The sequence below is a fragment of the Nostoc sp. KVJ20 genome (assembly GCF_001712795.1).
Taxonomy (GTDB): Bacteria; Cyanobacteriota; Cyanobacteriia; order Cyanobacteriales; family Nostocaceae; genus Nostoc.
In genome coordinates this window covers 1-43276 of the sequence record NZ_KV757646.1, presented here as the reverse complement: position 1 = coordinate 43276, position 43276 = coordinate 1, and the positions used below count along the sequence as shown (strand labels likewise).

The 43276-nt window shown below is 42.4% G+C and carries 37 protein-coding genes and 1 pseudogene; 19 read left to right on the top strand and 19 right to left on the bottom strand.

What is annotated here, in order from left to right; genetic code table 11:
• Positions 1-37: 37 nt before the first annotated feature.
• Together A4S05_RS43495 and A4S05_RS22225 are read left to right on the top strand one after the other, a co-directional pair.
• Entirely contained in the window at positions 38-1456 is a 1419-nt protein-coding gene (locus A4S05_RS43495) for a relaxase/mobilization nuclease domain-containing protein (protein WP_141699782.1), read from the top strand.
• A gap of 181 nt (positions 1457-1637) precedes the next feature.
• Positions 1638-2498 (top strand): HEAT repeat domain-containing protein, encoded by an 861-nt coding sequence (locus A4S05_RS22225; protein WP_069071966.1) that lies wholly within the window; start codon positions 1638-1640, stop codon positions 2496-2498.
• A gap of 372 nt (positions 2499-2870) precedes the next feature.
• Here A4S05_RS22225 and A4S05_RS43490 read toward each other — a convergent pair whose 3' ends face one another.
• On the bottom strand, positions 2871-4289 hold the full coding sequence (locus tag A4S05_RS43490) for a PP2C family protein-serine/threonine phosphatase (protein WP_069071972.1): 1419 nt from the start codon (positions 4287-4289) through the stop codon (positions 2871-2873).
• A pseudogene (locus A4S05_RS44275) lies at positions 4263-6344 on the bottom strand (caspase family protein); the annotation flags it as partial. The pseudogene A4S05_RS44275 and the gene A4S05_RS43490, both read right to left, overlap by 27 nt.
• A gap of 70 nt (positions 6345-6414) precedes the next feature.
• On the opposite strand from A4S05_RS44275, the gene A4S05_RS22210 reads away from it, so the two are divergent.
• From A4S05_RS22210 to A4S05_RS22180, 7 genes are all read left to right on the top strand, one after another.
• Positions 6415-6753: a CU044_2847 family protein gene (locus A4S05_RS22210; RefSeq protein WP_256091082.1), complete on the top strand. Its 339-nt coding sequence runs from the start codon at positions 6415-6417 to the stop codon at positions 6751-6753.
• 374 nt (positions 6754-7127) lie between these two features.
• A complete protein-coding gene (locus tag A4S05_RS22205) occupies positions 7128-7883 on the top strand; it encodes a ParA family protein (protein ID WP_069071963.1) in 756 nt (251 codons plus the stop codon).
• Positions 7880-8989, top strand: coding sequence for a ParB/RepB/Spo0J family partition protein (locus A4S05_RS22200; protein WP_069071962.1), 1110 nt, complete (start codon positions 7880-7882; stop codon positions 8987-8989). The genes A4S05_RS22205 and A4S05_RS22200 overlap by 4 nt, the downstream gene beginning before the upstream one ends.
• A 152-nt stretch (positions 8990-9141) precedes the next feature.
• Positions 9142-9381, top strand: a complete 240-nt coding sequence (locus A4S05_RS22195; protein ID WP_069071961.1) for a hypothetical protein — start codon at positions 9142-9144, stop codon at positions 9379-9381.
• The gene (locus A4S05_RS22190; protein ID WP_069071960.1) at positions 9378-9767 is read left to right on the top strand and encodes a type II toxin-antitoxin system VapC family toxin; all 390 of its coding nucleotides are present in this window, start codon (positions 9378-9380) and stop codon (positions 9765-9767) included. The genes A4S05_RS22195 and A4S05_RS22190 overlap by 4 nt, the downstream gene beginning before the upstream one ends.
• A 98-nt stretch (positions 9768-9865) precedes the next feature.
• Positions 9866-12772, top strand: a complete 2907-nt coding sequence (locus A4S05_RS22185; protein ID WP_256091081.1) for a DEAD/DEAH box helicase — start codon at positions 9866-9868, stop codon at positions 12770-12772.
• A 187-nt stretch (positions 12773-12959) separates the two neighbouring features.
• Positions 12960-16619 carry a tetratricopeptide repeat protein gene (locus tag A4S05_RS22180; RefSeq protein ID WP_069071959.1) on the top strand — a complete coding sequence of 1220 codons (3660 nt, stop codon included), beginning with the start codon at positions 12960-12962 and terminating at the stop codon, positions 16617-16619.
• A gap of 636 nt (positions 16620-17255) precedes the next feature.
• Here the strand turns inward: A4S05_RS22180 and A4S05_RS22175 are convergent.
• Complete coding sequence (locus A4S05_RS22175) at positions 17256-17711, bottom strand: hypothetical protein (RefSeq protein WP_069071958.1); 456 nt, start codon at positions 17709-17711, stop codon at positions 17256-17258.
• Positions 17712-17764: 53 nt separating this feature from the next.
• A complete protein-coding gene (locus A4S05_RS22170) occupies positions 17765-18334 on the bottom strand; it encodes a tyrosine-type recombinase/integrase (RefSeq protein WP_069071957.1) in 570 nt (189 codons plus the stop codon).
• Between the two features lie 425 nt (positions 18335-18759).
• Between A4S05_RS22170 and A4S05_RS22165 the strand changes: the two genes are divergently transcribed.
• The 5 genes from A4S05_RS22165 to A4S05_RS22145 all read left to right on the top strand — a co-directional run bounded on the left by A4S05_RS22165 (position 18760) and on the right by A4S05_RS22145 (position 24611).
• The gene (locus A4S05_RS22165) at positions 18760-19134 is read left to right on the top strand and encodes a type II toxin-antitoxin system RelE/ParE family toxin (protein ID WP_069071956.1); all 375 of its coding nucleotides are present in this window, start codon (positions 18760-18762) and stop codon (positions 19132-19134) included.
• Positions 19131-19457 (top strand): helix-turn-helix domain-containing protein, encoded by a 327-nt coding sequence (locus A4S05_RS22160; RefSeq protein ID WP_069071955.1) that lies wholly within the window; start codon positions 19131-19133, stop codon positions 19455-19457. The genes A4S05_RS22165 and A4S05_RS22160 overlap by 4 nt, the downstream gene beginning before the upstream one ends.
• A gap of 293 nt (positions 19458-19750) precedes the next feature.
• The gene (locus tag A4S05_RS22155; RefSeq protein ID WP_069071954.1) at positions 19751-20761 is read left to right on the top strand and encodes a hypothetical protein; all 1011 of its coding nucleotides are present in this window, start codon (positions 19751-19753) and stop codon (positions 20759-20761) included.
• A 32-nt stretch (positions 20762-20793) separates the two neighbouring features.
• The gene (locus A4S05_RS22150) at positions 20794-23574 is read left to right on the top strand and encodes a dynamin family protein (protein ID WP_084227210.1); all 2781 of its coding nucleotides are present in this window, start codon (positions 20794-20796) and stop codon (positions 23572-23574) included.
• A gap of 686 nt (positions 23575-24260) precedes the next feature.
• Entirely contained in the window at positions 24261-24611 is a 351-nt protein-coding gene (locus tag A4S05_RS22145) for a hypothetical protein (protein WP_069071953.1), read from the top strand.
• A 176-nt stretch (positions 24612-24787) separates the two neighbouring features.
• Here A4S05_RS22145 and A4S05_RS22140 read toward each other — a convergent pair whose 3' ends face one another.
• The 10 genes from A4S05_RS22140 to A4S05_RS22100 form a co-directional block, all read right to left on the bottom strand.
• Positions 24788-25630, bottom strand: a complete 843-nt coding sequence (locus A4S05_RS22140) for a DNA adenine methylase (protein WP_069071952.1) — start codon at positions 25628-25630, stop codon at positions 24788-24790.
• Positions 25623-26483: a HaeIII family restriction endonuclease gene (locus tag A4S05_RS22135; RefSeq protein WP_069071951.1), complete on the bottom strand. Its 861-nt coding sequence runs from the start codon at positions 26481-26483 to the stop codon at positions 25623-25625. The genes A4S05_RS22140 and A4S05_RS22135 overlap by 8 nt, the downstream gene beginning before the upstream one ends.
• Positions 26484-26691: 208 nt before the next feature.
• A complete protein-coding gene (locus A4S05_RS22130; protein ID WP_069071950.1) occupies positions 26692-28143 on the bottom strand; it encodes a hypothetical protein in 1452 nt (483 codons plus the stop codon).
• Positions 28140-28709, bottom strand: coding sequence for a hypothetical protein (locus tag A4S05_RS22125; RefSeq protein WP_069071949.1), 570 nt, complete (start codon positions 28707-28709; stop codon positions 28140-28142). Before A4S05_RS22125 ends, A4S05_RS22130 begins: the two co-directional genes overlap by 4 nt.
• Positions 28710-28773: 64 nt before the next feature.
• Positions 28774-29415: a hypothetical protein gene (locus tag A4S05_RS22120; RefSeq protein WP_069071948.1), complete on the bottom strand. Its 642-nt coding sequence runs from the start codon at positions 29413-29415 to the stop codon at positions 28774-28776.
• Positions 29354-29629: a hypothetical protein gene (locus A4S05_RS40500; RefSeq protein ID WP_141699781.1), complete on the bottom strand. Its 276-nt coding sequence runs from the start codon at positions 29627-29629 to the stop codon at positions 29354-29356. The genes A4S05_RS22120 and A4S05_RS40500 overlap by 62 nt, the downstream gene beginning before the upstream one ends.
• A 46-nt stretch (positions 29630-29675) precedes the next feature.
• The gene (locus tag A4S05_RS22115) at positions 29676-30344 is read right to left on the bottom strand and encodes a hypothetical protein (RefSeq protein WP_069071947.1); all 669 of its coding nucleotides are present in this window, start codon (positions 30342-30344) and stop codon (positions 29676-29678) included.
• Positions 30345-30356: 12 nt separating this feature from the next.
• Entirely contained in the window at positions 30357-30866 is a 510-nt protein-coding gene (locus A4S05_RS22110) for a hypothetical protein (RefSeq protein ID WP_069071946.1), read from the bottom strand.
• A gap of 587 nt (positions 30867-31453) precedes the next feature.
• Positions 31454-31969, bottom strand: coding sequence for a hypothetical protein (locus A4S05_RS22105; RefSeq protein WP_069071945.1), 516 nt, complete (start codon positions 31967-31969; stop codon positions 31454-31456).
• Positions 31970-32019: 50 nt separating this feature from the next.
• A complete protein-coding gene (locus A4S05_RS22100) occupies positions 32020-32286 on the bottom strand; it encodes a hypothetical protein (protein ID WP_069071944.1) in 267 nt (88 codons plus the stop codon).
• A gap of 258 nt (positions 32287-32544) precedes the next feature.
• Here A4S05_RS22100 and A4S05_RS22095 point away from each other — a divergent pair, with 258 nt between their 5' ends.
• The 4 genes from A4S05_RS22095 to A4S05_RS22075 all read left to right on the top strand — a co-directional run bounded on the left by A4S05_RS22095 (position 32545) and on the right by A4S05_RS22075 (position 39378).
• On the top strand, positions 32545-32739 hold the full coding sequence (locus tag A4S05_RS22095) for a ribbon-helix-helix domain-containing protein (RefSeq protein WP_199349608.1): 195 nt from the start codon (positions 32545-32547) through the stop codon (positions 32737-32739).
• 194 nt (positions 32740-32933) lie between these two features.
• The gene (locus A4S05_RS22090; protein ID WP_084227208.1) at positions 32934-34619 is read left to right on the top strand and encodes a helix-turn-helix domain-containing protein; all 1686 of its coding nucleotides are present in this window, start codon (positions 32934-32936) and stop codon (positions 34617-34619) included.
• Between the two features lie 472 nt (positions 34620-35091).
• Positions 35092-38619, top strand: a complete 3528-nt coding sequence (locus A4S05_RS22080) for a PriCT-2 domain-containing protein (protein WP_069071942.1) — start codon at positions 35092-35094, stop codon at positions 38617-38619.
• A gap of 246 nt (positions 38620-38865) precedes the next feature.
• A complete protein-coding gene (locus A4S05_RS22075) occupies positions 38866-39378 on the top strand; it encodes an SMI1/KNR4 family protein (RefSeq protein ID WP_069071941.1) in 513 nt (170 codons plus the stop codon).
• Between the two features lie 311 nt (positions 39379-39689).
• Here A4S05_RS22075 and A4S05_RS22070 read toward each other — a convergent pair whose 3' ends face one another.
• The 5 genes from A4S05_RS22070 to A4S05_RS22055 all read right to left on the bottom strand — a co-directional run bounded on the left by A4S05_RS22070 (position 39690) and on the right by A4S05_RS22055 (position 42095).
• Positions 39690-39932, bottom strand: a complete 243-nt coding sequence (locus A4S05_RS22070) for a hypothetical protein (RefSeq protein WP_069071940.1) — start codon at positions 39930-39932, stop codon at positions 39690-39692.
• Between the two features lie 7 nt (positions 39933-39939).
• On the bottom strand, positions 39940-40236 hold the full coding sequence (locus A4S05_RS39225) for an HNH endonuclease (protein WP_084227207.1): 297 nt from the start codon (positions 40234-40236) through the stop codon (positions 39940-39942).
• Between the two features lie 213 nt (positions 40237-40449).
• Entirely contained in the window at positions 40450-40917 is a 468-nt protein-coding gene (locus tag A4S05_RS22065) for a hypothetical protein (protein WP_069071939.1), read from the bottom strand.
• Between the two features lie 190 nt (positions 40918-41107).
• Positions 41108-41617 carry a hypothetical protein gene (locus tag A4S05_RS22060; RefSeq protein ID WP_069071938.1) on the bottom strand — a complete coding sequence of 170 codons (510 nt, stop codon included), beginning with the start codon at positions 41615-41617 and terminating at the stop codon, positions 41108-41110.
• Between the two features lie 13 nt (positions 41618-41630).
• The gene (locus A4S05_RS22055; protein ID WP_069071937.1) at positions 41631-42095 is read right to left on the bottom strand and encodes a hypothetical protein; all 465 of its coding nucleotides are present in this window, start codon (positions 42093-42095) and stop codon (positions 41631-41633) included.
• A gap of 671 nt (positions 42096-42766) precedes the next feature.
• Between A4S05_RS22055 and mobC the strand changes: the two genes are divergently transcribed.
• Positions 42767-43171: a plasmid mobilization protein gene (gene mobC, locus A4S05_RS22050; protein WP_069071967.1), complete on the top strand. Its 405-nt coding sequence runs from the start codon at positions 42767-42769 to the stop codon at positions 43169-43171.
• Positions 43172-43276 lie beyond the last annotated feature (105 nt).

Below are 43276 nucleotides of genomic sequence, written 5' to 3'. Positions count from 1 at the left end.
AGCCTTAACTTGACACCTATGGAGAAATGCCCGTGAATTGGCGCGGGAATTTAAGCTGTCTCGACAACTAAACCCAGATGCCGAGCGTGTTGTTTACCATGTCTCATTGTCAGCAGCCAAGGGTGACAAATTAGATGATGAAAAGTGGAATGAAATTGGCGATCGCTACATGAAGGAAATGGGTTTTGATGCCAATCAGTTTGTCATCTTCCGCCACCACAACACCGACGACGACCACATCCACGTTGCAGCCAGCAGAATTAGGATGGATACGGGGCTTTTAGTGCATGATTCCTGGGATTATGTACGTTCTGAGAAAGTCCTGCGACAAATTGAAATTGACTATAATTTGGTGCAAGTGCAGGGCAGTAGAGAAAAACTGAATCGCACACCCAGCACCGGACAAATTAGACGCATTAGGCGAGAACAAGAAGAATTTTCACAGGGACAACGTGACTCTCCTCCACAACGCATCATCAAAGAGTCAGTTCAGCAGACGATTGATAGGGCCAGAGTTGATAGTCCCCAAATGCCAACGCTGATCATGCGGTTGCAGCAAGCTGGCATTAGTGTAAGAACAGGTTTCACTAGAAATGGTAAGTCTAAAGGTATTTCTTATGAGAAAGATGGGCAGGCTTTCAGTGGCACACAACTAGGTGCAGCTTACACTTTCCCTGGCCTGCAAAAACATCGCGGTGTTGACTACCAACCAGAACGTGATGATGAACCTATTCATGAATTGCTGCTCAAACCTGTTAAACCACTGCCAGTTGAGCAGTTAGAAAAGTTTTTTCAAGATATTGAACACAAACAGCAACAGCCCCAGTTCACTCCACCACCAGAGGATACAGTTGTTTGGCAAGTGTTGCACAAGTACTTAAGCGAGAAACGCTATATACCAGATTATATTTCGCAAGGATTACATAATAATCAGTTGCTTTACATGGATGAGCAACGAAATATTTTGTTTATCAAGCGTGATTTAGATGGTGAAAAAACTGGCGCATTAGTTTGGTCAAAGCCTAGAGAAAATCATCGCACTGTGGAGTACGACCAAAACACCTCTACACAAAATGGTTGGTTTTATCTGAGGTTGGGAGGGCAACCAACGGACAAGGTAGAAAACGTCTTTTTGTGTTCTACACCGATTGATGCCATGTCAGCAGCCACCTACCTGATCTCAAGTTGCAAGGGACTACCACCAACTAGAACCATGTTGATAGTAGCTGATGACCCGAATAACCTACCTATGGAATTTCTCAAGAGTTTCAATAGGGTGGTCGTAGCATTCAATAATGATCAAGAAGGGAATCTTGCTGCTAGTGCAGTATTAGAATTGTTGCCACAGGGTAAAAGGCTCAAAACCCATAATCCTGATTGGAGTCAGGAACTAGAAGCTCATTTGAGGGAGGAGCAACAAAAGCAGAAACAGCTTGACCGTGGTTTTAGCCTGTGACCTTAAAGAATCGCCCTTGACTCGTTGCAGTTTAACAGAGATGCCTTGCAACAAAAACGCTCGTTACCGTAGTGCAGTATTCCCCCTAATGTGGTTGTAATTGGGGTTAATTAACTGTTAAGAGTAAAGTGCAATCAAAAAGCTTGTCCAAACTCCAGTAAAAAATTGACTTAGATATTTTATGCCAAGAAATAGTTACTCATCTCCTGTTAATCAATTACTTGACTATCAGCCAGGAACTGGACAATTATCCCCAGATGAATGGCCTGACTATCACGAATTAGGCATCACTGCCGAGGATATTCCTGAGTTGATCCGTATGGCAACGGATGAGGATTTATACAATATACAGGATGATGAAAATGATTTTTTTGGTGAAGACAGTTTATTAGAATACGCACCGATTCATGCAGTTCGGGCATTAGGACAACTCCGCGCATCATCAGCAATTGAGCCATTGATTAGCTTATTTCCTAAAATGGATGATGCTTTTGATAATGAAGTCTTGTTCTGCTTGATTGAGGAATTGACGGATGTTTTAAGCCTAATTGGTTTACCCGCAATCCCACCACTGGCTGCTTATCTTGCTGATGACTCTCATGACGAAACTTGGCGAGTTCAAGCTACGGTTACTATCAAAAGAATTGCCTGTGTATATCCAGAGCAGCAGGCGCATTGTGTTGCTGCCTTGTCTAAACAGCTTTCTGCTTTTGAAGAAAATAGTCCTGAATTAAATGGTCACATTATTTCTATGCTAATTGACCTTAAAGCAATAGATTCTTTACCTCTGATTGAGCAAGCTTTTGAAGCGGGGCGTGTTGATGATGAGGTGGTGGGAGATTTTGATGATGTGCAGGTCTATTTTGGCTTAAAGACTAGGAACGACTTAGCGTCTAAATCCCTACCCCCAACTGGCGACCAGCAAACAACACAAAAAATTGTTACTCACCAACAGAGCGTTAATGATCATGAAAGCTTGAATAAAGCACAACAAAAGAGAGAAGCTCGAAGACAGCGAAATCTAAGAAATCCTTCAAAATAAATGAATAGTAGTTTTAATGCAGCCTGCAAAAGATACTGGAGCAAAAACAACGCTTTAGGGGTTTTAGTCGATGATTTCATGTTGAACCGACGAACTCGTGACCGCTACGCTCTCGGAGTCGGTGGCTCTTACGGGCAGAAAGATTACTTGTTGGGCCAACTAGATCCTGCAAGCCCGCAAGAGCCACTCCGCTGCGCCGACTCCGAGCCACGAGTTCTTAAATCCTGTCCATGTGGAAGTATAGATTAATTAGTACTTTGAGGATTGCAAAAAATATTGATTGATATAATGCTTATCTAGTAAGCTTTTCAGCCTTAGCGGAACTTTTGGAATCACTGCTCATTTGACCCCTAAACGTAGGCAAAATTAATTTTAAGATTCAAGCTGCATGACAACCAATGTCATATCATCAGTATTTTGCTTATCAGCACCAATGAATTGCTCAACTTGGTCAAATAGGTAATTCACGATCTCCTCTGGGCCATTGCAGTACTTGCAAGCCGTATTGAAGCCAGCGACAAAGTTATCTTCATTGAAGCGATCGCCACTAGCAGCAGCAGCATCGGTCAAACCATTTGTATAGTAAATAATTGTATCCCCACGTTCTAGTTGTGCCTGGGCATTTTCATATTCGCTATTGGCATCCAACCCAATCAGCATTCCCAGAGTATCTAACCTGGTGACAGTTTTTGTGGCTGCGTGCCACCACAAGGGTGGATTATGTGCAGCGTTACTGTAAGACAAAATTCGACTTTGGGGATTATATTCTGAGTAAAATAGCGTTACAAAGCGGTGGGAATTTTCCAAATCCGCATATATAGCTCGATTCAAGTGTTGCAGAATCATGGATGGGGAATTACCATTTAATACTTCTCCTCTTAGCATCCCCCGCATCATAGTCATAATCAATCCTGCGGGGACACCTTTACCCATCACATTCCCAATTACCAAACCCCAAAGCTCTGATTCGAGACCATTTTTAGTATTTGACTGAATCTGATTATGATTGGTGGGGATAAAGTCATAGTAATTTCCGATGACACGATTGGCACCTTTACAGCGTGCCGCTAGGACTGCACCAGGAATGGTAGGGCATTGGCGTGGTAGCAATCGCCGTTGAATTTCTCTACCAATTTCTAGTTCTTGATCTAGGCGTTCTTTTTTTCTTAGTTCTATAGCTAGTTCATCGTTTTCGATCGCTACTGCTGTTTGGTCTGCCACTAACCTAACTAACTTTTGCCTAGTTTCTGTCCAACTATATTCTGGGTCGCGGCTCAATACGTAGAGCCATCCCCGTTCTGTCTGCTTTACCAGAATCGCCGTACCAAAGATTTGTACATCTGGCCCCAAATAACGATGCATCTGGTCATCTAAAATCCCCGTCGCATTCGCTAGAGGGGCAGTATTTGGCAAAAGCGTGATTTGACTGCTGGCTATTTCTAGCGCTTTGCGGATATTCTTACGCTGTCCACTATCTTGCCAATGTAACTGTTCTAACCTGACTTGACCATTAGGTTTGTAGAGAAACAGGGCGCTGCCGTTTGCATCTGTCACTCTTGTTGCCATTAGCGGGATTAGTTCCAAAAACTGATTCAAATTATTGAAGCTTCTGAGGGCAAAACTTAAAGAACCTAACAAATCCTGAATTTTGTTCTGTTCTTGCAGTTGTGCCATAAGTTGTTTTAACGCGACAACTGGAGTGCCATCCGTTGCGGCGCTAGTATTACCGGCAGTGGGTTGAGAGAATAATTGAGACTGGCTCTTCTGTAATTCCCTCGAAGCGTCTTCAATACGATCGCTCTGTCGTCGTAGCTCCCGGTTTTCTTGTCGCCATTGAGCAAAGCGCTGCCAGCCTTCCATCAACGCTTCGTGAGCTAAATCTACCCAAGCTTCTTCTTGCCCTTTTTCTTGTCCAGTAACCAGCAAGCGTCCCTGAATTAATTCATCTAGGACATAGCTGTTAGTTTGCTTATCCTTCTCTAAATTCTCAGTTTGGGACTCGCGTAAAAATAAAATACCAGTCAGAAAATCTGCATCAAAAAGAAAAGTCCAAAACAGGACTGGTACATTATTAAACCGCAAGTCATTTTGATTTAGATTACGGTTATTATAGTCAGGAATACTTAACAGTTTACGTTTTATTTGTCGCTGCCTAGTATCCTTCAAACCCTCACCAGTCCTCACTAGGCTTAAGAATATCCATTTTATCCACTCTTGTTCTCGCTCAGTGAAATGATTATAAATAGCTTCAGCATGACGATCTAATGCTCCCATCACGCCGTCCATTGCCCTATAATGCTCAACTTTTAGCTGATACTTTTGCTGATCGCGTTTCGTCCAGAGTTCTGTTAATGCAAACTCTAGCAAGGGCAAACATTCTTTTTCTTGAGCTATATCTTGTAGTATAGCTCCCAATAAACCAGTCTCCAACTGGTAGCCTTGCAGGTGGGCTGGAGAGACAATCGCTTTCTCCAAATCGGCTCCAACTAAAGGTGGTATATAGACTGCCTGTTCTTGAATTAACCCTGTCAATGATTCATGACTCAAACATGGTTCGAGAAAATCCGCACGCATTGTAGTGACAATTGTCAATTGGCAATTATGAATCTCGGTAACTTGCGTGAGCAGCTTAATAAACTGCTGCCTCTCATCTTCCTGGTAGCAAAGGGTAAAAACCTCTTCAAATTGATCTACTATCAACAAAAATTGTTTACTTTTTGGGAGAAATTCAATAAGCTTAACCAAGCCATCAGCAAGATTTTGATTGTGGATAAAATCATACAGTTGTTGCACTTCCCTTGGACGCTGAAAAAATGGCTCAAAAGCTGCTCTCAAGTTTGCTAAAGGCTGAATTCCTGGTTTAATTAGGGCTAATACTTGCCAGCCATTGTTCTCCAATTGGGGAATCAAACCTGCCCGAACTACCGAAGACTTGCCACTCCCCGAAGCGCCAATGATGGGGATAAATTTAGCCTGATCGAGTTTCTGTTGAATCGAGTTAACTACTTTCTGCCTACCAAAAAAGAACTGTGCATGATCCTTGTCAAAAACTTCCAATCCCCGATAAGGACATTCTTCACTCACCACACCAGTAGCTACCGGATTCTTCTGTGGATAAAAAACCAGAGGAATTGACCTACCTCCGCCCATGTAGATTGCTTCTTGTCCACTCCCCTTGATTTCTCGTGATACAAAGCTCATCAAGTCGTTGACATTTACTTCCCCAGTAGTCTTATCAGCTTTATCCTGAGACAATCCTCTCAAAACTGCTTTCGTAAAAATACCACCTTCTGCATCTTCGCGCGCTCTTTCAAAGGCACGGGAGGCAGTAATTAGGCAGTAGTCCTGTTTGCTGTTGAAGACGGGGAAACTTGACCTGATAAAGCTTCTTTCTAGTAAAGAGCCAGCATAGCAGCAATCTAACAGTACCACGAGACTACTGAGTTGAGATTTAGCGATTAAAGTGTTGAAATCATCAAAGGTGATCGCATTCTGCCCATCTAATTTATTACAATCTGAGGTTGCTAAATACCCCTTCGGTTCACCTGTAAGGCTGGGTGCTTCAAATCCATGTCCGGCAAAATAAATTAGTGCTTCGCTACCTTTCGCCTTCTCCAACAGAAATATCCTCAGTGTTTGACCAAATTCCTTGCCAGTTAACTTTTTATCCTGCGTAACTTGCCAGCGATTTTCGCTCTCGATTAGCTTGCTAGGTAACGGCTGAACATCAAACCGACCATGTTCACGCATTAACTGTGCAATTTGTTCGGCATCGTTGACAGCCTTTGGCAGATTTGTGAAATTGTCATACTTGGCAATGCCAATCACTAGCGCATATCGAGGCATATTGCCCAACCCAGGATTCCGTTTTTACGTAATATTACTAGAATAACAACCAAAACAATAACTGAGGCTAATGATGTCAGAAGTGCAACGCCTGATTGTCAAAGAGGATGATCAAGAGTACGAAATCTATGTGGAATCAAAGACAGCCTCTGAGATTCCAGAAGAAGAGGAGCCAGGATACCGTAATGGTCTACCTACGCTTAATATCAGAGAATTCCAGGATAAAGTTCGTGGTTATGCCAAGTTAGCTGTGGGAGCCTTTAAGAATTTACCTGATGCTGAGGAGGTAACAGTTAAATTTGGCATCAAGCTGGGTGGTAAAACTGGCATTCCGTTTTTAACTGAGGGGTCAGCAGAGAGTAATTTTGAAATCGAGGTTAAGTATAACTTGGCGCAAAAGAAGCAATAAGCGGTAGTATCCCACGGTCGCCAACACCCTCAAGGGTGTTGGCGCGACTTCCAGTCGCTAGTAATTCTAAATTTCAACTGGCATAAGGATTTTACGTTGATTCTTCCGGTAAATAGTTGAAATTTATTCTAAAAAGAGAACCCAAAACAACCGTTTTTCCGATAAGTGCGGTCTCAAAACCTAGTGTTAGGTAGCCAAAAAACCTAAAAAATTTCTTGCAGCTAGTAGTGTTCGCTTTCCTCTACAATATGCGTTCCCTATGCCGTCATCAAAATTCTTAACTAAAACAACAGCCTCATTCCCAAAAAAACAGTACCAATTGAAGCATCAACAGTTATCTTTAATTGTAACGGGGCAGGTAAACAAACTCACTTATGAGCCGAATCATCGCAGTTTTTAATCAGGCGGGAGGTGTTGCCAAAACCACCCTTACCCAAAACCTGGGCTACCAAATAGCGCAATTGGGTCATCGTGTTCTGCTCATCGACATAGACCCCCAAGCCAGCTTAACTATTTTTATGGGCTTGGTTCCAAGAGACATAGAGCAAACTGTCAACAATGCCATTGTAGATGAACAACCCCTGCCAATACATGAGGGAATTCATGGTATGGATTTAGCCCCAGCTAACATTTCTCTCAGTACGGCAGAAATGCAATTGGTTAGTGCTTCCATGCGCGATTTCCGCCTGAAAGAAGCTATCGAACCAATCCAAGAGAATTACGATTTCATCCTCATAGATTGCCCTCCCAGCTTAGGGCTACTAAGTTACATCTCCCTTGTAGCTGCTACCCATGTTCTCGTTCCCCTAGAAACTCATTTCAAAGCCTTTGAGGGAACAGGCGAATTACTAAAAACGGTTGCTACAGTACGCAATAAACCAAACCGCAAACTGCAAATAGCCGGGTTTGTACCAACAAAATACGATGCCCGTAACTCCCAGGACACTCGTACCTTAGCAGCCATCACCGAACAACTAGCAAGCGCTGGAACAGTCTTTGCCCCGATTCCTCGCTCCACTGCTTTTGTTGATGCTTCAGAAGAACGAATGCCCCTGGCAGTTTACGATCCCAAGCACCCATCTGTCCAAATCTTGAAAAAAATAGCCGTTAGTTTAGAATCATTAAAATGAGACGCACTAAAGCAAGCCAACCTCTCAAAAGCAAAATTGATGTACCTTGGGACACTACAGGCGTTATTAATGCCGATTCTCAAGTGAGCATCCCATTAGACCAGATTTCTCTGCCGCCGAATCAACCACGCCGTTACTTTGATTCCGAGGCATTAAAGCAGTTAACTGAATCCATCAAACAGCATGGCATACTGCAACCAATTTTAGTACGCCCCCTTGATGGAGAAAAACACGAATTAGTCGCAGGAGAACGCCGCTATCGTGCTGCCCAAGAGCTTGGACTGAAAGTTGTCCCTGTTGTCATCCGAGAATTAGACGATAACGCAGCTTTTCAATTTGCACTTATAGAAAACTTACTGCGAGAAGACCTCAACCCAGTTGAAGAAACTGAAGGTATTCTGCAACTTCTGTCTCTCAAGCTAGGTCGAAGTGTTGAGGAGATACCGCCATTACTCTATCGTCTACAACGCCTACAGAACAAAGCATCTACAGTTACCCATAACGTTATGGGCGTTCCTGTTAGCGAAGGTGATGAACCTACCCATAACGTTATGGGCGGAGTTGAAACTGAGTCCACTAATAACGCTATCATCGACGATGAAGGTGATATTGAATTATCTACCCATAACGTTATGGGCGAAACCGAAACAGATAATTCCGGCCTCAACCAGGAGCAGCCATTAAACCCAGACCTAAAAATTGTTGAATCTGTGTTTGAAGGCTTAGGGTTAATGACCTGGGAATCTTTCGTTAAGAACCGTCTACCCTTGCTCAACCTCCCAGAAGATATCCTTGATGCGCTAAGGGAAGGCTCACTTGAGTACACCAAAGCCAAGGCCATCGCCCAGATTCAGAAATTAGATGAGCGCGTTGCATTTTTAGAACAAGCTCTTGCTAACAACTGGTCTTTAAGTGAAATCAGACAGCGCATTCTTGAGAAGAAAACCCCAGCCTCTACCGCAAACACCGAGTCGAACGATTATAGAGAGCGCTTTACTGCTGCGACTACCAAACTAAGAAAATCGCGTATTTGGTCAGACCCCAAGAAGCGCAAGCAAATAGAGAAACTACTTGCACAACTAGAGACGCTGACAAACGTTGAGTAAGCTCAAGTTGCCACTGCTCCCCGGTTCTCTCGAAATCATGACTTACGCAAGTTACGGCTAAAAAGTCAGGGAAGCCAAAGTGCCATAATAAAAAAACTAGAGAAAGTAAGATCCGTTTCTCTTTTTCTCCATTAACAAATAGGAGTAGTAAGATGGAAGCTCACAAAATAGAAGCTGTTTTAACGGAAGATGGAACTTTGATGTTACGGGGCTTACCTTTTCATGCGGGGGATGCTGTGGAGGTGATTATTCTGTCAGCTAAAACTCCACAAAATAAAGGAGCAGCACCTAGCCAACCAGAAACAAATATTTATCCACTGCGCGGTCAAGTAATCCGTTACGATGATCCAACAGAACCTGTTGCCTTGTCAGATTGGGAAGTTTTGCAATGATCGTACTTGATACCCATATCTGGGTTTGGTGGGTTGACGATAACTCCAAACTAACTACAAAGTATCGAGAGTGGATAGAAGAATATCAATCTCAGGGTTTGGGAGTAAGTATTGTTTCTTGTTGGGAAGTCGCCAAATTAGTCGAAAAAAAGCGACTGGTTTTTTCTTGTTCAGTTAATGAATGGTTGGAAACAGCTTTGGCTTATCCCGGAGTACAGCTATTAAATTTAACCCTGCCGATAGTGGTTGATTCAACTCAATTAAGCGGATTTCATAGCGACCCTTTTGACCAAATTATTGTAGCTACAGCCAGAAATTATGGGTGTCCTTTGTTAACTGTTGACGCGAAAATCCTTAACTATTCTGGCGTGGAAACGCTTTCATAACGTTCTGAGCAACTAGAATTGTGAAAACTGTTGTGGAAAACTGTTGACTACTGGGGTATGTTTGCGATAAACGAGAAAAAATATTAAGTTAAGGAAGAGTGCCAGTTAGTACAGTCGCTCCCACAAGTGTTCCTATGCTAGAGTCAGAAAAACTTATCCAGATAGTACAAGCTTGGTTAGGCTACATCAGGTTAGAAGAACTGACTCAAGCCGAGGTCGAGCGTTCTTCAGATATTTATTCAAAAGTAGTAGATAAGGGAGTGCAGCTTGTTGGCAACAAGTTACTGTTAGATAGCGAAGTATTTACGCAATTCCAGCAACAGCAACAAGCAGCTAAAAGAGGGAACAAAAATGATGTTCAGATGGCTGTTGCTTTCCCACAAATTTATATAATAAACGGCAAGGGCAAAGACCAAAAGCTGAAATACCTGCCTCTGTTCACAATTGATATTTCACCCATATTCAAAGGTAATTACCGCAAAACGGGCTGGGACTTGACCGAATACGAGTTTCAGCCTGTGGTTGTTAATTTGATGCGGCTGTACGGACTAGAGGAGGAGCAAACCGAATCACTGATTGTTGCGTCAGGAATTGGAAAATTTTTAGAAGACACATTTAAAGGAAGATTCCCAACGCTTCGAGACTTTCTTGAACTGGTAGATTTACCCGAAGGAAAGTACAAAACCTCTCGACAACCTTATTTGCTTCGCTGCGACTTTACGCCCTATAACGCCCTCCTGAAACTTGACCTGCAAGAAAACCTTAAGGAACTTCAACAACATGACTGTAATAGCGAATGGCTAACTGAAACTCACCCAGCGATGCAGTACCTCTGGGGTCAGCCACAATTACCCAGAGATGAGGTGATGTTCTGGGGTGCTTTCCCGGATCATGCACCTGATGAATTTCAAGCGTCTGTATTAAAACACGCTCAAGAGAACTTACTAACTGCTGTTTGTGGGCCACCCGGTACTGGAAAAACAGAAGTGTTTCTGCACCTCATAGCACAGCAAGTAGTGAATCGAGCGTTACGGCTTGTTCAGGGTCTTGATGATGTAAATAATTTAATATTCTTTGTCGGCGCTAATAACAGCACAGTTAAAAAATTCCAACAACGACTGGCTATAGATTCTCCTGCTCAACAGTTTTATCTTCCAGGCGGCAATCAAGCTAATATCCGTAAGGAAACCTTACCCAAACTGCAATCAACCCAAGATTGGCTGCGTAATGCTGAATTTAACCAATCTGCTTGGCAACAAGCCAAACTCGAATTACTGCAAGCAGAAAGTGAAATTCAACAACTGATAGAGCAAGACCGCTTGAATACTGCTCAAAAAGTTACTGATACCGAACGGCGATCGCAACTGGGTATAGAAATCCAATCTCTAAATAACGAGATTGCTGCTACTGATTCAGAGTTACAAGCCCTAACTGAACAGCTATCAAGTTTGTCTGATTATGCAAATTTTCCCCTTGATGCGTACCAGCAAATACGAGAAGCATTATCCCAGGCAGAACGAGAACTAGCAAAAGAGTCCGACTCCATCACAAAACGCGCCTTGGATTGGCTTAATGCTACTACCGATCAGCGAATTTTCCGGCGGTTGGCTTTGCGAATCAACGCTGCTGTTTTAAACACCTTGGCTTCCTCACATCCCTTTCAGATCCCCCTTGACCGCTTGAGTTTAACCGCAGCCCAGGCTTCTGTTAACCAAAAACTCGATTTTTCACAGCAATGGCAGAATATTAACCGGAAAGTCACTGAAATTCAAACCCAACTAACAGCTTTTAATAAGGAACTAGAACTAAAACAAGCTCAACAGCAACAAATTCAAAAACAACTTGATAGTTACCCCCAAGAGGATTTCTACAATCTTTTTTATCGTGACTACCACCAATTGCAGCTAGAACTATTTCAACGTGCCTGGACGTTTCTGTTGCAAGAAACTCTCCGACGCAAGGATAGCGTTATGAGGGGGTTAGAAACATACGGCAGTGTATTAGCGGGGGATGGAGAGGCATTGCTAAAACTGTCAACTGATAGTGATGCCATCTTAAGTCACTTGAGCTTGATTTTCCCTGTCATTACCTCCACCCTCCAATCAATGCGTAATATGTTGCCAATTCTTCAGCCTAATATCATCAAGCTGGCACTGGTGGATGAAGCGGGGACAACTCTTATACACCAATTATTTCCTTTGCTGGTGCGATCGCAACGGGCAGTAGTAGCAGGCGACCCCCAACAAATTGAGCCTATCGTTAACATGAGCGACGATACCATCAAGCAATATTTCAAAACTGCCTTTCTGGATTGGGGCATGAGGAATGAAGATTACTATCGCTATGCTCCCACCGCTAAATATACAGCTACCGCTTATCATCGTGCTGCTGGTGCTAGTGGCACAGAAGGCGACTTAGGCAATGGCATTATTCTGAGAAATCATTACCGTTGCACCCCGTCTATTATTCAGTTTTGCAGTCCCAACTATCCCGGTGGTCTGCAAATTCTTTCCGATGATCACCGGACGGCAACAGAACCGCCTCTCCTGGCTTACCATGTCGAGGGAAGCCACACCCATAACACTAATCCAGAAGAAATCAACGCTGTAGAAGCTGTAATTACATACTTGCTGAAGCAAGGTTACTCTATTAGCGCGGAGGATAACTCAAAGACAATTGGGGTGATGTCGCCGTTTTTGCAGCAAGCTAACGCGCTCAAGTATCGCCTCTCTAATCGGTGGCGAAACTTTTGTTGGGATGATATTGGCACAGTTCACAATTTTCAAGGTGGGGAGAAAGCGGCTATTATCTTTTCTGCTTACCAGTGTCACCAAGAGCATAGTTTTTGGTTCCTCAACCGCAAACCCAATTTGTTGAATACTGCCGTTAGTAGGGCAAAGGAATTGTTTATTTTGGTGGGCAATGTTAGGGAACTAGAATTAGCTGGAGGTGAAACCAAGCGGTTAGTTGAACACATTCGGCAACATGGAGAAATTCGCACTTAAAGGCGAAAATAGAAGGTTCGTGTAACCANNTGGTTACACGAACCTTCTATTTACGCCATTAGGAGGAGGGTAGATGATTTATGGTCTGTGAAAATCCTAATAAAGAAGTAGACATTATTTGGCTTTTGCCTTTCTAATCAAGCAACTTGGATAGGAATCAATTAACCAATTCTTGAAGCACTACACCATGCCAATTATCACTATTCGGGAAGAATCCACAACAGAAGGTGGATTTAATGCCATTCTCAGTTTTGATGGTAGAGGAGAGTATGGAGTAAAAATTACCGACCCTTTTACACCCAAGGTAGAAAAACAACTGGAGTGGTATTTTGAAGATTGGTTGATGTTTCCCTTGCTGGATACTGTGAAAGCAGAAGCAGCAGCAGCTAGTCTTAAAACTTATGGTGAACAGCTATTTGCACAAGTTTTTCGGGTTGATTTCAACGCTTACAGCGCCTATCAACAGCTGCGGGGTAATTTAAGTCAATTACAAGTTGAAATTGTTGGAAAAACATCAGAATTTCAAGCACTGCATTGGGAAGCGTTGCGTGACCCAGATTTACCCCGTCCCCTAGCTGTAGATTGTGTGATGGTGCGTAAGCGTAACCAACCAGCACCCATCTATGCGGATGTGCAAACTTCCCCAGTGATTAATTTGTTGGTAGTGGTGGCGCGTCCAGATGAAGAACAGGACGTAGGTTATCGGACAATTTCTCGCCCGTTGATGGAGTTGATTGAAAATAGCGACTTGCGGGTGAATGTAGAATTGCTGCGTCCGGGGACTTACCAAGCTTTATCCGATCATTTGGAAGCGAAAGGTGCGGGATATTACCATGTCATCCATTTAGATTGTCATGGGGCGCTGATGAGTTATGAACAGATACAACAACCCAGCAAACCCGGACGCTATTTATATAGAGGGCGTTATGGGCGGAATGATTGGCAGAAATTTGATGGTGTGAGGGCGTTTGTAGCCTTTGAGGGGGAGACTCAGGGAAAAGTTGATTTGGTAGAAGCCAAAGAGTTAGCAGATTTGCTGACAGGGAAGAGAATTCCCGTTTGTATTCTCAATGCTTGTCAGTCAGGGAAGCAGGTGAAGAACTTAACCGCCGACGAAGATTTGCGGGAAACCAGCTTGGGAAGTCGGTTAATGACGGCGGGAATGCAGATGGTAGTGGCGATGGGGTATTCTGTCACTGTGTCGGCGGCTAAGTTGATGATGGCACAGCTTTATCGTCATTTATTTGATAACAAACCCATCACTGAGGCGATTCGCTTGGGTAGGCGAGAATTATTTAATGATAAAGAACGCAAAGCTTATTTTAATAAGTCGATTGATTTAGAAGATTGGTTGCTACCTGTGGTGTATTGCAATAGGACAGTGAATTTTAATTTACGCCAGTTTACACCAGAGGAAGAAGAAAAATATTGGGAAACTTTTGGTAGTCAATACCGCTTCCCCTTGCCAGAATATGGTTTTGTCGGGCGGGATTTAGAGATTCTTAAAATTGAGAAAGCTGTACTCAGGCATAACATTTTACTGTTGCAGGGGATGGCGGGAACAGGCAAAACGACTCTGTTAAATTATCTGCGGGAATGGTGGCAACGGACAAATTTTGTGCAGAATGTCTTTTATTTTGGCTATGACGAAAAGGCGTGGACACTCACACAAATTTTGTTTGAAATTGGTAAGCAGGTATATGGCAGATTTGAACAAGCCCAGTTTCAAGCCATGAATCAGGCGGCGCAGGTACAAAAATTAGTAGCAAAACTGCGCGCTGAATCTTACGCTTTGGTTTTAGATAACTTAGAATCGGTGACAGGGCAACAACTGGCAATTCAAAATACTTTACCAGAGATAGAACGCCATCAAATCCGCGATTTTTTAGGGCGGTTGCAAGGTGGAAATACCAAAGTTATTTTAGGTTCCCTCAGTCGGGAAGATTGGTTGCAAGCTACCACATTTAAACAAAATATTTATGAGTTGCGAGGCTTAGATAAAGAAGCCCGGACGGAATTAGCAGAGAAAATTTTAGAACGGAATGTACCCCAAAACCGCATTGCTGGGATTCGCCAAGATGGGGATTTTCAAAAGTTGATGAGCTTGTTAGCAGGATATCCCTTAGCGATGCAAGTTATGTTAGCAAATTTGCAAAGGAAATCGCCACAGGAGATTTTGCAGGGGTGGCAAGCTGGTGATGTGGATTTAGATACGGGGAGTGAAGATAAGACTAAAAGTATTTTGCAGTGTGTAGAATATTCTCACAGTAATTTATCACCAGAGGCGCAAAAATTACTGTTGTGTTTGGCTCAGTTTAGTAAGTTTATTTCCGCTTCTCTTATTCCACAGTATATCGAGCGATTACAAAGTTTTGAGCCATTAAAAGATTATCCTTTTGATAAATTTACCGATGCAATTCAAGAGGCGATTATCTGGGGTTTGCTTTCACCAATGGATGAAGAGTCGCGCTTATTGACGATTCAACCTGTTTTTCCCTATTTCTTGAAGACTAAGTTAGAAACTCTCGATGAAGCAACTCGTGCAGCTTTGCGTGAGGGATTTAAAAACCACTATCATTTCTTGGCAGAAATCTATAAGCAGTTGATGGATTCTAAAGATGCTCAAGAACGACAATTTGGGATATTCTTGTGTAGGCAAGAATATGAAAATCTCTACAATGCGTTGCAGATTTGTTTAGAGAAGCAAGAAAGCATCAGCATATATTGGTGTTTAGATAACTACTTTGAGTTAATTAGTGATAACCAAAGTAACCTGAAGTTGGCAGAAGCAGTTTGTCAACGTTTAGAGAATTATCCTTCTGAATTTATCAAAGGTGAATTCGGTTATCAACTAGCATTGGCAATTTCCAGACTCGGTAACTGTCAACTGCAAGCCCACCAGTACCAACAAGCTAGAAAGTCTTATGAAAAGACTTTGGAAATTGATAATGCCTTAGAGAGTGAAGAAGAAAGACAAAAACAACTTTGGCAGGCTGTCGCCTACCGCCAGTTGGGAATAGTTGCCCTACAGTTGCGGGAATTTGAAGAAGCTAGGCGCAATTATCAAAAGGCTTTGGAGATTAACATCGAATATGGCGATCCCAACTCTTGTGCTAAGACCTACTACCTTTTGGGAAGGATTGCCCAAGAGTTGCTGGAATTTGAAGAGGCTAGGCGCAATTATCAAAAGGCTTTGGAGATTAACATCAAATATGGCGATCCCAACTCTTGTGCCAGCACCTACCACCAGTTGGGAATAGTTGCCCTACACTTGCGGGAATTTGAAGAAGCTAGGCGCAATTATCAAAAGGCTTTGGATATTTTTATCAAAGGCGATCCCAACTCTTGTGCCAGCACCTACCACGAGTTGGGAATGCTTGCCCTACAGTTGCGGGAATTTGAAGAGGCGAGGCGCAATTATCAACAGGCTTTGGAGATTAAAATCAAATATGGCGATCGCAACTCTTGTGCTAGCACCTACCACGAGTTGGGAAGGGTTGCCCAAGAATTGCGGGAATTTGAAGAAGCTAGGCGCAATTATCAACAGGCTTTGGATATTTTTATCAAAGGCGATCGCTATAATTGTGCCCGCAGCTATTTTCTACTTGGTACAGTTGCAGAAGAATTAGGGGAACTGGAGTCAGCGAAAGCGAATTATCTGCAAAATTTACAGATTACGGCTGAGTTTAATGATGAGTATGGTTTAGGAATTTCTCTGCGTAATCTTGCCCGTTTCTACCAAGTTACTCAGGATGAGAGTTTATTAGCAGCCGTGTCTGAGATTTTGAGGATGTCGGTGGAGGAAGTGAGGCAGAGTTTTGAGTCAAGTAATGGAGATGCGGGGTGATCAGATCCCCCCAACCCCCCTTTTTAAGCTATCCATTACCCGGATCTTTCTCAACACTTTTGTGAGCAATTGCTCCAATCCTTACTATGCTTGGATTTTTGAATTTGTAATTATCAATAAGCCTGTCAAAAAGGATTGTTACAGTTTGTGAACCCAGGCTTGAAAGCCTTATGGTGCAAACCTTTCAAATATTAAGAAAGATGTTTATAATGGATAGCTTAAAAAGGGGGGCTAAGAATGCTCTTTTACCCCCTTTTTAAGGTGGTCGCCGCTCTTAACCGGATTGATGGCTCGATTTTGCGATCGCATTTGTTATTTTCGTGATCGGGGGTAAATGAGCAATCGTACAGAAAGTTACGCTAAGGAATTGAGACTAACCCAACGCCATGAAAATACGTTGTTTTCAGCAAAGGCCACACCTCTATCCTTCATTCAAGACTAGCCAACTTGCTAACGTCTTTCCAGTTGGTGCAGAGTAGTATCAGTACTCTGCACCAATGAAATAAGGGTAATCAGCCGCTCTTCGGGTGAAGGGTAAAAAATCAGTGGCTAAGATGCTTGCTGGGCAAGCTTTTCAGCCTTAACGTACAATTTTCCCGTTTTGGCACGGTGATGCCCAATAGGCAGATCAGCACATTAGTTTGCTGGCGGGAGAGTGCCAGAGTTACCAGCAGGTGGTTCGGTGTAGTCGCAAAATATATTGAGTCCGATTTTAAGAATATACAAAACAACAACAGTAGCGATCGCTGGGTCAAGGGGTAAGCCATGCGCTGCTGCTACACCTACTAGGGAAACAATCACCCCTGTCAGCAAAGGTGTACTTCCCGGATTTTTAGTGTATTCTTTAAGTTGACCGCGAAAGCCATCATCACCGCAGAGTTCCTGGCGCAATACTTTCAGTGTTGTCTGCCAAAGTGATTTACCCTCTGGCATTACTATCACCCCATTTTTCTCTACCCACAGTTCATCAAAAGAAGTATCAAAATTACCGTTGTGTTTTTCTAAAATATTCAATGCGTGCTTTGCAGGGGTGTAATTTCCTAATAAATCCCGTGCCGCATTAATTTCATTAGTAGTTAATTGAGCATCCATAGTTATCCTCACTTTTCATTGGTTAAGAGTCAACACCTTCAGACAATTTAAAATCAAAAATCCAAAGCAGAGATAGCGTTTTGTTTCTGCTTCTCAGTTACCCCCAGATATCGCTCCAAAGCGGCCAAAGTCCTATGCCCTGATATCTCCTGTATATGCCTCAACGGTATCCCCGCATCACTCATCCTAGTTAACGCCGTCCTCCGAAAGCTGTGGGTACTCACCCCTTCAATCCCCAGCCGCACACAGGTATCTCTGAGGATTTTATCAGCACTGACCTTATGAATATGCCCCAACCCATGACGACCGGGAAACAAAAACTCCTTGCGACGGTTGGGGTTGTACTCTTCTAAATACTGCTTGAGCTTCGGATGCACTCGAATTTCCCTGGTGTCTCGCTTGCCTTTGGTGTTGACACTGCGTAACACCAACACGCCTCTAACACCGTTACTGCCAAACACATCTTTCACCGCCAAAGTACAAGCTTCGTTGATCCGGCAAGCAGCATAAAGGCACACGCCGAACAGAGCGCGATCGCGCGGGTTGACAAAGCCCTCGTTAAATAGGACATTGATTTGATCGGGTGTAAGGATTTCTGCCCTGCCGAATCGATTGATTTTCATAGGGTCTAGCTTACATGGTCTTTCTGCAATAACACAATGTAAACGGCTGGAAAGCCTAATTTTTCGTGAGCGATGACACCCGATTAACCCAGACTTATCAATCAGCACGACAGCACGACCGCTACAACCCGCATTATCTCGTTGGCTGATAAAACTTGCTTATCTAAGCAGCGCTATTACCACTTGCAGGTATGATCTGCACCAGTATGATTTGCTCATGTTGCGGCTTGCTCAACTGTCTATACTGCTTCTATACCCCTGGTTGATAAGGGAGTTGCTATCAAAACCGATATCAATTTTCTCTCCACCAGCGTCTACACGGCAGTCTAGAAGGAAACCAACTGGAAATAAAACTTACCTCATAGGTCGCACGCGGGACATTTCATGCTATTGTCTGACTTGTTTTATAGGAAATTTCATATAAAATGGACGATGACGAGGATATTATAGAAATTCCTTTACGACCTCTTGTTTGGATGGGAGACTCTCTCAAAAATATCCGCTCATTTCCAGAAGAGGTGCGTGCATCAGTAGGCTATGCACTGCAATTGGTGCAAGCAGGGGAAACACCAATGGATGCCAAGCCTTTTAAGGGGGTTGGGAGTGGGGTGTATGAAATCGTCAAACGCTACGATACCGATACTTACAGGGCCGTCTATGCGGTAAAGATTGGAGAAAAAATCTATGTCCTGCACGCTTTTCAAAAGAAATCAAAGCAGGGGATTAAAACTCCACAGGCTGATGTTGATCTAATTAAACAACGCTATAAGGACGCGGTAGCCAGGGAGAAACAACAATGACACAGGAACCAGTTTTTGAAGAAAGCAGTGGCAACGTATTCGCTGACCTCGGTTTAGAGGATGCGGATGAACTTTTTACGCGGGGCAAGATAGGGATTCAGGTACTGCGCCTTTTGAAACAACGCAACCTGAAACAGCGTGAAATTAGCGAACTTCTTGGCATTCCCCAGCCAGAAGTATCTCGTTTGATGAAAGGAGAGTTTCAACGGTTCAGCGAGGGCAAACTCCTCATTTTCCTCAAGCGACTCGATACGGAAATCACCTTACATCTTCGCCCTCGTCACGCGCCGGGCCAATCTGCTGAAACTGTGATATCGCTATAGGGCAGGATGGAAGCAGAAAATTTCTTAATTCTTACGGTACATAAAATGGCAATTTCCAATACCTAAACCATTATCCAGCACTGGGGGGACTGGATGATCGTTCTTTTGCTCATGACGCAAAAATCAAGCGTCTACACTCGTTTCTATACCTCTGTTTTATGGATCATTGCTATCAATGAGTGATATCAACTGTGGGCTACGTTCTAGAGGAAATTTGCACACTGGGTTAATGCGATCGCAACTGATGTCCAAATGGGAACTATAAGAATACATCACAATAGATTTGTTTACCCATGTCTGACGAACAAGAGCATAATTCCGCTTTTAACGCTGGGGCCAATATTAACGTTCAACACGCCCAATTACAGGATCTATCCTTAAGTGCGGCGCGTAGATTATATAAAGGTGGGATTCGACCTGGTGAACCGATAAGAACCAGGGTACAAGCCCAAGAAATGTTAGACAAGATCCCCCCATCTCAAAGAGCAGGCATTGATGGCAAGTTTGCTGATGTTAGTACCCAAAAATATTTATCAGATAAGCACGCTAGTCACATCAAACCTCACAGCAAGGGTGGTTCTAACAATCCCAACAATATCAAATGGGAAAATGCCAAAGATAACATTGCTCGTGGTGATAAAACCATGACTTGGCAGGAGAAAATGAGACTAGATGCAAAATGGCAGTTTGACAACCTGACAGGTGCTGTCAAAGCAGGTTTTCAAGCTGCACCTTTGGGGGCTGCTGTGGGTGCAGTGACAGCCGCACCTTTTTCGCTTCTAACTAATGCACTGCGTGTAGTCCGAGGTGAAATCTCTGCACAGGAAGCGACTACAGCAACATTAAAAGATACTGTTATGGGTGGTGCAGTTGGAGGCGCAACCGCATTTGCAACTACAGCAGTAGCAGCAGCTTGTCCACCAATAGCGATCGCTTTAACCGCAGCAGCACCAGTTTTAGCTGTTGTTGGAACTGCGGGGATGGTTTACGAGTTTTTCAAAATTCTCGACGACCATAGACAAGCGGTAAGAAACTATTATCAATCTTTAACTCAGCAGGAACTAGAGCATTTGCAAGCTATTGAGAACGAACTGATTTATGAACATCAGAAAAATCTAGAGTTTTTGGCTGAAACGGAAACAATTAATCAAGAAATTACAAATCGTCCAATTGCACCTGGGGTAGAAGGGGCTATGCAACGGTTACGTGAATCAGTCGCTATTGCTCAATCTTTAGGACTGACATCAGCAGATAGTAAGTTATTGCCTGATTCTCAAATACCTCATTTTTATCCAAAACAATAAAAATTAAATTTTAGAATATTCCATAGTTTTTTATGCTTCCTTTTCTGTTTGGCGCTCTTGGATTAGCTGTTGGAGCTGTTGTTGGTGCTTTGACTACTCACGCTGCTGGGGAAAGTGATAGACAAGCTGCCAAGCATCATAAGACTGTTGCAAATGAACTAGTTGAGAAATATGCAAACTTAAAGCAAAAATACTATGAACTAGCTGATAAAAGCAAAAAGCAGATTATTGGTTTAACTCGCCAGCACGCCTTAGATGAAGTAGAAAAAGACTGTTTGCGCTTGGCAGTTAGATTGCAGCAAAATCTGATTTATTTGATGTGGGATATTGATAGAGATCCAACAGAAGCTGCTTTAAAGAAATTTGTCAACGCAGTGGAACTTACAAATAACGTTCTTAACAAAATCAATGAACAGTTAATTTGTGTACCCAGTGACTATTATGCACGCAATTTTATTGCTGCTGTTCAACGCCAAATCATTTTAAAAACAGTAGATTTTTCAACTATATCAAATATAGGCTATGAGGAATTTACAAAAAAAACATTTTCAATGAACAACGAATTGATTGAAATCAATCAGGAGAAAATTTTCATGAAATTATATTCTCAAAATATGCATAGTCAAGAATTTCAGGAAACATATAACAGAATTCATGACACTGGTGACAGACTCTTAAGGTATCTAAAAGAAGTTCGTGCTGTCCGGAGTAAAGAAGGAGATAGTACCCAAGGATTACAAAGCGTTGAGGATAATATTACGAAAGCTTTAAAAGCCTTGGCAGAACAAAAATATCAGGTTGCTGTAATTGCAGCGATGAAAGCAGGTAAGAGTACTTTCTTAAATGCCATAATTGGTGCAGATGTGTTGGCAAGTGAAGCAGAAGCTTGCACAGTTTGTCGTACAGATATCCGTCCAATTGATGCGGGACAAATACCCAGACTCTTAGAATATCAAGCAGGTAAACGAGAACCCATAGTTTTAATAGAGGGTGAAGCAGGAGAAATTCGGCAAAGATTTTTAGAGCGTACCCATGAGATTCGATCTAAATCTAATCAAGATAATACTACACGCTTTGAATTAGAACTTCCCATTGAAGCCATTAGTAAAATGCCGTCGCTGGCAGGTTTCACATTAGTTGATACCCCTGGCCCTAATGAGTGGGATTCTGCCTCTTTTAATACCACTTCTTTAAAGCAGACTGCCTTAGAAGCTCTCCGAACCTGTGATGCTATATTATTCATTCTGGATTACACATCATTTAGGGATAACACGAACTCAGAATTGCTTCAAGATTTAATTGAACAGCGAAAGGAATTTTTAGCAGAGAATAGAGGTAAAATCTACTTTGTTCTTAACAAAGTAGATAGAAAAGCTGAGAGAGATAGACCTATCGCAGATGTTATAGAATCTTTAAGAAAAAATCTGGTTGAATTTGGCATTCCAGAACCAATTATTTATCCAGTCAGTGCATGGCAAGGTTTGTTATCTAAGCTTATTCAACAAGGCAAGGCAACTAGTAGCCATATCAAGGACTTTGAAGATTTTTTTAGTGCTAAATATGCAGAAAGAGATGAAAGAGGAAGGCGTATCATTCCATTACCAGAAGAAATTGCACCCCAAAGTTTAGATGATAGTGGTATTCCTGAACTTCAAGAAAGTGTAATTCAAACTATTACTCAAAATTCCGGATGGAATTTATTGAGTGATGTTTTGGATGAATTTAAAAAAGCAGCTAAAGCTATTGAGGAAATATTTATTACAGATATTGGAATTTGGAAGTTAGAATTTAAGGAACTGCAACAAAAGATAGAAGAGTATAAAAAATGTTCTGATTCAGCCCAAAAGCGGGTAGCAACCGTAAAAAAGTCTGTAGAAGAACAAAAGCAGATATTGATAACTAGGTTTAGCCAAGGGATTAATGAATTTGCAGATATCGCTAAAAAGCGTATAGCAACAGAAATTGATAAAGTGGCTGAGAATCAATCTAAAAAGTCTTCATCCCAGAAAACAAATCCAAATCTTGTCACATATATTCGAGATAAGGTTGGTTCTTTATTTGAATCTGCTTCTAGCTCAGATCCTTATAAAATTAAAGTTAAAAACAAAAACGATGCTGAGAAAATCGGTAAAATAATTAATGATTACTGCACTCCTGTGATACAAAGTTTTTGGTTAGATACTCAAGACAGTTTGGTGAGAGATGGAACAAAAATACGTGAAGATTTGCTTAAAAAAATTCAACAAGAAATCCAGATAATTTCTAATAATATTTCTGAGTATATTGGAAATGCTTTGCAGGTGGAAATTAGTAATAATCCAATTCAATTTCCTAAATTTGAATTTTTAGGGATTGATGCTAAAATTCAACATCAACAAGAAGTATTTACTAGAACAAAGAGAGAAAAAATAACAGAGAGTCACTGCTGTAAATCAGATAAAGTATATGAAGTAAATGTTCCGTATCAAGAAACAGTATCTTACTACGAAATTGATTTGCGACTGACTTGCCAAGGAATCCAACAAAAGATTAACTCACAAGTGGAGAGAAACTTCGAGTTACTTCAGCGTGTTATTGAAAAACAAGTATCGGAAGATTTTCGGAAAGGGGAAAAACAAATCAATGACTACATCAATAGATTTCAGGCTGAATTTGATTATTTGCTGGAAGAACGAGCAATAAGGGAAGTGGAAGCTCCTGAGATTATTGCTAACCTTGAGAACCAAAGAATCAAAGTGAGTGAATATATCAATGAATTAATATTTATTCGAGAAACGCTTAATAGTTGGAAACCAATGCCTATCGACCGATAGTTATAGCGATTAAAGAGAAAATTAAATAGCTGTTTATCGGCTGATTTCTTATTGGTGTCTCTGCCGTGGCTGTCTGCGTTGCCGTAGCCATGCCGTAGGCTACGACCTATACAGCGTAGGAATTGCCGTGATTGTGCCGTATGCCGTAGACAAACTCATTAAACAGTCGCTTCAATTCTTCTGAACTGAACCGTTGACTTTTTACCTTAAAGTTAGGCTGTATCTCAATAATGACTGCCGATTAAAAGCGATCGCTCTCCCTGGATGCGCCAGCAATTGCTACCACCAACCACGATTGAGATAACACCCGCTAGTTGTCTGGGTTTAGACGAGAGTAACTTACGGGCTAACTAAGACTGATCTGTGTGAGCGGATCAACATCAACGGCAGTCAAATCAATCAATGGGCAACGATGCTTAATCTTGAAGAAAGATGAATACCTGTTTGAGTTGACTGGGTGGAAGAAACCCCTGAACGCTCGGCGATACTTCCCGGTACTGGAGAACGAGCAGAAACTTGGGGCAAAAAGTAGTCAGTAGTCCCGCTTGCCCTAGCGTCAGTCAACTAAACAGAGGTACGGCTGCTGACTTGCTGGACAAGCCAGAATAAGTTACGGGTTTTTACCGAGGAATCTCCAATTATAAGAAATTAAATTGTACACAAGGCTGTTTATTAGGTAAAAACGCTTGCGTAAAATTATTGTACTTGTAGTAGCATTTGTTGCTTATTTCAACTTGATTATGACCCCAACTGCTGCTGCTGGATTGTTAGTTGGAGAACACAAGGTAGCAACTGTTTCTTTCCCTCAAACTTATTTACTTGCCAAAACCCATAGTTCAACAAAGAGTAGTACCCATAACAGTAGCAGTCACCACAAAAGTAGTTCTCCTTCCAAATCCAGCAGTCATAGCTCTAAGCACTCAAGCACCAGTTCAGGTAATTGCGATTATCCTGAGCAGTTGGACTCTGCTGGTCGTCGCTGTGGCAACAGAGCAGCAAGTGTACGTGCAGGGGGACGTTTAGGCGGTAGTCAGTGATAGCTTTTATTTCACTACTGCGGCACGGTTGCTAATATGAGACAATTCGCGATCGCACCCTCAGCTTTCCTGAGATGGGGCGGTAGTCGGCAGGGGGTAAAGCAATTGATGCGTTTATTAAGAAATTGTCGAGCCAAAACCCCCACTAACTTAAATCACCACTAGTTCTAAACTTCTTACACAACTTCCATGATTGTAGGCAAATTGTATGATTCAACAGGATAGTTGGTGATGAACAGTTCCTTGCCTTTGCCCGCCTTCTGCTGTTTGTAGTTGTTCATCCCGTATTGCAACTCCCATTCATAAATGTAGGCAAAAGAAAAGTGATGCCGCACTTGTTCACAGTTATCGTAAGTGATCAACCATTTGTGTGAACACTCCGACATCAGTTTGGCAAAGCGAGAATGGTCAAAACAGGTATGCAAATCACCTTTCTTACCATAAAGCTTAGATTTAGTCTTGCTGAGATAAGGTGGATCTAGAAAGATAAATACATCTTCTCCCGGTTCGGTAAGTAGGGTGCTGTAGTCGAAGTTACTCACACGGGTATTAACAAAGCAACCATTCAAAGCCGCTAGTCGCTCAATCGAAGAGTCTGTAAACCGACCTTTGAAGGAAGCACTACTATAACCGCCACTCTCAATGGTTCCCGAAAAGCTGATCCGGTTAAGAACAAAAAACCGCACACCCCGCTCTAGTGGACTCATGGTACTCGTATCTGCGACGGCGAGAGATTTAAACAAGGCGCGTCCATCTGTGTAAGAGCGTTTTACTTTCCAGACCTCCTCAACTAGCTCTCTTTGATTGGTTTTGACTTGATGCCAGAAGTAGTAGAGTTCTTGGTTGAAATCATTGACCCAGCAAGGCATACTGGGGTACTTCTGTAAAACATGAAAAAATACAGAACCTCCACCAACGAAAGGTTCACGGAATTCCTTAAATGTAGGAGGTAGATAGCGTGCAATCTGAGGAATTGCCTTTTGCTTACCGCCAGGATAGCGTAATGGACTTTTAAACATAAGGAATTATCGTAGCAGTAAGCGGATTTTTTAGTGCTGTAGTATCAAATTTTAAACCAGGAGATTTTTTCAGTTGCCCTGATGCGTTATGTAAGCGCATAGAAATTTCCCATCCGTTGTCAAAACTCAAAAAAACATACTGTTTGCTGACCGTTGCGATAACGTTAGTAGGCATCTGGATTGCAGCAAAATGTTGAATACTCAGGGTTTGCGTGTGAGTATTAACAATAATTTTGTAGTAATTTACATCACCAACAAGGTATTCAAATAAGTTGGTGCTACAAGCGTCAGCATGATTATTGATAAATTGGCTAACCAAATTACAGACTGGAGTATATAAATGCTGTTCCTTCAAACCAGGCGGTAGTTGTCTAAAGAGCGTCGCCTGCCCAACATGTTGCCTGAACTGCTGTGTAATTGCTAGGTATTCTTGTTTAAACTGCTGTATCTGTGCGCTATTTTTAGAGTAACCGCAGTGAACTGGAGTTGTCCCAGGACGTTGAGATCTGAGTGCGGCATGGTTATGTTTGAGTGACAGATTAACTGACTGTGCAGGTAAAATTAAACAAATGTCAGTAACATTTTTATTATTCTGATCTGGTAATCGATCTATCATGATTGATGGTTGCTCGGACAACTGAAATTGAGGATTCAACCACAGTAGCAGCAGCGCATTAGCCGCTAGTCTCAATTCATTTAGGAGTAATGATTTTAATTTTGTTAACTTGCTGACATCTCTAAGTTGAGCATTGTTAGCTCTAACTGTTAGGCTGACCCCTGGATGAGTTGTAATTATTACTTCCGTTATCAGGTACTCTAATACACGACCATGCACATTTGAAAGGTGTGTCATATTTGTGGAACATTATGTTTTTCCACAGAGTAACCGATGATCTGTCAAAGTAATGTGATTTGAAAGCATCGTAAAATTATGCAAAAGCAGACGCAGAAATTATGTAAGTTTTATTACTTTCCCTGCTGGGCTTCTGCGTGATACAGCCTGTTTATGGTTGCAGAACGCCCTCATGTTTGCAGGTATGCTCCTCAGCAAGCGCATAAATTTACGCATCAAAATCAATTGGCTGACCGTTAAAATGCTTGTGAATGCTTTCGGGAGTCAACCAACCAGGTATTGTCACCTTTTTATCTACTTCTGCATCACCCTCTGAATTATTTAAACCGTTAATCGTTGCCACCTTTAAAGGTGTCTTACCGTCTGCTGTTTTGCGGTCAATTTGAATAGTGCCTCTAGCTCTACCTTTAGCAGTTCCATCACTGCCACCAACGGCGGTATTAGTGAAGAAATGGGCAATACAAACTAATCTTTCCTCAGCTTTTCTAGGGTCACTAAGAGATGCTTTAACAAACTTTTTAGCAGGTTCCTTGGTGATGTCTGACTCAGAATAGTTAGTGAATTCATCAACTAGTAACTGTTGCGGTTGCTTGGATGGTTGATTATTGATTCTATCTAACCAGCGCTCACGGGCATCATCAAAAGCAAGTCCAATCTCTTCTTCTGTTTGCGCTATCAACTGAGGGCTTAAATATTTCCATGCGTTTCTTAAATTTTCTCCTGCGTGTGCGTCTATCAGCTGATACAAGGGCATATCAAACAGATTTTCTCTAAGCATGACAATCGAAGCTGCTAGAGTTGATTTACCGCTTCCGGCTTCTCCTAGCACCCAAACGGGCTTTTGATTGTCGATAATCTTCCACAACCAGCCATCCTCATGAGCTTTGAGCGCTTCTATCAGTTGGTTTGCTCGTTGTTGATCAACTGATTGCTGATTGTCACTGTCTGCGATCGCGCTCTTGGTTTTACCCTCAATCTTGCCGCGTTCCTGGTCAGCTTTCGCCCTGTCTCGCAAATTCTCCGCAATAGTTTTATCCATCACAGAATGATTAACAGCACGGGCTTTCATAAAATCCTCTAGCTGAATCCGAGCCTTGGCGCGTTCGTTTTCCTCATCTGTCAGTCCTAGCGTTTTGCGTTCTTCTGTGTCCAGTCCTGACAGCCCATCTTTCAACCGTTCAGTATAAAGCTGGGTCGAATGTTGCTTAACTTCACGTTTGTGCTTGTTTTGCTGCCAAGTTGCATAGTCGCCAGTCTTTTCGAGTTCGCCCAGTTCATAATCCGTGCGCTTGAGGCGTTGCGAACGCACGAGCAAGCAACCCACGACACCCCATAGCCCAATAACTGCAATCCCATATCCTAACAACTGATTAGGGTTGTCTGTGGGCAAATCACGCACCCATTGAATAGCATCGCCCTTGTAGGGAATGATGCTGCCATACAGTCCGTAGCGCTGCCATTCTTCAGTCAGGACAAAACGCGGCTGGTTGCAAAAACGCTTATCCAAAGCTATTTGGCTGTGTACGCCGTTTGCTGATCTTGGGCAGAACTGAATCTGTGTCAAATCGTAGGGCTGGCGTGTTTGCGATGTTGCCAGCCCGATGATTGCAGCTACACCACACACACCAGCCAGGGCTAACTCGAAAACACCTTGTTTCATCCCCGCCCCTTAAAAATAATTGCAATAGAACCAATAAATAAAGCCAACGCGACTGCAATACTTACCCAAGGGTCTGATTGCGGATTCTGTTTTTCAATAGTTTGAATATCTTGGCTAATCTGCGTGACTGTTTCTTTAGTCAAATTCTCAAAATATTGATGGTCTTTGACTGCTAACCAAGTTGTGATACCTGCAAACACCAAGCCCCCAGCAGTTTTTAAAACATTTTGCATATTATCTACCTCTAGTCCGTCACTGTTGTAATTAACTCTCAAGCCCGTTAGCCCCGCGAGAGAGCCAACGCTGCATATAGAAAACGAGAGTGAAATTGCCAACCAGAGATTAACGCCACCGCCAGTTATTAAGAGATATTTAGCTATAAAGAATCCCGTAGAATTTAGCGACCAACCGACAAAGAATCTCGTCAATTTTTCAGTTGTATTGATAACGTCTTTGCGGTGCTGCTTGCGCGATTCCAGGTGTTCTATCAAGTCTTTTGGTAACGGCGTATCTGGGGCGATTTCGCTTACTACTGACTCTTGTTCGTCCTCAATGTCGTATGTCATATCTGTATCAGATTATTTCTCGAACCCGTCAGCGCTCGGCTAAAGTTACTGACGGGTTTAGTTATCAAAAACCTATTAGGGCATCCTTGATTTTTTGTACAATCGAGCGCCCAGCATATTGCTTTTTAGGCTTGAAATCATCACGAGCGTTATCACCCATTTCTAAGTAATACTTGCCCAGTTCTCTATCATGTTGTAGGTCAATTGTTTGTTGTCTAATATCTGTCTGCAATTCCGCCTGCAACATCTTATATTCACCGTCAACTTGCATCATGTGTTTATCTACCCACGCCTTGAGCAATAGATGGTCTGTTGCTTGTTGATGGCGTAGGGCTTCTTTCTCCTTGGATGAAGTGAAATCAAGCTTCATCTCTTCTAGGATGTTAGCTAGATGAGTATCAGCTAAAATCGCTGACTGCACTGCTCTTTCAATTTTTTCGCCGCTAACACCAGCTTGTTTGTAGATGTCGCTTAGGACTATATTTAAGTCCTCAGTCCCTTTGATAGCAGCTAACATCTGCTCTCTAACCTGTGGGGCGAATTCGCTAATCTTCGCCCCGTCATTACCCATTTGTCCTATCAGCTTCAGGGCTGATTTATCACCTGTTAGCGCTCTAACTACTAAGTTAGTAGATGCGTTAAATTTAGTTTTTAATTGGCGCTCTAGGTGGCGTGATTTGGAAGTTACCAGATTCTTTAGCTTCATTGAACTTTTCACAGCGATATTCCTTTGATGGGGTAAAGATTTGGTTGCAGTGATACTCCATTCGTCTTACATATTGCTCAATAGCTGACTTTCGTTTGAGATATTGCTGATAGCTTGATTGCTCTAGCATTGGCAGATACAAGCAGCTATACAAGGGTAAAATCACAGCACCGAGCGCACCCAAACTAACAGCAATTCTTGAGAAGTAGCTCATTCTCACCCACCGAATACCCAAGCACTCAAGCAGCGTCAAGTTATCGCTATTGAGCCGCGTTGAGCCTTGCGAGGATTGAGAATTGGGTGCTTTTAATGTTTTGGCGGATGACTCCCATATCCGCTTTGATGTCTCCTGAGAAGTTGTTAACCTTTTGGTTCAATCTAGAAGCTCTGTTGCTGACGTGTTCTCGCAAGTCTTGGGCGTTAGTCTCAAATGATTGCTCAATAACATCAAATTTCTGATCAACGTAGTTCTTGATTGCAGCCGTTACAGTACTGATGAATTGGCTGTAGTCAGTAAAAGTGTCGTCAACGTTTTCAGCAATGCTCAATGTTTCTTGTTCCGTTAACTCAAACCCCAGCGCCGATGATTGGGCTGTTACAATTTGACGCTTATCTTCACTAGTTACAGTGATGCTGTTAATCTCTTGGGAAGCGACCGTAAGCTGACTGTTATCAAGTTCAGCGTCAGGTTGTGCATCTTCTAGCCCTACTAGAAACGTTTCTTCAACGGGTTCATCAACTACAGATAATTGGCTTGTCGATTTGACTTTGAGATAATCAACGGCTTGACTCAATTGCTCTTTGGTTGGATTGTTAAGGTCATCGCACTCGACAGCAAGCGCAGCCAAAGTATAATCGTCTTTAGTGAATCCTTGATAACCCTGTTTGTACAAACGAGCGCGGACATTGTTAGTAAATTTGTCAGACATGATGATTACTCCTTATTTGACTAGTGCTAAAACTTCGATGGTTGCAGATTTCATGGGCTGCGCTCGTCTGTTGATTGCCCATTTAGCAGCAACAAACGCAACAAGGGCTAAATCCTTGCAGTGGTAAGTATTTTCAGCTTTAAAAGATAGTCCGGCTTTTTCAAACCAGTAGTAACGAGTGCTGCGCGGTACGTCTATAAGATTGATTTTGAGATAGTCTGCAAGAATTTCTAAAAACTGTCTGCCTGAGTAGTGAGCATCTAACTCATAGAAATGTCTAAATGCTTGCCAGCGTTCCGTAAACCCCTCACCACGACCCGTAAAACTGCCGTAGCGCCGTTTTAGTCCAGCGAAACCTTCAACTATCTTTTGAGCATCAACTGCCTGTACTTCAAAACTGAAGTGTTGCTTTAAGGTTGCTACAACTCGATACCAAGTAATATCAGCAATCTGTTTGTTTAACTCGCGCTCGTAAATCTGTTTCAACTGGCGATACTTAGCTATATACTCTTTCGTCGCCACATTTTCTCCTGGTTAATATTTAAGTGTGTATAAAATTAACTGCCATTCCAGATAAGTCCAAGGTATTTGATGTATGTAATTAGTTGAATCCAGTTATTTGATATGAGCAGTTAGCTGACGACTATCAATAACCTTGGAAAATAAATCTGACAAATCATGAAGAACTTACTTTTCCGAGGCTATAACCACGTAATAACAAGGTTTGTCAGCTTTTAAGACTTACTGACACTTTCTCGTTTACCCCCGCGAATACGCCCCTTTTGGACTAGTTGACGCGCTTGTACCAAAGCCTTTGTCCGCGACGCGCGGTAGTATCTGTTACCAATGGTTAGAACAAACTCAACTGTATTGAGTTGTGATTTATCTCTGCTGTGTGCTGTTTATATAAGCTCGGCACTTCGTAGCAGCGTCTTAGCACCTTGTCCCGATTGAGCTTTAAGTCAGCACTCTTAGACTGACGCGGTAAAGGACGGAAATAATATTGTGTGTGGTTGATACTGTCACTGCTTGTTAAATATCTGTACAGCGTTCCATCGATCCAGTAAGTCTTGTTCTGGCTCAACAGCGTGACGCATCCTACAAGCTGTTTATCGATCATCATTCTTTTCTCCTGCAACACACGTACCCGTCAAGCTTGCACCCAGGAAGACGGCGATAGATGCGATCGCGCTTCCTTCAAAAATCTTGGCGTTGTAAATCCATGTGGGTTGATATTCCTCCCCTCTGCTTTCTTCAATCCGGTCAAACCCGTGACAAAAGATAGAACCAACTACCATAAAACTAGTAGTTACCAAGCTCACAATTGCTACTGATGACGCTCCATTAAGTATGAATGAGTTAATCTTTTCACGCCAAGGAATTACACGGCGAATGTGCATTACTGGCTTCTGTTCTAGATATGAATGCCACTGCTCATCAGTAAAATTCAAGGGCTTGGAATCACAATAATCGTGTTCGTCAAGTAGTTCGCCTACTGCTTGAATTGCATCTCCTAGCATCACATCTGGAGAGTATTCTAGTTGTCTGAATTCTTCCGAATCTCGGATTTCTCTGAGCCAGCGATCTATTGCTTCTAACCTTCGTAATTGATTTTGATTAAGCATTGTTCTCTCAAGACGTATTTCGTTGATTGCTTCTATCGGTGTTGGGTAGCTTACAATCTGCTAATTGGTTCATCAAAAGTGAAATCTTCTGCTGGTAAAGATATTTGCGTAACTACTGTGGGCACTGATTTTGCCAAAGAATCGCGTTCATCTATATCAAAGGCTGGTAAAACTTCCCAAGTAGCTTCTAAATGCCTGCCGTACCTGGAAAACATCACATTAATTAGCTCTGTTAAACTTGCTAATTTGGTAGTTTTCAAAAGATGTTCGCCCTTTTCCAGCGCCGCACCCCTAATCACAACTCGCGCTTGAGCCATATTTTTGAGTCCTTAAGTAAGACATTTGCAGACATAACTGTGAGCATGGTTGCAATCAGATGCCCATGCCAAAAAACAAGATTGGACGCAATTGGGTTTTTTTTGGTCTTCTAAAAAATTTGCAGACTTTTTGCGTCTTGTCTATTACAATATCACATATTAGCTACAAATTAGAGCAGATTTTTGTATTTGATAAGAAAACTTGCACTAATTAGCTAGAAATCAGTCCTAAAAAAGTACGATAGAAGGCAAATGTATATGTTAGATGCAGTGAGTAAAAGAGTTCACGTAACTTTACCTGATAAGGTTTTTGACGCATTAGAGCGATGGGCTGATGACCAAGGCCGTCCCGTTGCCAACCTTGTAGCGTACCTAGTTGAAAAAGCTATAGAAGAAGCTGAGACACAAGGGAGGATTCCGTCATCATCCAGCAACGACAAGAAGGACAAATGAATACAAACAGTAATTCTGCCATCCCTGCCATTAATAAAGCGATCGCCTTGAAATAGCTGACATACATAATTGGCAGAGAAAACTTTTCCTTGCTGGTGTTAGATGACGACTAACTGATGCACCAATCGATGAAATCCGCCTGCTGTTGCTCATGCAGTCCTAGAAGATAAATTCTATTCGATGAGAGTTTTCTTATGGCAGCAAATGATTTAAACCCGCAACTTCCATTAATAGTAAATCTCAACTTGATTAATCAAGAAGGTCAGGAAAACATTGACCTCAGTAAATTAATCATAGAAATTGATTCAACTCTATTTCCTAACCAGGAACAATTTCTAAAAGCTTTACGCAGTCATTTGTTACAGTCTCTCAAAGAAGTTCCTGTAACAACTTCCATCAATCTGAGACAAATAGAAAACAATTCTTTTGAAAATGCCGAAGATGAATTATATCCTCCGGTTCCAAAATCTCAAACAGAGAAAAGTCAAAATAGTATTCAGGAAAACGAAAGTTATTTTGAAACTCCAGCTAATTCCATTCCAAATACTTCAATCACAGTTAGACAATCAAAATTATTTAAGTCCCAAGACTTTGAAGCTATTCCAACAGCAGCACTTATGTTTTCCAGTATTGACTCTCAAATCAAAAAAGAATTGTGGAAGCAAAATGAAGATGGGATAGCCTACTTACAACATAGAGCTAAAGGCGATTCTCAAAACTTCATTGAGCATTATATTGCCAACCCCGGTGATATTTCCATGCTCCCTTGGGATGAAGCACTGCAAATCATTGATAAATTTGGGTTTAACAGCGCCAAACTGCACTTAATCTTTGCTGCCTATGCAATGAAACAGGAAAGACCGTGGGAAAGCTTATTTATTCTCAATGCCAGCGACTTGATAAAAGATATGGGTTGGGATCAGCGAACTGATTTACCCAAACATAAAAAACTCTCAGAAATAGCCAAAACTGCGTTTGCATTAGATTGTTTGTTAGTTAAAGCAGTATGGATAGAAGGTAGGAATAAAAAAGGTGGAATAAATGCTAGTACCCCTGTAGGTCGAATGTGGAACATTACAGTTGTGCCCTATGGTCAGATAAATTTACAAGGGAAAATAGAAGAGCCTAATGAAGTTCAGTTAATTATTCAACCCGGTGCTTGGACTCAACATTTTTTGAACAGAGCAGGAGCAAAATCAAGGGACGCTTTATATCAGTTTGGCTACTTAGCCCAACAAGTTTTGAAAATTGATCCCTACCATGATGAACTCGCGCTAAGGCTGGCTATATATCTAACATTAGATAGTCGAATTCGCCTTGATGGAAATTACAAAGTACAGGAGCTATTAGAAATTGCATTTGTCAAACCGATTATAGATAAAGCTCGATTAGATCGCCGCCGAGCCTATGACTTAAAACAGCACTGGGATAGTGCCATAAAGCTACTACTAAAACTGGGCTGGCAGATTGCATTTGACCCCGAAACTTACCCCGAAGAGCTAAGACCAGACTCCAAGGATAAGAAACCTAAAGGCTACCTTGATAAGCTGTTGGATGCAAAACTCACCATCAAACCCCCAACCCCTATCCCGGAACTTATAGCATCCAAGTCCAAACTCACGGTTGAACGATCGCAATTGAAAGTTAAACCCAAAGTAGAACAGTTACAGCCAAAAGCCAAGCCCACACAGGAACAACACATCAGCTTGACTAGCAGTCAAGTTAAAAAAGCACGTATTGCTAAAGGCTGGTCGCAAGCGAAACTGGCTGGTTTTATCGGCGTATCTCAAAACCTTATTTCCCTGATTGAACGGGGTGAGCGCACCTTCAATCCACAGCTAGCCACCCAGATCCAAACGCTTCTAGATATCCAAGACTAAGTATTATTACTTTAGATTTCCCAACTACGAGTTGATGATCGGCTGTGGTTGGCTGGTTTTCTGTTGCAGTCTTGTTTTAAAAAAAATAATTCAAAAAATTGGCTTTAAAGCTTTGCCCTGTAAGGCTTTGGCTCTTAAAACAAAGGCTCTAGAATCCCCGGACAAAAACTCTAGAATCCCCGGACAAAAACTCTAGAATCCCCGGACAATCCATTTTTGAAATCCTTGCTGCATAAGGGTTGTAGCCTCTTAAAACAGCCCTGATTAATTAGATTAATTAGATCAGTTTTGCCTAGTGGTTTTGCCCAATCTGGCATTATTTCTTGATGTCCAAAAATGTCAAAAACTTTTTTGGCTACTGAAAACCTTAAGCTGCCCTCAAACCAAAATCCCACAATAAGCACCCTGGCGTGTACCAACAGAGGGGGTAATGGCTGATAAGCGGCGGTTTCCTAGAAGGAGTGACTAATAAATGACAAACCCCGTAGTCGAGAGCAGAAGAACGGCGCTATCAGGGAAAAAATCTATTTACGATAGCGCGTTTTTACCCCCAGTCATACCTAGTAATAAAATCAAGTTTGCGTTTAATGCAACAGGCAGAAATAAAGACTGGGACTTTAAGAAACTTGCCGGTAACTTTCAAGATGTAGAAGGCACTCTAGCCGATGTCCAGCAACACATAAAAGCAGGTCACGCTATCTGTGCTGGCTTATTGGGTGGGAAATGGCGCAGTAAGGCTAATGTCATCGGTTCTCAATGGTTGCTCCTTGACATTGATAATTCCGATGTCGCCCGTGATGAGGACGGCAAACCAATCAAGGACGAAAACGGAAATTCTATCAAAGTTTACGATCCGCAACTAACCATTGAGGAAGCTCTAGCCCATTCCTTCATTCAAAAGCACTGCGCTTTAATGTACACCACTGCCAGTCATAAACCAGACTGGCATAAATTCCGGTTGATTTTCCCTTTACCGCAATATGTTGAAGGTGCTGATACTGTAGAAGCTTGTACCCGTAAGCTGATGCAGCAGTTGCCCCATGACCCAGCTTGTAAAGATGCAAGTCGTGTTTTCTACGGCAGCACAGAGGCAGAATTCCCCCTGGTCAACCCTGAAGCCACTTTACCAGCAGAATGGATTCAGGAAGCGATTGCGATCGCGCAAATTGAGCGTATTGAGTATCAGCTACGAATTCAAGAAATTGAGTCACGGCGTAAAGAGTGGCGTGAGATTTCCCTCACTGAAGGCTGGGATATTGACCAGCTAATCCAGAACGCGCTTTCATTCATCCCACCGCGCACCCCAGGAAGCGGTAACTACGACGAATGCCGTCAGGTGTTGATGGCGCTGGTTAATCATTATGGGGCAACAGATGCGGAAATCATAGCCGAGCAGTGGTCGCCTAGTATCAAAGGCTCAACTTGGAACATCCACGCCAAGATTCGCAGTTTTCGGCGCGGGGGAATCTCAATCGGTACACTGTTTCACATTGCCAAACAGTATGGCTTTCGGTTCCCGCAACGGCAGTATGAACCATACCAGCCCAAAGGAGTAATTAGCCGTGAACAGTGGGAACTTGGGCGAGTCAGAGAGGACTTGAGCAGCTTCCAAAATTTATTAAAGCAAGCCATCGCTCCATTTAGTTCGATATTTAAAGGATTCAAAGCCCCACCAACACCCAAGCCCTTACCCGAAATTGACACGCCTTCGCCCAATGTAATTATTTACAAGCCCGGCAATATCCCGTACATAACTGAAGTTACAGGCAATATCTCTATCTCCTGCCAGCCAGAAGAACATATCACCGCATGGGTAGAAGCTGTTTCTAAAGGCTGGACGCAAATTTTAGATAATTCCCATCCCGGACTAGGTAAGTCTTACAACGCGGGGCAATTGACGGCGGGGCTATTCGGCGTTGATAAACTAATTTACCAGGATGCCAACCACAGAAACCCATCTACACTACCCATTGAGACGAATTTTGTTGACTTACCAGTGCGGCACAACGGCTTTAAACTAGATCCCACCCGCAAAACTCCTACAGGTGAGGACTTTAAACTGTGGACTAAAGCGGGTGAGACTGCCGACACTGACGGCAATTGTCACAGGACTTACTTATTTAACGCCTTCCGCAACAAGAATTTTAGCAGCCTTGATTTTGAAGAGAGCGGCATCAGTCCCATCTGTGGCGGTTGTTCCCTTAAAAATCAGTGCCGTTTCTCCAGTGGTAACGGTTTTGGCTTCCGCTTTCAAAAGCGCACAGCAATTCAAAATTATTCCGAACTCAGAGCGCACCCAGACTCTACACCAGTTACCTTAACTAATGCTGCTGACCAAACTTTCACTGTTGGGCGGTTATGGGAAGAAGCAGGCACACTCATCAAACCCGTGCGTAATGTTGATGTGAACCTTGGCGATTTTGAAACCACTGTGGGCAAGCTGCTACTGTTAGAACCAAATCTTCTATCACAGCTGCAACCTGCACTAAAAGTTTTACACCAACTGTTAACTCAGCAACTTAAGCCCACTGACCGCTACGGGTTTGATGATGCCAGCATCCGTGCGCTGCTGCCCCCTTTCCCAAATGGCTTAGATATCGAAGCGATTCAGCAAACTGTAGAACCTGATTTAACTTTTTTAGAAGACTTGGACTCAATTGATATTACCCAAGATAAACAACTCAAAAAAAGCTCTGCGGCTCGTTATGCTGCCAAAAAGGTAGTTAAAGACAGCGCACGAACAGCCGGGAGGGAGTTTCTTGACTTGCCTAATTACTGGTTGCCTGACTTCCTGGAAGCTTGGAAGGGTGATGGTAGTTTTCAGTCTCAATGGGGTGTACTCAGCATTCACCGCCGAAACCCCAAGCATACTGAATTGGCCCACTCTGCCCAATTTAATATTTATCTTGATGCCACTTTCAAATCCCAGCAATTGAAATTGAAACTGGGCATCAATGATCCTGTGTTAGTCATCGAGCAACAACGCCCAGACTACGACAATTTAAAAGTGGTCAACGTTACTGGGCTGGGTAAACTGCCCAAAAATCGCTCTCTTCCACTTAGCGCTCGTGTTAATGCCCTCAAAGAAACCTTGAAAAAACTCTGCCCCAACCTTGGCATTATCGATTGGAAACAAATTGCAACCCAAGCCGAGGGCCGCACAGAATACGGTCACTTTGTCGATGGGCGTGGTGTTAACAGGTTTAGTGAGTGTGATGCGATCGCAAGTTTCGGCATTCCCTACCAAAACATCGGTGTTTTAGCCGCACAATATCAGGTGATGACTGGTGAACCAGTCAACCTGGAAGATAAAAACAGCGCTTTCCAAAAGTATCTCACAGACCTGATCCGTGCAGAAATCATCCAAGAGATTGGGCGATTACGCGCTCATCGTCGCCCCAATGTGGAGCTAACATTCTACTTCTGCGCTGACTATGACCTTAGTTTCCTCGATCGTGAATTACCAGGAGTGAAATTAGAGGTTGTTGATGCCTGCTCTCTATGCACCGAAGCGGGTAGCCGAGATCAGCAGACGGGACACGCCATCGTCAAAGCGTTTACCCAGCTTTGGCAGTCACACCAGAAAATTGGACAAAAGGCTATAGCCAAAATCATAGACACTACCCAAGGATGGGTGAGCCGATTTACCCAACGCTGGGGGGGCTGGCAGCACTTTAAAAAATTATTACTCTTGCTATTAGATAGTCTTAATAGCGGTAGTAATAAAAATTTGGCTGACTTAGACGAGGATGAAAAGTGGCTAGCGCGTACATACTTCCCGATGTTGATTGCTGAATCAGAATCATCACCAGAAGATGCCTTAGAACACGTCGCTGAAGTTGCCACAATCTTTACTAATACTGCACTGCGGCGAGTTTTTAACTTCTGCACGCCGATAGTTTTGGCTGACTTACTGATGATTATCTTGCGTTGTCTGCCTACTGAGGTTTACTCAGACTTTGCCCCAATGCAAGCCGTAACTAACCCGACAGTGACCTGATAAAATTTATCGGAAATCATTACTACTGACAAGCTCAGTAGTAAAAGATGCTCATAATGATGATTGTGTACTTAATCATTGAGTGAGCGTCCCGTTCAGTATGCCTCTGAGTGGGTTGGTTTTCTAGATGAAAACTTGGAACGAGGTTTTTTAACTACTCTAGGATTAACTCAAATAAAGCAATATCCATCCAACTGGTAATTAAACGATAAGTTTGTTGTCCGTACATCAATTGTTTCTTGAAATATGAACAAATACTTTATCGACTGCGACCTCAATAATTTCTGGTCAGATAACGAATACGCCAAAAAATATCAATCCGCACCAGTTACCTACGATTTAATTGAAGTAGTTGAAAAAGAGCTTGGCTTCAAACTACCCCAGTCCTATATTGAACTAATGAAGACGAGAAACGGAGGCATACCCAATAAAACTTTCTTTGCGACAACTGAGGAAACTATTTGGGGAGATAGAATCGCAATAGAAGGAATTTTTGGGATTGGTGTTGACAGTTCAGCTTTTGCTCTGTGCGGAAATAATGGCAACCATTTTTGGATTAACGAGTGGGGCTATCCCGATTTTGGGGTTTATATCTGTGACACGCCTTCAGGCGGACACGATTTGATTATGCTGGACTATCGCAAGTGCGGCAAAAATGGCGAACCGGAAGTAGCTCACGTTGATCAAGAGAACGACTATAAGGTAACAACCATTGTCAAGAACTTTGAAACGTTTATCACAGGTTTAACCGGGGATTGAGCCGATTTACCCAGCGTTGGGGAGGCTGGCAGCAATGCGAAAAAATTATTACTCTTGCTATTAGATAGTCTTAATAGCGGTAGTAATAAAAATTTTGCTGACTTAGACGACGATGAAAAGTGGTTAGCGCGTACATACTTCCCGATGTTGATTGCTGAATCGGAGTCATCACCAGATCACCTGTTAGAGTCAATGGCAGAAGTTGCCCAAGTTTTTAGTACTAGGGCGATGCGGCGAGTTCTACACTTCTGTAGCCCTCAAGTTAGGGCTGACTTACTGATGATTGTACTGAGTTGTCTGCCCACTGAAGTTTACTCAATTTCAGTTTCTGAAATCTCTGCATCACTCGTAGAACCTACGCTATCACCTTGAACAGTCATAAGAACTGATTCTAGACGATAACCAGCTTCTTGAATGTAATATCCAGCTGCACCCACGTCTTCAAACACGTTGTCAAATTGGGGATGAGTTGACGGAAAAATCTTTCTCAGGCGATCGCTGATTCCTGAAAGTTCTTGCTGAATTGCGATTAGTTCTTGAGTATCATCATCCATGACTTATTTACCACAAAGATAGCTGCCCCGGTGAAACATTTGATTTACCTCCTCTATGGTATAAAAGGTGACAAGCACTACAAAGAGCTATAAGGTTGCCTCTGTGGTTATTTGCTGGGTTTCTGTCCCAATGATGAACCTGTAGGGTGTACACGCTGCGTTTTGAGCGTGTTATATGTGATGTTTTTTCACCAGGGGGAATGCACTGTAATCCACATTTTTGACAATGCCACTGGGCTTGTTGCTTAACTTCCGTGGCAATTTCTGACCAATTATCTGGGTATAGAGAATAGGTGAACGTCATCAGTCTAATTAAACTAAAGCTTTGAGAATTGTAATGCTTCGAGGGCTGGGCTACGTTTGAAAAAATATTACTTCTGCTATTAGATAGTCTTAATAGCGGTAGTAATAAAAATTTGGCTGACTTAGACGAGGATGAAAAGTGGTTAGCCCGTACATACTTCCCGATGTTGATTGCTGAATCAGAATCATCACCAGTACCCAACTGCTAAAAAATTTATTCAGATTCAAAGTCGATCAGAACAGCATCGGACTGAAACATTTCGTCTCTAGCTTTTAAACCAATATCTCGACGGATACTGTCTAGAATTTCTAGACCTGTGCGTTGGCTGTTGGGGTAGGGAGTCCAGATGGCGTTGACTGTAATTTCAGTACCGACTAAGAATGTGTTGACTGCGCCGATAAAATACTCACCATCGTCATAATCTAAGCGAACAAGGTAAACACGAGTTTTGCCAGCATAGTGAGCATTTTTAATGTCAGAGGCGGTTTGATAATCGGGATGTGATTCAGTCAAGTAGGTGATTTTAGGTTTGTTGGGATGATAAAATGTTTCGGATTTACCCCAATTGGGATCTGACTTTTTAAATTCTTCGGATTTACCCAAATTGGGGTCTGACTTTTTAAATCCTCCCGATTTACCCCAATTGGGGTCTAACTTTTTACGCCTTTGAGCTTCTCCCATATTGATTCCTATTATGTGGCTAACTTGACCTGATTAAAGACTAAAACTAGGATGCCATTGTTTCTATGTTGTTGCTGCCTGGGCTACGGAAAGAAAAAATATTACTCCTGCTATGTAGATAGTCTTAATAGCGGTAGTAATAAAAATTTGGCTGACTTAGATGACGATGAAAAGTGGCTAGCGCATACCTTCACTTATTTGCTTTTTTGTATACGATAATCACTCTATCTAAGTAAAGTTCATCCGTTACTACTGAGATGGTTCGTATAAGCTGTTCGCCTTGAACTTCAATGCTATCAGCTATTTTCGTGTCACCATCATCGTATCTGAGCTTTTTTTTATTAACTTCATCGCTAGGTACAGCCCACGATACCAGATCATCAAGCAATAAGAAGGCTTTAGAGTCATAGAAACTTAGATGACCGTTAAACGGTATAACTTCAGACTCCAATACCCCTTCTCTGTCATACCAATAAACTTTTGGTTCGCCTGTTCTTTCTTCAAAGAATTTACCATCTGACGAGATAGTTAGAGTAAGTCCTTCGGTTGCTTCTACCTGAGCAATTAAATTATTGCTGTTACCATTCAACCAATTTTCGACACCATTCGGATCTGGTTCATCACCGATAAATTTAATTTGGGCGTTTAGAGAAATGCTTCCAGTTAACAGCCATGTTCCAATTAATAATTCTATATTCATAGGATTTTTCTAATTACAGGTTTGATTCAGGCTGTTGCTGCTGTGCTACTGGCTCTTTACTTTGTCTCTTGCCCTTTGCACTATTAACTGTTGATTTATCCGGCTCACTACTAGCTTTATCTGATGCAGTATTTACAACTGCTAACTGAGTTGAAGTAGCCAGATTTGATGACGGATTATTATCATCGCTTGAAGATGTCTTTTTCTGGCGACGGCTGCTTTTCTTCAACTCGCCTAATAAATACCTAATCCGGCCACCACTCAAATTGATGCCCAGCCCTTTCAGCATCTCTGACACTTCATCATAACTGTAGCCATACTTATCAGAGGTCAGTTTTTCAATGTACCGTCTCATTTTCCGAACTGCGTCTCTGTCTGAGATGTCCTCTCGCTCTTTCGGTTTCTGCTCCTTAAGTAGATTGATAGCCTTATCAATCTTGCCCTTCGTAATCACTTCTGAATTCTGATGTTCACTCATGGTTATCTCGTGAATTCTGATTAACTGATAATTATCGGCTATTTGAAATAATTTGTACCAAGAAAGTTTTCAAAATCCTACAAAAATCGGCTATTGAGGCTACGCCGATTTACCTTTTTGTACTACGGCTACGCCAAACTATTTTTTAGTGTTGTAGCTTCGCTGGTAGTCTTATTCAAGCTAATGCTAAACAATCTGGCTATTACAGCTACGCTGAATCAGATAATTTTACTTAAAACAGCTACGCTGAATAATTTTTTAGTATTACGGCTACGCCGGACTATTATATTGTGTGGCAGCTTCGCTGAATCAGAGAATTTTCATATAGCAGCTACGCTGTTTTTATCTCTTGTGCTGTGGCTACGCCAAACCAGAATTTACCTCCTGCTTGATTATCTCAAATTCCTGGCTACGCCGTTGCTATCCTCCCCTGTAAGTTGTAGGATGATCAGCAGCACGGCTACGCCTTTATACTCCTGCCTTCAGCCCCCTGCTCTGCCCTCCGTACATACGTAGCCAGGGATACCTCATATACCCCGAAAATGGGCTAGAAGCCAGCCATGCCTCAAAGCTTACGCTTTGTCTCGCTGCGCTCGAACGGCAGACTGGTTCAAGTGGGGAAGCCCCCCTTGAAAAACCCCCCTCGCAATGTCCCTCAATCTTCTCGACTTATGGCTAACCGCAAGCAGTCAAAAGCTCTAGTCAGAAAGCATATTTTTCCAGTTAGGTTAAGTGATATTGAACTGGATTTGCTGCGAATAAAATCACTTGATGCGGGAATGTCAGCGAGTGAACTGATGAGGCGCAATGCGTTGATGCGTCCGTTGCCTAAACGGTTGAGTAAAATTAGCTTGCAAACATATTGGGAATTAGGACAAATCGGGAACAACCTAAATCAGCTTGTCAAGGCAACTAACATAGCCCTAAAAATTGGGCGAACTTTACCTGCTGATCCAAAACTACTAAGAGAACTTTTAGAACTGTTGCATCAGTGTAGGCGAGACATTGCCTCGGATGACATAGAAGACGAAGATTCGGAAGAGGAAGAGTCAGACGATGATTGGGAAGCAGACTAAAGGCAGAGGTTTTCGCAAGCTGTTGGATTATTTGGAATCCCGTGAAGATGCTAAACTAATTGGCGGCAACATGAGCGGGAGAAATGCCATTGGCGTCAAGTTAAG

Bases quoted from the DNA above. Each gene is read 5' to 3' on its own strand.
- mobC (WP_069071967.1), top strand. From the start codon at position 42,767: ATGGCTAACCGCAAGCAGTCAAAAGCTCTAGTCAGAAAGCATATTTTT.
- A4S05_RS22105 (WP_069071945.1), bottom strand. From the start codon at position 31,969: ATGCTTAATCAAAATCAATTACGAAGGTTAGAAGCAATAGATCGCTGG.
- A4S05_RS22165 (WP_069071956.1), top strand. From the start codon at position 18,760: ATGGACGATGACGAGGATATTATAGAAATTCCTTTACGACCTCTTGTT.
- A4S05_RS22170 (WP_069071957.1), bottom strand. From the start codon at position 18,334: ATGAAAATCAATCGATTCGGCAGGGCAGAAATCCTTACACCCGATCAA.
- A4S05_RS22065 (WP_069071939.1), bottom strand. From the start codon at position 40,917: ATGGGAGAAGCTCAAAGGCGTAAAAAGTTAGACCCCAATTGGGGTAAA.
- A4S05_RS40500 (WP_141699781.1), bottom strand. From the start codon at position 29,629: ATGAGCTACTTCTCAAGAATTGCTGTTAGTTTGGGTGCGCTCGGTGCT.
- A4S05_RS22055 (WP_069071937.1), bottom strand. From the start codon at position 42,095: ATGAGTGAACATCAGAATTCAGAAGTGATTACGAAGGGCAAGATTGAT.
- A4S05_RS22095 (WP_199349608.1), top strand. From the start codon at position 32,545: ATGTTAGATGCAGTGAGTAAAAGAGTTCACGTAACTTTACCTGATAAG.
- A4S05_RS22175 (WP_069071958.1), bottom strand. From the start codon at position 17,711: ATGGATGCTCAATTAACTACTAATGAAATTAATGCGGCACGGGATTTA.
- A4S05_RS22150 (WP_084227210.1), top strand. From the start codon at position 20,794: ATGCTTCCTTTTCTGTTTGGCGCTCTTGGATTAGCTGTTGGAGCTGTT.
- A4S05_RS22100 (WP_069071944.1), bottom strand. From the start codon at position 32,286: ATGGCTCAAGCGCGAGTTGTGATTAGGGGTGCGGCGCTGGAAAAGGGC.
- A4S05_RS22205 (WP_069071963.1), top strand. From the start codon at position 7,128: ATGAGCCGAATCATCGCAGTTTTTAATCAGGCGGGAGGTGTTGCCAAA.
- A4S05_RS22190 (WP_069071960.1), top strand. From the start codon at position 9,378: ATGATCGTACTTGATACCCATATCTGGGTTTGGTGGGTTGACGATAAC.
- A4S05_RS39225 (WP_084227207.1), bottom strand. From the start codon at position 40,236: ATGACGTTCACCTATTCTCTATACCCAGATAATTGGTCAGAAATTGCC.
- A4S05_RS22075 (WP_069071941.1), top strand. From the start codon at position 38,866: ATGAACAAATACTTTATCGACTGCGACCTCAATAATTTCTGGTCAGAT.
- A4S05_RS22140 (WP_069071952.1), bottom strand. From the start codon at position 25,630: ATGTTTAAAAGTCCATTACGCTATCCTGGCGGTAAGCAAAAGGCAATT.
- A4S05_RS22080 (WP_069071942.1), top strand. From the start codon at position 35,092: ATGACAAACCCCGTAGTCGAGAGCAGAAGAACGGCGCTATCAGGGAAA.
- A4S05_RS22070 (WP_069071940.1), bottom strand. From the start codon at position 39,932: ATGGATGATGATACTCAAGAACTAATCGCAATTCAGCAAGAACTTTCA.
- A4S05_RS22115 (WP_069071947.1), bottom strand. From the start codon at position 30,344: ATGTCTGACAAATTTACTAACAATGTCCGCGCTCGTTTGTACAAACAG.
- A4S05_RS22180 (WP_069071959.1), top strand. From the start codon at position 12,960: ATGCCAATTATCACTATTCGGGAAGAATCCACAACAGAAGGTGGATTT.
- A4S05_RS22160 (WP_069071955.1), top strand. From the start codon at position 19,131: ATGACACAGGAACCAGTTTTTGAAGAAAGCAGTGGCAACGTATTCGCT.
- A4S05_RS22155 (WP_069071954.1), top strand. From the start codon at position 19,751: ATGTCTGACGAACAAGAGCATAATTCCGCTTTTAACGCTGGGGCCAAT.
- A4S05_RS22125 (WP_069071949.1), bottom strand. From the start codon at position 28,709: ATGACATACGACATTGAGGACGAACAAGAGTCAGTAGTAAGCGAAATC.
- A4S05_RS22225 (WP_069071966.1), top strand. From the start codon at position 1,638: ATGCCAAGAAATAGTTACTCATCTCCTGTTAATCAATTACTTGACTAT.
- A4S05_RS22135 (WP_069071951.1), bottom strand. From the start codon at position 26,483: ATGACACACCTTTCAAATGTGCATGGTCGTGTATTAGAGTACCTGATA.
- A4S05_RS22130 (WP_069071950.1), bottom strand. From the start codon at position 28,143: ATGAAACAAGGTGTTTTCGAGTTAGCCCTGGCTGGTGTGTGTGGTGTA.
- A4S05_RS22195 (WP_069071961.1), top strand. From the start codon at position 9,142: ATGGAAGCTCACAAAATAGAAGCTGTTTTAACGGAAGATGGAACTTTG.
- A4S05_RS22060 (WP_069071938.1), bottom strand. From the start codon at position 41,617: ATGAATATAGAATTATTAATTGGAACATGGCTGTTAACTGGAAGCATT.
- A4S05_RS22090 (WP_084227208.1), top strand. From the start codon at position 32,934: ATGGCAGCAAATGATTTAAACCCGCAACTTCCATTAATAGTAAATCTC.
- A4S05_RS22120 (WP_069071948.1), bottom strand. From the start codon at position 29,415: ATGAAGCTAAAGAATCTGGTAACTTCCAAATCACGCCACCTAGAGCGC.
- A4S05_RS22200 (WP_069071962.1), top strand. From the start codon at position 7,880: ATGAGACGCACTAAAGCAAGCCAACCTCTCAAAAGCAAAATTGATGTA.
- A4S05_RS22210 (WP_256091082.1), top strand. From the start codon at position 6,415: ATGATGTCAGAAGTGCAACGCCTGATTGTCAAAGAGGATGATCAAGAG.